Origin of the sequence: Streptomyces poriferorum (assembly GCF_019399235.1) — a bacterium.
Taxonomy (GTDB): domain Bacteria; phylum Actinomycetota; class Actinomycetes; order Streptomycetales; family Streptomycetaceae; genus Streptomyces; species Streptomyces poriferorum.
The window spans coordinates 1-40,782 of the sequence record NZ_JAELVH010000165.1 but is presented as its reverse complement, the minus strand read 5'-3'; the positions used below and the strand labels follow the sequence as shown (position 1 = coordinate 40,782).

The following is a 40,782-nucleotide window of genomic DNA, read 5'->3' as shown; positions in this document are numbered from 1 at the left end:
CGCCGCGCCGCCCGGCTCACCCCGGACGTGGAGCGCCTGCGGGAGCGCCCGGCGCCGGCCAGCGTCGTCGTCGGTGACACCGACGACCGCGTCGAGCTCCAGTCCCTGGGCACCGGCCGGCGGGTCCGCGGCGCACTGGCCGTGGGCACCGGGGCGGCGCTCGGCACCGCGGAGCGCTACGCGGTGCACTCGGCGGTCGCCCTGCTCACCCTCACCACGGCGCGCTCCCGCTCGCTCCAGGGTGCCGAACAGCGGCTCGGCGCCGCGGTGCTGCGCATGCTCCTGGCCGGCCAGCCCGACCACGCGCGCGGCGTCGCCGGGGATCTGTACGGCGGGCTGCTCGACGCGCCCTTCCGGCTCCTCATTGCCGAGGCCGCCGAAGCGTCGACCACGGCGCAGCTCAGCGAGGCCATGGAGACCGCCGCCGCCCGCTCCGGCGAAACGCTGCTGATGGTGCCCGAGGGCGAACGCCTCGTCGTGCTGGCCGCCGACGGAGGTGCCGCGGTCGCCGCCTGCGCCGCGTACGCCGAGGCGCAGGAGGCCGCGCCCCCGCGCGAACCTGCGGCACCGGATGCGGAGGTGGTCGTCGGACTCTCCGCCCCCGCGGGGCCCATCGCCGTGTCCGCCGCGTACAAACAGGCGGAGCAGGCACTCTCGGTCGCCCGCCGCCGGGGCAGGGCGCTGGTCGAGCACGAGGAACTGGCCGCCGGGTCCGTCCTGCCGCTGCTCGCGGACGACGCGGTCAGGGCCTTCGCCGACGGAATGCTCCGCGCCCTGTACGAGCACGATGCCAAGGGCCGCGGCGACCTCGTGGCCTCCCTGCGGGCCTGGCTCTCGCACCACGGCCAGTGGGACGCGGCCGCGGCGGACCTGGGGGTGCACCGGCACACCCTGCGCTACCGCATGCGCCGGGTGGAAGAGATCCTCGGCCGTTCGCTGGACGACGCGGACGTACGGATGGAGCTGTGGCTCGCCCTCAAGGTCGCGAGCCCGCCGACGGCGTCGTAACCCCTCTTCCGCCTGCGACAAACCGGCGCACCGCGCCCCGCTTGTGCTCCACGCCGGACAAACGCCAGGCGGACACCACGGCCCTACGGTAGGGACGGAACACCCCACGCCATCGAAGGGCCGGAACCTCCATGACCTCCACCCACGCCTTCTGGCTGGCCGGCCGCGAGGCCACCGGCGAGGAAAGCTTCGCCGTCACCAACTCCTGGGACGGGCGTCTCGTCGGCACCGTCAGCGTGCCCACCGAGGCCCAGGTGGAGGAGGCCGTCGCCGCCGCGCACGCCGTGCGCGACGAGTTCGCCGCGACCCCGGCCCACGTCCGCGCCGCCGCGCTCGACCACGTGGCCCGGCGCCTGACGGAGCGCACCGAGGAGATCGCCCAGGTGATCTCCGCCGAGAACGGCAAGCCGATCAAGTGGGCGCGCGGCGAGGTCGGCCGCGCGGTCTCCGTGTTCCGCTTCGCCTCCGAGGAGGCCCGCCGCTTCAACAGCGGTGACGCCCAGCGCCTGGACACCGACGCCGGTGGCACCGGCCGGCTCGGCCTGACCCGCCGCTTCCCGCGCGGCACGGTCCTCGGTATCGCCCCGTTCAACTTCCCGCTGAACCTGAGCGCCCACAAGGTCGCCCCGGCCATCGCCGTCGGCGCCCCGATCATCCTGAAGCCCGCCCCCGCCACCCCGATCTCCTCGCTGATCCTGGGCGAGCTGCTGGCCGAGACCGACCTGCCCGCCGGTTCCTGGTCGGTGCTGACGGTCCCCAACGACCGCATGCCCGCCCTCGTCCAGGACGAGCGCCTCCCCGTGATCTCGTTCACCGGGTCCGCCCCGGTCGGCTACGCGATCATGGACTCGGTGCCGCGCAAGCACTGCACCCTGGAGCTCGGCGGCAACGGTGCCGCGGTGGTCCTCGGCGACTACGCCTCCGAGGCGGACCTGGACTGGGCCGCGACCCGGATCGCGACCTTCTCCAACTACCAGGGCGGCCAGTCCTGCATCTCGGTGCAGCGCGTCATCGCGGACGCCGCCGTCTATGACCGGCTCCTGCCGAAGATCGTCGCGGCCGTCGAGGCACAGGTCACCGGCGACCCGTCCGACGCCGCCACCGACGTCGGCCCGCTCGTCGACGAGAACGCCGCCAAGCGCGTCGAGTCCTGGGTCGACGAGGCCGTCGAGGCCGGCGCCCAGCTGCTCGCCGGCGGCAAGCGCGACGGGTCCACGTACGCGCCGACCGTCCTCGCCGAGCTCCCCGACGGTGTCACCCTCTCCCACGAGGAGGTCTTCGGACCGGTCCTCTCGGTCCAGAAGGTGGACGGCGAGGCCGAGGCGTTCGCCTCCGTGAACTCCTCCCAGTACGGCCTCCAGGCAGGCGTGTTCACCCACGACCTGCAGACCGCCTTCCGCGCCCACCGCGCGCTGGAGGTCGGCGGCGTGATCATCGGCGACGTCCCCTCGTACCGCGCCGACCAGATGCCGTACGGCGGCGCCAAGCAGTCCGGCGTGGGCCGCGAAGGCGTCCGTTACGCGATGGACGACTACACCTACGAGCGCGTCCTGGTCCTCACCGGCCTGGCCCTGTAACCACGGGCGAAGGAACGACGGCTGGGGCCCCACTGTGCGGGGGGCTCCAGCCGTTCCGGCATGCCGCACGCCGTAGCGGGCAGTGGAGTGGTGACCGACCCGATCGGCGCCCGAAGGCTGGTGGCGGTGGCAGGAATCGGGTACATACGGACGAGTAGAACCGATAGGTACGCAAGCGCGGACGGACCCCGGCCGCAGCGGACCTGTCGGGACCACCCACCCGACGAAGCGGCGAGGTGAGCTCCTCATGTCCGCACCATCCGCACAACGTCCGTCCGCACAACCGCACACGCCCAAGGTCACCGAACGCGAAGCGCGGCAGGTGGCCGAGGAAGCGCGCGAGCAGGACTGGCGCAAACCCAGTTTCGCCAAGGAACTCTTCCTGGGCCGCTTCCGGCTCGACCTGATCCATCCGCATCCGACGCCCGCCGCCGAGGACGTGCGGCGCGGCGAGGAGTTCCTCGCCCGGCTGCGCGACTTCTGCGAGACCCGGATCGACGGCGCCCTGATCGAGCGCGAGGCGAAGATCCCCGACGAGGTCGTGAACGGCCTCAAGGAACTCGGCGCGCTGGGCATGAAGATCGACGTGAAGTACGGCGGGCTCGGACTGACGCAGGTCTACTACAACAAGGCCCTCGCCCTGGCCGGCTCCGCCAGCCCCGCGATCGGCGCCCTGCTCTCGGCCCACCAGTCCATCGGCGTGCCGCAGCCCCTGAAGATCTTCGGCAGCCAGGAGCAGAAGGACACCTTCCTGCCCCGGCTGGCCCGTACCGACATCTCGGCGTTCCTCCTCACCGAACCGGACGTGGGCTCCGACCCCGCGCGGCTCGCCACCACAGCCGTCCGGGACGGGGACGACTACGTCCTCGACGGGGTGAAGCTGTGGACCACCAACGGCGTCGTCGCGGACCTGCTGGTCGTCATGGCGCGCGTACCGAAGTCGGAAGGCAGCAAGGGCGGCATCACCGCCTTCGTGGTCGAGGCCGACGCCCCCGGCATCACCGTGGAACACCGCAACGCCTTCATGGGGCTGCGCGGTCTGGAGAACGGCGTCACCCGCTTCCACCAGGTGCGGGTCCCCGCGGCGAACCGCATCGGTCCCGAGGGGGCGGGGCTCAAGATCGCCCTCACCACCCTCAACACGGGCCGGCTCTCCCTGCCCGCCATGTGCGTCGGCTCCGGGAAGTGGTGCCTGAAGATCGCCCGGGAATGGTCGGCCGTCCGTGAGCAGTGGGGCCGGCCCGTGGCCCGGCACGAGGCCGTGGGCGTCAAGATCTCCTTCATCGCCGCGACCACCTTCGCCCTCGAAGCCGTGGTCGACCTCTCCTCCCAGATGGCGGACGAGGACCGCAACGACATCCGGATCGAGGCGGCGCTCGCCAAGCTATACGGCTCCGAGATGGGCTGTCTCATGGCCGACGAACTGGTCCAGATCCGCGGCGGCCGGGGCTTCGAGACGGCGGACTCCCTCGCCGCCCGCGGTGAACGGGCCGTCCCCGCCGAGCAGATGCTCCGCGACATGCGGATCAACCGGATCTTCGAGGGCTCGACGGAGATCATGCACCTGCTGATCGCCCGCGAGGCGGTCGACGCCCACCTCAAGGTCGCGGGCGACATCATCGACCCCGACAAGCCGCTCTCCGCCAAGGCCCGGGCGGGCGCGAACGCCGCCGGGTTCTACGCGAAGTGGCTCCCGAAGCTCGTCGCCGGACCGGGACAGCTCCCGCGCACGTACGGGGACTTCCACCCCACCGGCCACGCCGACCTGTCCGGGCACCTGCGCTACGTCGAACGGGCCTCCCGCAAACTGGCCCGCTCCACCTTCTACGCCATGTCCCGCTGGCAGGGCCGGATGGAGACAAAACAGGGCTTCCTCGGCAGGATCGTCGACATCGGCGCGGAACTCTTCGCCATGAGCGCCGCCTGTGTCCGCGCCGAGCACCTGCGCGCCGAGAACGACCACGGCCGCGAGGCGTACCAGCTCGCCGACACCTTCTGCCGCCAGTCCCGCATCAGGATCGAGGAGCTCTTCACCCGGCTCTGGTCCAACACCGACGACCTCGACCGGAAGGTCGTCGACGGAGTCCTCGCGGGCACGTACACCTGGCTGGAGGAGGGCATCGTCGACCCCAGCGGCGAAGGCCCGTGGATCGCCGACGCCACCCCGGGCCCCTCGACCCGGGAGAACCAGCACCGGCCGATCCGCTGAGCCCGTGAAGCCGGAAGGGCGGGGCACGTCCACGCGCTGGACGTGCCCCGCCGCCGTGCGCCCGACACGGCAGGATGGGCGCCCGTGACCGTCATCCATGTCCCCGGTTCCAAGTCCGTCACCGCGCGCGCCCTCTTCCTGGCCGCCGCCGCGAACGGCACCAGCACTCTCGTACGTCCGCTGAGCTCGGACGACACCGAAGGCTTCGCGGAAGGACTCACCGCCCTCGGCTATGCCGTGGAGCCGGGCCCGGAGGCCTGGCGCATCACGGGCCGCCCCGCCGGTCCCGCCGCCACCGACGCCGACGTCTACTGCCGGGACGGCGCGACCACCGCCCGGTTCCTGCCGACCCTCGCGGCGGCCGGCGCCCGCGGCAGCTACCGCTTCGACGCCTCCGCCCAGATGCGCCGCCGCCCGCTCGCCCCGCTCACCGAGGCGCTGCGCACGCTCGGCGTCGACCTCCACCACGAGGCCGCCGAGGGCCACCACCCGCTGCGTATCGAGGCCGCCGGCATCAAGGGCGGCGAACTGACCCTGGACGCCGGGCAGTCCAGCCAGTACCTCACCGCGCTGCTGATGCTCGGGCCGCTGACGGCACAGGGGCTCACGATCACCGTCACCGATCTGGTGTCGGCGCCGTACATCGAGATCACCCTCGCGATGATGCGGAGCTTCGGCGTCGAGGTCACCCGAGGCGGCCCCGGCGACACCGTCTTCACGGTGCCGCCCGGCGGCTACCGGGCCACCACGTACGCCATCGAGCCCGACGCCTCCACCGCCAGCTACTTCTTCGCGGCGGCGGCGCTCACCGGCAGCGAGGTCACCGTCCCCGGCCTCGGACAGGGCGCCCTCCAGGGGGATCTGCGCTTCGTCGACGTGCTGCGCCGCATGGGCGCGGAGGTGCACATGACGACCGACGCCACGACGGTCCGCTCCACCGGAGGGCTCCGCGGTCTCACCGTCAACATGCGGGACATCTCCGACACCATGCCGACGCTCGCCGCGATCGCCCCCTTCGCCTCGGGGCCCGTCCGCATCGAGGACGTCGGCAACACCCGGGTCAAGGAGTGCGACCGGCTGGAGGCGTGCGCCGAGAACCTGCGGCGCATGGGCATCACGGTCACGACCGGTCCGGACTGGATCGAGATCCAGCCGGGCACCCCGCGTCCCACGGAGATCACGACCCACGGCGACCACCGCATCGTCATGTCCTTCGCCGTCGCCGCTCTTCGGACGCCCGGCATCACGTACGACGACCCCGGCTGCGTACGCAAGACGTTCCCGCGCTTCCACGAGGTCTTCGCCGGGTTCGCGGATCTCCTGAACGGATAGGGCCGCGGGCCGCGACGACCTCCGGACACGAGCCGGCGCGGGGCGGCTAGGCTGCGCGGCATGATGTCCGCCTCCGATGTACTGTCCGTCCTTCGCGTGGCGCGCGAGGCCGGTGCGGATGTGGTGATCGCCGGAGGCTGGGGTGTCGACGCGCTGCTCGGCGAGGAGACCCGCAGCCACAAGGATCTCGATCTGCTGCACCGCCGCGAGCAGGAGCCCGCTCTCGTCGCCGCCCTGACGGCGGCCGGATACGCTCAGACGCTCGACTGGCGCCCCGCACGGTTCGTCCTCAGCCACCCGTCCGGGCCGGAAATCGACCTGCATCCCTTGCGGTTCGCCCCCGACGGGTCGGCGGTCCAGTCCTCGCTCGATCCGGAGAAGCCGTTCCGCTACCCGGCGGAGTGCTTCGTCACCGGAACCATCGCGGGGACGCGGGTGCGCTGCATCTCGGTCGGGCAGCAGGTCGAGTTCCACCAGGGATACGAGCCCGGCGAGGCGGACCTGCACGACATGGACCGGCTCCGCAGGGAGTTCGGTGTGGCCACACATTTCTGAGCCGCCCGGCCGGTGACCTCGACCGACGGAATGCGGCACGATCGAGCACCGGCCCACGCGCACGACGAAGCACCAGGGAAAACGGGGACCAGGGAGATGGGGACAGGCATGCACGGGGTGAGGAACCTGCGGGGCCGACTGCGCCGGCCGGTGGTCGTGGGGATGGTGGCCGCGATGGCGCTGGGCATGTCCGCCTGCGGCAGTGACGACGACAGCCCGGCCGGCTCCGCCGGTGCGGAGAAGGACGGCAAGGCCTCGGCCGCGCCCGCGGCGCCCGACGAGGCACGCCTGAAGGCCGCGTCCTTCACCGACGGCGAGAAGGCCGGCACGTACACGGCGTCCGAATACGTCCTCGACGGCCCGCTCGGCGACGCGTACACCGCCGTCCCCGACGGCTGCCAGCCGCTGGTCAGCCTCTCCGGCGAGGTCAGCGACCCGGACCCGGCCGCCGAGGTCCAGCGCAAGGTCGACGTCCCGGACGAGATGCTCGGCGTCACCGTCGACGTCACCCTGCGCAGCTACGCGAGCGGCGGCGCCGCCACCGTCATGAAGGCCCTCGACAAGGCCGGCCGCGACTGCGCCGGCGGCTTCACCGAGCAGCGGGCCGTCGCGGCCGCGAAATACCTGAAGGCCGAGCCCGCCAAGGCCCCCGCCTTCGCGGCCGAGGCCGACGAGGCGAAGGCGTACCGCTTCACCATCCTCGACGTGAAGGGGCAGCAGAAGCTGTACGAGTACCTCACCGTCGTCCGCTCCGGCTCCACGACCCTCTCCTTCCGGGCGGAGATCACCTCCACCGAGGACATCGGCGGGGTGCCGCCCGAGGTGATGGCCGCCCAGTGGGCGAAGTTCCGCGCGGCGAAGGGCTGAGGGCTCGATGAGCGAGCAGCCACCACACGGCGCGAGGGACGCGCTGTCAGTGCGCACAGCCGATGCGGTGACAATGGGGGGCATGAGCGACAGCCCCGCCCCCCTCGCCGACCCGCACCTCGTCTTCGACGCCGTGGAAGGCCGCCGGGATCTCGTCATCCTCGGCTCCACCGGGTCCATCGGCACCCAGGCCATCGACCTGGTGCTGCGCAACCCCGACCGCTTCCGCGTCACCGCGCTCTCCGCGGCGGGCGGCCGGGTCGCCCTCCTCGCCGAGCAGGCGCGCCGGCTGAGGGTGCGCACGGTCGCCGTCGCCTCTCCCGACGCGGTACCGGCCCTGCGTGAGGCCCTGCGCAAGGAGTACGGAGCAGGGGAACAGCCTCCCGAGATCCTGGCCGGACCCGACGCCGCCACACAGCTGGCCGGCAGCGACTGCCACACCGTGCTGAACGGGATCACCGGCTCGATCGGGCTCGCCCCCACCCTGGCCGCGCTGAAGGCGGGCCGCACGCTGGCGCTCGCCAACAAGGAGTCGCTGATCGTCGGCGGCCCCCTCGTCAAGGCGCTCGCCGCCCCCGGCCAGATCATCCCGGTCGACTCCGAACACGCCGCGCTCTTCCAGGCGCTCGCGGCCGGCAAGCGCGCCGATGTCCGCAAGCTCGTCGTCACCGCGTCCGGCGGCCCGTTCCGGGGACGTACGAGGAGCGAGCTCGCCGACGTCACACGCGAGCAGGCACTCAACCACCCGACCTGGGCCATGGGCCCGGTCATCACGGTCAATTCGGCCACCCTGGTCAACAAGGGTCTCGAGGTCATCGAGGCGCACCTCCTCTACGACATCCCCTTCGACCGGATCGAGGTCGTGGTCCACCCCCAGTCGTACGTGCACTCCATGGTCGAGTTCACCGACGGCTCCACCCTCGCCCAGGCCACCCCGCCCGACATGGGCGGACCGATCGCCATCGGCCTCGGCTGGCCGCAGCGCGTACCCGACGCGGCGCCCGCCTTCGACTGGACGAAGGCGTCCACGTGGGAGTTCTTCCCGCTCGACACGGAGGCCTTCCCGTCCGTCGGACTCGCACGGCACGTGGGCACGCTCGGCGGCACCGCCCCGGCGGTGTTCAACGCGGCGAACGAGGAGTGCGTGGACGCGTTCCTCGACGGCCGGCTGGCGTTCAACGGCATCATGGACACGGTCACCGCGGTGGTGGAAGAACACGGAACGCCCGCGACGGGAACTTCCCTCACGGTCGCGGACGTCCTTGAAGCGGAGGCCTGGGCACGGACCCGGGCCCAGGAACTTTCGGCCAAGGCCACCGCGGAGGCGCGCGCATGAGTATGACGTCGATCCTGCTCACGATTCTCGGCATCGCCATCTTCGTCGTCGGCCTGCTGTTCTCCATCGCCTGGCACGAGCTGGGCCACCTGTCGACGGCGAAGCTCTTCGGTATCCGCGTCCCCCAGTACATGGTCGGCTTCGGCCCGACGATCTGGTCGCGGAAGAAGGGCGACACGGAGTACGGGATCAAGGCCATCCCGGCAGGCGGCTACATCCGCATGATCGGGATGTTCCCGCCCGGAGCCGACGGGAGGGTGGAGGCGCGGTCCACCTCGCCGTGGCGCAGCATGATCGAGGACGCCAGATCCGCCGCCTTCGAGGAGCTCGAAGAGGGCGACGAGAAGCGCCTCTTCTACACGCGCAAGCCGTGGAAGCGTGTCATCGTCATGTTCGCCGGCCCCTTCATGAACCTGATCCTGGCCGTGGCGATCTTCCTCGGCGTGGCCATGACCTTCGGCTTCCAGACGCAGACGACCGATGTCGCGGGCGTCCAGAAGTGTGTGATCTCCCAGAGCGAGAAGCGGGAGACCTGCAAGGAGTCCGACCCGGTCTCGCCCGCGCAGGCCGCCGGCCTGAAGGTGGGCGACAAGATCGTCGCGTTCAACGGCCAGAAGATCGACGAGTGGTCCGTCCTCTCCGACAGGATCCGCGACACGATCGGCCCCGCTACCATCACGGTCCAGCGCGACGGGCAGGAGAAGACGCTCCACGCGGTGCTCAAGAAGAACGCCGTGCTGAAGAAGGACTCCGACGGCGAGGTGATCCCGGGGAAGTACGTCTCCGCCGGCTACCTCGGCTTCGCGGCCCAGACGGAGATCGTCCCGCTCTCCTTCGGTGACTCCGTCGTCCGCATGGGCGACATGATCGAGAACGGCGTCGATTCGATCATCGCTCTGCCGTCCAAGATCCCGGCCCTGTGGGACGCGGCCTTCTCGGACGGCGAGCGCGCGGCCGACTCCCCGGTGGGCGTCGTCGGCGCGGCCAGGATCGGCGGCGAGGTGATGAACCTGGACGTGCCGGCACAGAACCAGGTCGCCATGATGCTGTTCGTCCTGGCCACCTTCAACCTCTCGCTGTTCCTCTTCAACATGCTGCCGCTGCTGCCGCTCGACGGCGGCCACATCGCGGGGGCCCTGTGGGAGGCGCTGCGGCGGAACGTGGCGCGGATCTTCAAGCGCCCCGACCCCGGCCCGTTCGACGTGGCCAAGCTGATGCCGGTCGCCTACGTGGTCGCCGGGGTGTTCATCTGCTTCACCCTGCTCGTCCTGGTCGCCGACGTCGTGAACCCGGTCAAGATCTCCTGACCGGGCCGTCCCGGGGGCGCCTGTACCCCGAGTGACGGCGGATGCGCACGGTGCGTCCGGGACCCCATATTTTGCCCGGGTTCCCGGACGCGGTGTGCTTCACGCCGTGCTCGGTGCCGTAACCTCGAAGGCCGGAGCCCGCCGACTTCGGGACCTCGATCCACACCTTGGGGATGCTCAGCGCATGACTGCGATTTCTCTCGGAATGCCCACCGTTCCGACCCAGCTCGCCGTACGGCGGGTCAGCCGCAAGATCCAGGTCGGGTCGGTGGCGGTCGGTGGGGACGCGCCGGTTTCGGTGCAGTCGATGACGACGACGCGTACGTCGGACATCGGTGCCACGCTCCAGCAGATCGCGGAGCTGACCGCCTCGGGCTGTCAGATCGTCCGCGTGGCGTGCCCGACCCAGGACGACGCGGACGCACTCGCGACGATCGCCTCGAAGTCGCAGATCCCGGTGATCGCCGACATCCACTTCCAGCCGAAGTACGTCTTCGCCGCGATCGACGCGGGATGCGCCGCGGTCCGGGTGAACCCCGGGAACATCAAGCAGTTCGACGACAAGGTCAAGGAGATCGCGCGGGCGGCGAACGACGCCGGCACGCCGATCCGGATCGGCGTGAACGCCGGTTCGCTGGACGCGCGACTGCTGAAGAAGTACGGCAAGGCCACGCCCGAGGCGCTGGTGGAGTCGGCGCTGTGGGAGGCGTCCCTCTTCGAGGAGCACGGCTTCCGGGACATCAAGATCTCCGTCAAGCACAACGACCCCGTCGTGATGGTCAACGCCTACCGGCAGCTCGCCGCCCAGTGCGACTACCCGCTGCACCTCGGCGTGACCGAGGCCGGCCCGGCGTTCCAGGGCACCATCAAGTCGGCCGTCGCCTTCGGCGCCCTGCTGAGCGAGGGCATCGGCGACACGATCCGCGTCTCGCTGTCGGCGCCACCGGCCGAGGAGGTCAAGGTCGGGCTCCAGATCCTGGAGTCGCTGAACCTGAAGCAGCGGCGGCTGGAGATCGTGTCCTGCCCGTCGTGCGGCCGTGCGCAGGTCGACGTCTACAAGCTGGCCGACCAGGTGAGCGCCGGTCTCGAGGGCATGGAGGTCCCGCTGCGCGTCGCCGTGATGGGCTGTGTCGTCAACGGCCCCGGCGAGGCACGCGAGGCAGACCTGGGCGTCGCCTCGGGCAACGGCAAGGGTCAGATCTTCGTCAAGGGCGAGATCATCAAGACCGTGCCCGAGTCGAAGATCGTCGAGACCCTCATCGAGGAAGCCCTCAAGATCGCCGAGCAGATGGAGAAGGACGGCATCGCCTCGGGCGAGCCCGAGGTCTCCATCAGCTGACCCCATGCCTTCCACGACAGCGCCCCGCCGGAGCAACCCTCCGCGCGGGGCGCTGTCCGTGAGCGACGTCACCGGGGGTCGCGGAGGCTGTTCACGGCCACAAGCGGCGTGCCACAGCCTCTTTGGGTACAGTGCGGAAATCAGCAGACCGCATGGTGAGGCCCCCTCGTGTTGACGCAGACCACCACCCGGGTCCTCGAACCCAGCGACCTCGGCGCCGCCCTCGCGGTGCTGGAGAGCGAACCCGTAGCCAACGCCTTCGTGACCTCCCGGGTCCAGATCGCAGGCCTCGACCCCTGGCGCCTGGGCGGCGAGATGTGGGGCTGGTACGCCAACGGCCACCTGCGGTCGCTCTGTTACTCAGGAGCCAACCTCGTCCCCATCTGCGCCACCCCCGAGGCCGTCCGCGCCTTCGCCGACCGTGCCCGCAGGGCCGGCCGCCGCTGCTCCTCGATCGTGGGTCCGGCCGGGCCCACCGCACAGCTGTGGCGGCTCCTCGAACCGGGCTGGGGCCCCGCCCGCGAGGTCCGGGCCAACCAGCCGCTCATGGTCACCGAGAGCCCGTCCGCCGATGTGGCACCCGACCCCCTGGTCCGCCGCGTCCGCAAGGACGAGATGGACGTCCTCATGCCGGCCTGCGTCGCCATGTTCACCGAAGAGGTCGGCATCTCCCCGCTCGCCGGTGACGGCGGACTCCTCTACCAGGCCCGCGTCGCCGAGCTCATCGGCGCCGGCCGCTCCTTCGCCCGGATCGACGACGGCAAGGTCGTCTTCAAGGCGGAGATCGGCGCCACCACCGCACAGGCCTGCCAGATCCAGGGAGTCTGGGTCGCCCCCGAGTACCGCGGCCGGGGCCACTCCGAGACCGGCATGGCAGCCGTCCTGCGGTACGCGCTGGCCGACGTCGCACCGATCGTCAGCCTGTACGTGAACGACTACAACACCCCCGCGCGCAAGGCGTACCGGCGCATCGGCTTCCGCGAGACCGGCGCGTTCATGAGCGTCCTGTTCTGATCCTTCCGCCGGTCCGCCCCGGCCCGTACCACGCACCCCGCCACGGACAGTAGGGTCTGCTCATGGCAGCAGCTTCCGGGGGAGGACCCCACACCACCGGCGTCCGGATCGGGCCGATCGATCTCGCCGCACGCGTGGACGAGGCGCTCGCCGTGCAGGCCGTCGCCTTCGGACTCGGCCCCGAAGAGATCGAGGTACGACGCCACATCGTCCTCAGACACCTCGACCACCCCTTCGCCCGCGCGCTCGGCGCCCTGACTCCGGACGGCGGCCTCGTCGGGTTCGTCTACGGCATGCCCAACGAGCGCGGCCACTGGTGGTCCACCGTCGTCGAGCCCCACCTGCGGGCCACCGGCTCGGCAGGCTGGCTCGACGACTCCTTCGTGATCACCGAACTCCACGTCCACCCGGAGTTCCAGAACCGGGGCGTCGGCCGCGGCCTCATCACCACCATCACGGACGCCGTCGACCAGCCCCGCTCGATCCTCTCCGCCATCGACACGGAGAGTCCCGCACGCGGTCTGTACCGGTCGCTCGGCTACCGGGACCTCGCCCGGCAGGTGCATTTCCCCAGTGCTCCCATGCCGTACGCGGTCATGGGAGCACCCCTTCCGCTGCTCCGCCCCGGGCGTCCCTGACTCAATCGATTTCCGCCCGCCGGTGCCGCCCGGCTAACCTCCTGCACATCACCCTTCCGAGCAGGAGTTCATCATGGCCCAGGTCCAGCGCATGTCCCGATTGATGATCAAGACACTGCGCGACGACCCGGCGGACGCCGAGACGCTCAACCACAAGCTCCTCGTCCGCGCCGGATACGTACGCCGCACGGCGGCCGGCATCTGGTCCTGGCTGCCGCTCGGCAAGAAGGTCCTGGAGAACATCACCCGCGTCGTTCGCGAGGAGATGGACGCCATCGGCGGCCAGGAGGTCCTGCTCCCCGCGCTCCTCCCCAAGGAGGCGTACGAGGCGAGCGGCCGGTACGACGAGTACGGCGACCTGCTGTTCCGGCTCCAGGACCGCAAGGGCGCCGACTACCTCCTCGGCCCGACGCACGAAGAGGTCTTCACCCAGGTCGTCAAGGACATGTGCTCGTCCTACAAGGACCTGCCCGTGATCCTGTACCAGATCCAGACCAAGTACCGCGACGAGGCCCGCCCCCGCGCCGGCGTGCTGCGCGGCCGCGAGTTCCAGATGAAGGACTCGTACTCCTTCGACACCACCGACGAGGGTCTCGCCGAGGCGTACCAGCTGCACCGCGGCGCCTACATCCGGATCTTCGAGCGGCTCGGCCTCGACCACCGCATCGTCTCCGCGGTCTCCGGCGCCATGGGCGGCTCCGCCTCCGAGGAGTTCCTCGCCCCCGCGCCCGCTGGTGAGGACACCTTCGTCGACTGTCCGAACTGCGACTACGCCGCCAACACCGAGGCCGTGACGTTCAACGCCACCCCGGTCGACGGCTCGGCGACCGGTCCCGTCGAGGAGCTGGACACCCCCGACACCCCGACCATCGAGACCCTCGCCGCCCACCTCGGCGTCCCGGCCTCCGCCACCCTGAAGAACCTCCTGGTCAAGGTCGACGGCGAGATCGTGGCCGTGGGCGTGCCCGGCGACCGCGAGGTCGACCTCGGCAAGCTCGGCGAGCACCTCACCCCGGCCGTCGTCGAGCTCGTCACGGCCGAGGACTTCGTGGGCCGCCCCGACCTCGTCCGCGGCTACGTCGGACCGCAGGGTCTGGAGAAGGTCCGCTACATCGCCGACCCGCGCGTCGCCGCCGGCACCGCCTGGATCACGGGTGCCAACAAGGAGGGCAAGCACGCGAGGAACGTCGTCGCCGGCCGTGACTTCGAGGTCGACGACTACCTTGACGTCGTCGTCGTCGAGGCGGGCGACCCCTGCCCCAAGTGCGGCGCCGGCCTCCAGGTGGACCGCGCCATCGAGATCGGCCACATCTTCCAGCTCGGCCGCAAGTACGCCGACATCTTCTCCCTCGACGTGCTCGGCCAGCAGGGCAAGCCCGTCCGCGTCACGATGGGCTCGTACGGCATCGGCGTCTCCCGCGCGGTGGCCGCGCTCGCCGAGCAGACCGCCGACGACAAGGGCCTGTGCTGGCCCCGCGAGATCGCCCCGGCCGACGTGCACGTCGTCGCCGCGGGCAAGGCGCTCCAGACGGAGCTCGCCCTCGACGTCTCCGAGAAGCTGAACGCCGCCGGCCTGCGCGTCCTGGTCGACGACCGCCCGGGCATCTCGCCCGGCGTCAAGTTCACCGACTCCGAGCTCATCGGCGTCCCGAAGATCCTGGTCGCGGGACGCCGTTCGGCCGAGGGCGTCCTCGAGCTGAAGGACCGCCGCACCGGCGAGCGCGAGGAGCTCACGGTCGACGAGGCGATCGCCCGCCTCACCGAGCAGGGCTGACCGCCCGGCCACATGCCGAAGGGCCCCGCACGGAGATCCGTGCGGGGCCCTTCGGCATGCGCGGCGGCTACAGCCAGCCGGCGAACTCCAGTGTCACTTCGCCCTCCTCGCGGCGCCCCGCCGCCAGCGCCCGGGTGCCCGACTCCACCGCGCGGAACAGCGTCCAGCCGTGCAGCCGCTCCCGGTCCACGTCCAGGGCGTCCGCGAGCTTCTTGATCCTGCGCCGGGCGGTCATCGCACCGCCGGGCGAGGCGATCAGGTCCTCGACCCGGTCCCGCACCAGCCGCGCCAGATCGTAGGCCCGCTCGCCGACCACCGGCTCCGGACCGACCGTCAGCCAGGGCGCACGTTCGCCCGAGAGCACCTTGCTCTGCCGGAAGTTGCCGTGCAGCAACAGGGTCTCGGGGGAGTGGGCGACCAGTTCCTCGCGTGCCGCCAGGGCAGCCGAGACCAGGGGCTCCAGGGCGGGATCGTCCGCCGCCGAGGCCCGCATCGCGTCGATACGGAGTCCCGTCCGCCCGGTGACCGTCTCGAAAGAGTGTTCCGGGGGAGGTTCGACCCAGAGCCGCCGCACCGTTCCGGCCGCCTCCAGGAGCGCCTTCGCCTCCGGAAGCGAGCGCAGCGACACCTCGGGATGCAGCCGTTCCAGCAGCAGCGAACCGCCCGCGGTCTCCGGCTCCGCCGCCTTGTCGGGGGCGGCGATCAGCTGGACCGCGCCCCAGCCGTTCCAGTGCGCCAGCGCGGCCCGTTCGAGCTCCGGGGCCGCCCCGGCGGGGGCGAGCTTCAGCGCTGCGGGGGTGCCGTCGGTGTCCCGTACCAGCAGGACCAGGCTGCTACGCCCGCCCGGCGCGGCGACCCGTTCGACGGTCGTCCCCCGCCCGGTCGCGGCCAGTGCCTGCTCGGTCAGCCCGGGTAGCCCCGCGAGCCAGTCCCCGGCGGCCGTATCCCCGTACGACTCGCCGAGCGCTCGCACCAGACGCTGCGGCGGTTCAAAACCCATACGTGCCGTGTTCCCTTTCAGAGCCTGCTTCAGTGCGTCGTGCCGGTTGTGGCCTGCGCGTCGGACCCGGCCTTCGCGCGGGCCCCGGTCGTCTCGTCCTTCGCGCCGGTCCCGTCGGTACGGGACCCGTCCGCGGCACGCTCGACGAGCCCGGGAAAGGGTACGCCGCTGCCGCGCCAGCGGACCGCGCGCACCGCGGCCTCCCGCAGCGCGTCCGCCGCCGAGCGGCGCAACGGCCCCTCGGAGGCCCGTACGAGGTCGGAGTAGACATCCGCGACCCGGTCCTCCAGCACGGCGGCCAGGCGCACCGCCGCGGCGGCGTCCGGTACCGCGAACGGCAGAGCGTACGCGGGCCCCGCGGCCACCGGGGCACCGCCCAGGTCGCGCACCGTGCGCACCAGCGCGTCGCGCCGGGCGCGGTGGGCGTGGTGGGCGGCGGTCGCCTCGGCGCGGCGGTCCGCGGCGACCCGGCCGCCCGCCACCCCGTACCCGTACACGGCCGCGTGTTCGGCGGCCAGTGCCGCCTGCGCGGCCTCCAGCGTCCCGTCCTCGCTCATGCCTTCGTCTCCTTGGCCAGTTCGGTCAGCAGGTAGGCGTGGGCCGAGGCAGCCGCCGCGACCGACGCGAGCAGCCGGGCCAGTTCCGGCGGGGCCTTCATCAGTGCCTGGGTGTGCGAGGCGGCGGCACGGCGTTCCGCGGCGGCCAGCTCCCGGACCGCCGCCCGGGCGTCACCGGTGCCGGGCCGGGTCCGGACGAGGCCGAGCGCGTCGCCGGGGCCCAGGGCCGTGATGTGGGCGCGGACGGCGTCCCGCAGCGGGGTGAGCCCGGCCGCGGTCGCCGGATGGGCCCGGACGACGGTCTCGTACTGGGCGAACAGCGAGGTGCTCACGCCGCGGGCCGCTGCCCGCAGCGAGGTCTCCGCCCGGCCGGCCGAGGAGCGGTCGGCCGCGGTCCGCGCGCCGGCCTGTGCGGACCCCTTGCGTCCGGCGCTCTCGTCGTCCCCGCCGCTGCCACAGCCGGCCAGCACCGCCCCCATGGCGATCGCTCCCGTCGCGGTCAGCGCTCCCCTGCGCGTCGTCCCCGTGCGCCGCACTTGTTCTCCTTCGGGCCTGGACCTGTCTTGACTGGATCTGTCCGGAAGTGATCACGCGTTGGCGAGCGTACCCGCGCCCGGGGGGCCGGCGGACAGCAACACCCCTTGGGACCGGATACCCTTTGACCAGACACGCGACGATCCCCACAACAGCACACGCGGCCGAGGAGTCACCCGGATGAGCACCACCCAGAGCGAGAGGCTGCGCGGGCTGGTCGAACCGCTCGTCAGCGCCGAGCAGCTGGATCTGGAAGAGATCGAAGTGTCCCGGGCCGGCCGTCGCCGGGTGCTGCGGATCATCGTGGACTCCGAGGAGGGCGTGGAGCTCGACGCCTGTGCGGATCTGAGCCGCGCGATCTCCGCCAAGCTCGACGAGACCGACGCGATGGGCGAGGACGAGTACGTCCTGGAGGTCAGCTCTCCCGGTGCCGACCGCCCGCTGACGGAGCACCGCCACTACGTACGTGCCACGGGCCGTCTGGCCCGGCTGACGCTCAACGAGGGCGGCGAGCTGGTGGCCCGCATCCTCGCGGTCGACGAAGAGGGCCTCGATCTCGAGGTGCCGGGCGTCAAGGGCCGCAAGCCCACGTCCCGCCGGATCGCGTTCGACGAGATCGCCAGGGCGCGCGTGGAGCTGGAATTCAACCGCAAGGACAAGAAGGAAGAGGAGGCGTAGCCGTGGACATCGATGTGAAGCTTCTGAAGGGCTTGGCGCAGGACAAGGAGATCCCGTTCGACGTGCTCGTCGAGGCGATCGAGTCGGCCCTCCTCATCGCGTACCACCGTACGGACGGCAGTCACCGCAGGGCGCGTGTGGAGCTGGACGAGCGCGGCCACGTGACCGTGTGGGCCAAGGAGGACCCGGCCGACCTCGAAGAGGGCCAGGAGCCCAAGGAGTTCGACGACACCCCGTCGGGCTTCGGCCGGATCGCCGCGACCACCGCCAAGCAGGTCATCCTGCAGCGTCTGCGCGACGCCGAGGACGACCGGACGTTCGGTGAGTACGCGGGCCACGAGGGCGACGTCGTGACCGGCGTCGTCCAGCAGGGCAAGGACCCGAAGAACGTCCTCGTCGACATCGGCAAGCTGGAAGCCATCCTGCCGGTGCAGGAGCAGGTGCCGGGCGAGGAGTACACCCATGGCCTGCGGCTGCGCACCTACGTCGTCCGGGTCGCCAAGGGTGTCCGCGGTCCGTCCGTGACGCTGTCGCGGACCCACCCCAACCTCGTGAAGAAGCTCTTCGCGCTGGAGGTCCCGGAGATCGCCGACGGTTCCGTCGAGATCTGCGCGATCGCCCGCGAGGCCGGCCACCGTTCCAAGATCGCCGTACGGTCCACCCGCTCGGGCCTGAACGCCAAGGGTGCCTGCATCGGCCCGATGGGCGGACGTGTGCGCAATGTCATGGCCGAGCTGCACGGCGAGAAGATCGACATCGTGGACTGGTCGGACGACCCGGCCGAGATGGTCGCCAACGCACTGTCGCCCGCACGGGTGAGTGAGGTCGAGGTCGTTGACCTCGGCGCACGTTCGGCCCGGGTCACCGTGCCCGATTACCAGCTGTCGCTGGCGATCGGCAAGGAGGGGCAGAACGCCCGTCTCGCCGCCCGTCTGACGGGCTGGCGCATCGACATCCGCCCGGACACCGAGACCGACGCCGAGCGCGACGTCGCGGACCGTGAGCGGGCCGAGCGGGCCCGGGAGCGCTCCGAGCGGCGCTGACCCGACGGCGATCCCGAAGGTCCGGACGGGCCCCCGTCCGGACCGGGTCCGACAGGACGACAAGGAATAGATCCCGGCGCCACGCCGCTGAGATCACGACAACATCCGTTCGATTCTTGCCCCAAAGGGGTGAGGTCGGTACGGGGAGGTAGACTTAAACGTGTCTGGCCGGACGCACGCTCGCGCTTGCCCCGAACGAACCTGTGTGGGATGCCGGGAGCGAGCGGCCAAGAGCGAGCTGCTGCGCATCGTGGTGGACGGGGACGCATGCGTCCCTGATCCTCGCGGTACGCTGCCCGGCCGGGGTGCATATGTACACCCCGTCTCTGTCTGTCTGGACCTGGCGGTTCGCCGCCGGGCCTTCCCCCGGGCCTTCAAGGCCAAGGGGCCGTTCGACTCCGCTGCGGTGCAGCGGTTCGTCGAGCGGGTGACACCGTAAGAAATTGAACGGCACGGGTCCCCGTGCGGTCAGGTACCTCGCGAGTTGGAAGTAGGTCGAGATTGCGATGAGCACTCGATGAGTACGCGATGAGTACGCCCATGAAGTAGCGACGGTCCGGCGGTAACCCGGACCTAAAAGGAGCGAAGTGGCTAAGGTCCGGGTATACGAACTCGCCAAGGAGTTCGGGGTTGAGAGCAAGGTCGTCATGGCCAAGCTCCAAGAACTCGGTGAATTCGTACGTTCGGCGTCCTCGACGATCGAGGCGCCGGTTGTACGCAAGTTGACTGACGCACTGCAGGGGCCCGGCGGCAACGCCGGCAAGTCCGCTGCAAAGCCTGGCGCGCCCCGTAAGGCCGCCCCTGTGAAGCCCGCAGCGCCCTCCCCGGCAGCTGCGGCACGTCCCGGTGCCCCGAAGCCCGGCGCACCGGCTCCCAAGCCGGCCGCTGCCGAAGCCCCGGCGAGCACCACCCCCGCTGCGCCTTCCGCGCCGTCGGCGGGCCCGCGTCCGGGTCCCAAGCCCGCGCCGAAGGCCGCCCCGGTCACCCCGGTGCCCGCAGCCGAGTTCTCGGCTCCGGCTCCGGCCCAGCCGGCAGCACCTCAGCAGCAGCAGGCCCCGCGTCCCGCGGGTGCCACCCCGGGTCCCCGTCCCGCCGCTTCCCGTCCGGCTCCGGCCGGCGGTCAGCGTGACGGCGGCCGAGACGGTGGCCAGCGTGACGGCGGCCGCGGTGGAGAGCGTGGCGCCGAGCGCCCCGCACGCCCCGCAGGCCAGGGCGCCCCGCGCCCCGGCGGCGCCCGTCCGGCCGGTCCCCGTCCGGGCAACAACCCCTTCACCTCCGGTGGCTCGACGGGCATGGCCCGTCCGCAGTCGCCCCGTCCCGGCGGCGCCCCGCGTCCCGGTGGCGGCTCGGAGCGCCCCGGCGCCCCGCGTCCGCAGGGCGGCCCCGGCGGCGCCCCGCGCCCGCAGGGCCAGGGTGGAGCACGTCCGTCTCCGGGCGGCATGCCGCGCCCGCAGGCTCCTCGTCCCGGCGGCGCCCCCGGCGCCGGCGGTAACCGTCCGAACCCGGGCATGATGCCGCAGCGTCCCGCTGCCGGCCCGCGTCCCGGTGGTGGCCCCGGCGGTGGCCGTGGTCCCGGTGGCGGCGGCGGTCGTCCCGGCGGCGGTGGCGGCGCAGGCCGTCCCGGTGGTGGCGGCGGCTTCGCAGGCCGTCCGGCCGGTCCCGGTGGCGGTGGCGGCGGTTTCGCCGGTCGTCCCGGTGGCGGCGGTGGCGGTGGCGGCGCAGGCCGTCCCGGTGGTGGCGGCGGCTTCGGCGGTCGTCCCGGCTTCGGTGGACGTCCCGGCGGCCCCGGTGGCCGTGGTGGCACACAGGGCGCCTTCGGCCGCCCCGGTGGTCCCGCGCGTCGTGGTCGCAAGTCGAAGCGGCAGAGGCGCCAGGAGTACGAGGCCATGCAGGCCCCGTCGGTGGGCGGCGTCATGCTGCCTCGCGGCAACGGACAGGCCGTCCGGCTGTCGCGCGGTGCCTCCCTCACCGATTTCGCCGAGAAGATCAACGCCAACCCGGCGTCGCTCGTCGGCGTGATGATGAACCTCGGCGAGATGGTCACTGCCACGCAGTCCGTCTCCGACGAGACGCTGAAGCTCCTCGCGGACGAGATGAACTTCGTCCTCGAGATCGTCAGCCCCGAGGAGGAGGACCGCGAGCTGCTCGAGTCCTTCGACATCGAGTTCGGCGAGGACGAGGGCGGCGAAGAGGCCCTGGTCTCCCGTCCTCCGGTCGTGACCGTCATGGGTCACGTCGACCACGGTAAGACCCGACTGCTGGACGCGATCCGCAAGACGAACGTCATCGCGGGCGAGGCCGGCGGCATCACGCAGCACATCGGTGCGTACCAGGTCGGTGCCGAGGTCAACGGCGAGGACCGCCGTATCACCTTCATCGACACCCCGGGTCACGAGGCGTTCACCGCCATGCGTGCACGTGGTGCGAAGTCCACCGACATCGCGATCCTCGTGGTGGCGGCGAACGACGGTGTGATGCCCCAGACGATCGAAGCGCTGAACCACGCCAAGGCGGCCGACGTGCCGATCGTGGTCGCGGTCAACAAGATCGACGTCGAGGGTGCGGACCCGACGAAGGTGCGCGGTCAGCTCACCGAGTTCGGTCTGGTGGCCGAGGAGTACGGCGGCGACACGATGTTCGTCGACATCTCCGCCAAGCAGGGCCTCAACATCGAGGCTCTTCTGGAGGCCGTCGTCCTCACCGCCGACGCCTCGCTCGACCTGCGGGCCAACCCGGAGCAGGACGCGCAGGGTATTGCGATCGAGTCCCACCTCGACCGCGGCCGCGGTGCCGTCGCGACCGTCCTGGTCCAGCGAGGCACGCTGCGGGTCGGCGACACGATGGTGGTCGGCGACGCGTACGGCCGAGTCCGCGCGATGCTCGACGACAAGGGCGAGAACGTCGAGGAAGCGGGTCCCTCGACCCCCGTCCTCGTGCTGGGTCTCACCAACGTCCCGGGTGCCGGCGACAACTTCCTGGTCGTCGACGAGGACCGTACGGCCCGTCAGATCGCCGAGAAGCGTGCCGCTCGTGAGCGCAACGCCAACTTCGCCCGCAAGGGTGTCCGGTTCTCCCTGGAGAACCTGGACGAGGCGCTCAAGGCCGGTCTGGTCCAGGAGCTCAACCTCATCATCAAGGGCGACGCGTCCGGTTCGGTGGAGGCTCTCGAGTCCTCGCTGCTCCAGCTCGACGTCGGTGAAGAGGTCGACATCCGGGTCCTGCACCGCGGTGTGGGTGCGGTCACCGAGTCGGACATCGACCTGGCGACCGGCTCCGACGCCATCGTGATCGGCTTCAACGTGCGCGCCGCAGGGCGTGCCGCGCAGATGGCCGACCGCGAAGGTGTGGACGTCCGGTACTACTCGGTCATCTACCAGGCGATCGAAGAGATCGAAGCGGCCCTCAAGGGCATGCTCAAGCCGGAGTACGAAGAGGTCGAGCTCGGTACGGCGGAGATCCGCGAGATCTTCCGCTCGTCCAAGCTGGGCAACATCGCCGGTGTGCTGGTCCGGTCCGGCGAGGTCAAGCGCAACACCAAGGCGCGCCTGCTGCGCGATGGCAAGGTCATCGCGGAGAACCTCAACATCTCCGGTCTGCGCCGCTTCAAGGACGACGTCACCGAGATCCGCGAAGGCTTCGAGGGCGGTATCAACCTCGGAAACTTCAACGACATCAAGATCGACGACGTCATCGCGACGTACGAGATGCGCGAGAAGCCGCGAGGCTGACCCGTACCTCAACAGTCGGGGCCGGTCGACGGGACGTATATCCGTCGATCGGCCCCGGCCGTTCCGTGTACGGTTCTTGTGTCCCTGCCAGTCAACGGTGGGGCGCGAACCCGAACCGGCGGGACATCCGGACACACATGTATGTGGGGACACTGTCCTTCGATCTGCTTCTCGGCGACGTACGGTCGCTGAAGGAGAAGCGCTCCATAGTCCGTCCGATCGTTGCCGAGCTCCAGCGCAAGTACGCGGTGAGCGTGGCGGAGACGGGCGGGCAGGACCTCCATCGCAGGGCCGAGATCGGCCTCGCCGTGGTCTCCGGGGAAACCGGACACCTCACAGACGTACTCGACCGGTGCGAGCGGTTGGTCGCCGGCCGGCCGGAGGTGGAGCTGCTGTCCGTACGGCGGCGGCTGCACAGCGACGAAGACGATTGAGCAGGACCGACCGGGAACCGGGGGAGTGGGTGACGCCGCCCCCGGACTGCCGGTCGTTCAAAGTGAGAAGGAGACGGACCAGTGGCCGACAACGCGCGGGCTAAGAAGCTGGCGGACCTCATCCAGGAGGTGGTCGCCGAGAAACTGCAGCGGGGAATCAAGGACCCGCGCCTGGGTACGCACGTGACCATCACGGACACCCGCGTCACCGGCGACCTGCGGGAGGCCACGGTCTTCTACACGGTCTACGGCGACGACGAGGACCGGGCGAGCGCGGCAGCCGGCCTGGAGAGCGCCAAGGGCATCCTGCGCTCCGCGGTCGGTTCGGCGGCGGGGACGAAGTTCACCCCCACGCTCTCCTTCGTGGCGGACGCGCTGCCGGAGAACGCCAAGGCGATCGAGGACCTCCTCGACCGCGTACGGGCCTCCGACGCCAAGGTGCGCGAGGCGTCCTCGGGCGCCACGTATGCGGGCGACGCGGACCCGTACCGCAAGCCGGAGGACGAGACCGACGAGGACACAGCCTCCGAATGACAGCGCAGAACAAAACGCCGGACGGACTTGTCATTGTCGACAAGCCGTCCGGCTTCACTTCGCACGACGTCGTCGCCAAGATGCGCGGCATCGCCCGGACCCGCCGGGTCGGCCATGCCGGCACGCTGGACCCGATGGCGACCGGCGTACTCGTGCTCGGCGTCGAGAAGGCCACCAAGCTCCTCGGCCATCTCGCGCTGACCGAGAAGGAGTACCTCGGTACGATCCGGCTCGGCCAGGACACCGTCACGGACGACGCGGAGGGCGAGATCATCTCGTCCACCGACGCCTCCGGTGTGACCCGCGAGGGCATCGACGCGGGGGTCGCCGCCCTGACCGGCGCCATCATGCAGGTGCCGTCCAAGGTCAGCGCCATCAAGATCGACGGCAAGCGGTCCTACGCACGGGTCCGCGGCGGCGAGGAGTTCGAGATCCCGGCCCGTCCGGTGACCATCTCGTCCTTCCACGTCTACGACGTACGCGAGGCGGTGGCCGAGGACGGCACCCCGGTGGTCGACCTGGTCGTCTCGGTGGTCTGCTCCTCGGGTACGTACATCCGGGCCATCGCCCGCGACCTCGGCGCCGGGCTCGGTGTGGGCGGGCATCTGACCGCCCTGCGGCGCACCCGCGTCGGTCCGTACGGTCTCGACGCCGCGCGGACGCTCGACCAGCACCAGGAGGAGCTCGTCGTGATGCCGGTGGCCGAGGCCGCCGACTCGGCGTTCCCCCGCTGGGACGTCGACGAGAGGCGGGCCAAGCTGCTGCTCAACGGCGTACGGCTCGACATGCCCGCGTATCCGCCTGGCCCGGTCGCGGTCTTCGGGCCCGACGGGACGTTCCTGGTCCTCGTCGAGGAACAGAAGGGCAAGGCCAAGAGCCTCGCCGTCTTCGCCTGACACCCGGGGCCCCGTCGTGGCCCCCCGTGGAGCGGGCAGGACCCCTTTGCCCGCTCCACGACCCCCCACCGGATTCTGTCCGGCGAACGCCCCTGATTCACCCCAACGGGCAGGCGCTCGGAGTGAATCGGGGGTGCAAACGGGGCGCTTTTACCCTGATTGCTCTTCGTGCCGATCACTGTCGCCCTACCGTCGGATCATGGGATGCGGGGACCGGGCGACGCTGGTACGACTGTGCGATCCGGCGGGCCGGCCGCGGGGGACGGGCTTCGTCGCGGACGGCCGGGGAACGGTGGTGACCAGTCACGAAGCGGTCGACGGCCTCCCGCACCTCCTGCTGCACGGCGCGGACGGCCGCAGCTGCCGCGTCGAGGCCCACGACATCACCGCACTGCCGGAACTCGACCTCGCGCTCCTGCCCACCGGCGGACCGGACGCGCTCGGTGTGCCGCCCCTGCCGATCGCCCCGCAGGAGCGGATCGACGCCGGCGCCTATGTGAGGATCGCCGCGCACGGCGTCCGCGAGGCACGCGTCCTCGGCGCGACCGCGGCGACGTACACCGCGGGCGGCCGTACCCACACGATCGGCCGGGCCCTGGAACTGGCCCTCGGTACGGACGGCAGCGATGCGCTCCGGCTCCGCGGCGCGGCCGTCGGCGGGCCCGTGTTCGACCCGGACAGCGGCGCCGTCATCGCGGTCCTGGGCACCGCCCTGCGCACCGGGCACGCCGCCGCCGGCTGCGCGGTGCCGCTGGCAGGCCCGGACCGCGACGGCCCGCTGGGCGTGCTGCTGCGGCGCAACGCGACGGAGGTACCCGGATACGGAACCGGTCTGAACGTGGCGGGAGCGCTCCAGCTCACCGCCATGTCGGTCGGCTCCGCGGGCGGCCCGAGTGCCTGGCCCGACCCGGTGGAACGGCCCGACGCCCTCGCGGAGTTCAACGACTTCGCGGCGGTGGGCCGCGGCGGGGACGGGGAGGAACCCGCGGTGGTTCTCGGCCTGGTCGGGGCGCCGGGCACCGGCCGCACCACGGAACTCGCCGCGCTCGCCGCCCGGCGGACCCGGGGCCCGGTGCCCGCGCCCACCCTGTGGCTGCGCGGCGCCGACCTGCTGGCCGACGACACCTCCGTGGCCGACGCGATCGCCCGCACGCTCCGGCAGGCCGGGCGCATCGTCGCCGCCGCCGGAGCCACGGGAGACATGGCGGCCGCCACCCCCGAGCGGGTCGCCGGGCTGGCCGCGGACGCCGGCAGCCCGCTGCTCGTCCTGCTGGACGGCCCCGAGGAGATGCCGCCCGTCCTGGCGCACCGGCTGGCCCGGTGGACGGCGGGCTCGGTCGACTGGCTGCGCGCACACGGGGCGCGCCTGGTCGTCGCCTGCCGGCCCGAGCACTGGGAGACCGCGGGTGCGCTCTGGCCGCCGGACGCGCTGCACCGCCCGGCCCGCCCTGCCAGGCGGCTGCCCTCGGCGGTCCGCATCGGCGACCTCACCGTGGGCCAGGCCGAACGGGCCAGAGAGGGGTACGGCCTTCCGCCCGACGCGCTCGCCGTCGGCCACGACCGGCATCCGCTCACGCTGCGGCTGCTCGCCGAGGTGCGCGGGGCCCTCCCGGCGGGCGCCCCCGGGCGCCCCGACACGGAAGAGGTCTTCGGCGCCCACCTGGACCTCATGTGCCTGCGCATCGCGGTCCGGATCGCCTCCCAATGGCGTCCCGCACCGCATGGCACGGCGGTGCGGCGGCTGGCGGCGCGGGTGGCGGGCCAGGTCCACGAGGCGGCCCGGCGCTGCCTGGGGCCCGGGCAGGGGGAGCTGGACCGGGCCGCGTTCGAGGAGGTCTTCCCGTGGCGCACGGGCTGGGCGTCGGCGGTGCTGGCGGAGGGCCTGCTGGTTCCGGCGGGAGCGGGCTACCGGTTCGCCCACGAGGAGCTGGGCGACTGGGTCCAGGGTGCGCATCTGGACCTGGACGCGGCGCTGCGGGCACTGGTGCACCGGTGGCACGCGGACGCGGCCGCGGGGGAGGGCGCGGACCGGGTACCGCATCCGCGCCGGCCGGGCGGGCAGGCCGCACCCCGGGCGCCCGAGCCGGAGCAGCCGCACACACTTCCCGTGCCGCGCCACCGGATCGGCCCGGTGATCCAGGCACTCCTCCTCCTGGGCCGCCGACAGGGCCCGGCCGCGCTGGCCCACCGGCTGGCCGACCTGATCGAGGCGCTGGACCGGCTGTCGGCGGGGGAGACCGGGCAGGCCGCGGAGGCCGTGGCGGGCGACACCGGCGTGCCCTTCCCCGACGCGCGCTGGTGGGCCGGACATCTGCTGGCCGAGACGCTGTTGCGGGTTCCCGACGCCCGGCCGCACCTCGGGGTGCTCCGGCTGCTCGCCGGGCGGATCGTCCGCAGCTCCGCCGATGCGGGGGGCTCCGGTGCGCGGGGCGCGTACGCCGAGTTCGGGCCGTGGTTCTGGCGGCGGCTGCGGCTGCCCGAGGCGGACCGGATGGACCTGTTCCGGCGGCTCGTTCCCGCCGACGGGCCACCGGGCACCGAAACCGAGGGCGACGGCGACGGCGAACGGTTCCTGGACGCCGTGGCCCGCCGGCTCGCCGCCCATCCGCGTACGCTCCAGCCGCTCCTGTGTGCCTGGTTCACCGACGAGCGCCCGCTCGCGGCCGATGCGGACGTCGTCCCGCGGCCCACCGTCGCGGCCGCCGCGCAGGCACTCCTCCACGCCCGCCGGGACCTCGCCGTGGACGACCTGGCCGACGCGCTCGTCTCCTGCGGCCACCCCCGCGCCGACGAACTGCTCGCCGCGCTGGCCGAGGACGAACCGGCGGCGCTCTGCCGGGCCGTCGAACGGTGGTCGCGCGACGACGACCGCCGGGCCCGCCGGATCGCCGCGGCTTGGTGCGGAGCGCTCGTCGCCCCGCATCTGACACAGGACGCGGACCGCGCCCTGCTGCGCCGATCCGCGACGGCCCTGCTGGCCCGCCCGTCCGACACCGAGCTGCACGGCCCCGTGCTCGCCCTGCTCGTGGCCGATCCGCAGACGCGGGAGCGCTATCTGCCGCAAGCCCTCCGGGCCTTCGTCGCGGACGGGCCGAAGGTGAGCGCCGCCGCGCTCGCCGTCGCGCTGCCCACACATCCCGAGCCCGTGCTGGCCGCGTACCGGGAGCGGCTCGTGCGGCCCGGGGGCGGAGCGGGCGAAGCGCTCCGCGCGCTCGCCGGGATCGACGCCCCCGCGCTGGCGCTGCACACCGCGGGGCTCGTCCGCGCCTATGTCGACAGCCACCCCGGGGACACCTCGCACACCGCCGCGTACCTCGACCGCAGGCTGGAGCAGGGGCCCGCCGCGCGGGCACTGCTGCTTCCCCTGCTGACCGGACTGCTCCGGGACCGTCCGGCGCCCCCGCCGGTCCGTGGCGCGCTCGCCGGGGTTCTCGCCTCGCCCGGCAGCCCTGCCTCCCAGCCGTCGCGGGACACCCTGCTGGAGGTGCTGCTGGACTTCGAGCAGGGCGGCGGCCACCGGGACCCGATCGTGCTGGAGGCCCTGCTGCGGGCCGCCGCGACCGGCTGCGGGGGGCGGCCACCGGTCCGCACCCGGGCGCTGGTGCACCGCACCGGGATGCTGCTGCTCCGTACCCCGGAGGGGGCCGGTCTGTTCGACCGGCTGCTGGTCGCACTCGCCCGGGACGTACCCGGGTTCGGTGCACTGGTCGTCGAGTGGCTGGCCGACGCCCCGCAGGAGTGGGCGGCGGTCATCGGCCCGAGCGCGCGGCGCACGGTGGAGGGGTTCGAGGGCGTACCGGGATCCCCGATGACCATGCCGATGCAGGCCGCAGGGCGTGAGCATGGCAGTCTTAGACCTGCGTAAGAGACAAACCCACGTACACAGGTTCGGGCGAGGAGCGGTCAGAGTGCAGCGCTGGCGTGGCTTGGAGGACATCCCCCAGGACTGGGGACGCAGCGTCGTCACCATCGGGTCCTACGACGGGGTGCACCGCGGACACCAGCTGATCATCGGCCGGGCCGTCGAGCGGGCGCGCGAGCTGGGGGTGCCGTCCGTCGTGGTGACGTTCGACCCGCATCCCAGCGAGGTCGTCCGCCCCGGCAGCCATCCGCCGCTGCTCGCCCCGCACCACCGCCGTGCGGAACTGATGGCCGAGCTCGGCGTGGACGCGGTGCTGATCCTTCCGTTCACCACCGAGTTCTCGAAGCTCGCTCCGGCCGACTTCATCGTGAAGGTGCTCGTCGACAAGCTGCACGCCAAGCTGGTCATCGAGGGCCCCAACTTCCGGTTCGGTCACAAGGCCGCCGGGAACGTGCAGTTGCTCACCGAGCTCGGTGACACCTACGACTACCGCGTCGAGGTCATCGACCTGCGGGTGCGCGGCGAGGCCGGCGGCGGCGAGCCGTTCTCCTCGACCCTGACCCGGCGCCTGGTCGCCGAGGGGGACGTGGCCGGCGCCGCGGAGATCCTCGGCCGTCCGCACCGCGTCGAGGGCATCGTCGTCCGCGGTGCGCAGCGGGGACGTGAACTCGGCTTCCCCACCGCGAATGTGGAGACCCTGCCGCACACCGCGATCCCTGCCGACGGCGTGTACGCGGGCTGGCTGCATGTGGACGGCGAGGCCATGCCCGCCGCGATCTCGGTCGGCACCAACCCGCAGTTCGACGGCACCGAGCGGACGGTGGAGGCGTACGCGATCGACCGCGTCGGCCTCGACCTGTACGGCCTGCACGTCGCCGTGGACTTCCTCGCGTATGTGCGCGGCATGCTGAAGTTCGACTCGATCGACGATCTGCTCGTGGCGATGGCCGCCGATGTGAAGCGGTGCAGCGAGCTGATCTCCGCGTACGACCGGGGCTGAGAGCCTCTCCCGCCCTACGGCTCCGGCCGGGACCGCGTGACAGCGGTCCCGGCCGGAGCCGTATCGGCAGGAGTCAGCTGTTGAGTTCCTCCAGCGTCTTGCCCTTGGTCTCCACGGCGAACAGCGCGATCACCGCGCCCACCGCCGCCACGCAGCCCAGCTGGGTGAAGACCATGGTGAGACCGGCGCCGGAGCTGATGATCGCGCCGACCACGATCGGTCCCAGGATGACTCCGAGCCGGTTCCACACTCCGCCGAACGACGCTCCGCGTGCCCGGCTGCGGGTCGGGTAGAGCTCGGGCGTGTAGAGGTAGAGGCTCACGTTGGTGGCGAAGACGAAGAGCGTCGTGACCGAGGCCCACACCGCTACCTGGCCGCCGGACGAGGCGCCGGAGACGGCCAGCGAGAACAGGGCGACGGCCGCCCCTCCGAGACCGACCGTCAGGGACACCCGGCGTCCCACCCGGTCGATGACGAGCGCGACCAGGAGACAGCCGATCAGACCGGTCACATTGCTCAGCAGCGCGTAGTTGAGCGCGGTACGCAGATCGAGGCCGAACTCCTTGGTGTAGAGCGAGGGCAGCCAGGTGGCGATGCCGTGGTTGACGTAGTACGCGACGAACCACAGTGCCGACACCACGGCCGTGCGCCGCAGATAGCGGCCCGTGAAGAGATCCCGCAGCCCGCCCCGGGACGTCTCGACGGCCGTCGCCGGGCCTGGTTCGGGCAGCGGGGCGCCGGTCGACTTCGCCACGTCCTTCTCGATCCGGGCGATGACCTGTTCGGCCTCCGTGACCCGGCCCCGGGAGAGCAGCCAGCGGGGCGACTCCGGGACCTGGCGGCGCAGGACGACGACGAGGAGGACGGGCAGGGCGCCGATCACGAACATCACCCGCCAGCCGAAGCTGGGCACCACCCAGCTCGCGACGAGCGTGGCCGTGGCGAGGCCGGCGGGGAAGATGAGTTCGTAGAGCAGCACGAAGCGGCCCCGGTGATCCGCCCGGGCGATCTCGTTGATGTACGTGGCGGCGACCGGCACCACACCGCCGATGCCGAGGCCCTGAACGAACCGGAAGAGCGTGAAGAGGGCGAAGCCGGGGGAGAACGCGACGGCGAGGCTGGCCAGTGCGGTCACGGCGACACCCAGCGCGACGGTGTTCACCCGGCCGATCCGGTCGCCGAGCCAGCCGGCGACGAGCGCCCCGAGCAGCATCCCGACGGAACCGCTGGTGACGATCATCGTGCCCTGGCCGGTGCTCAGCTTCCACTGTTCGGTCAGGACGGGCAGCGCGGAGGCGGTCAGCAGCTGGTCGAACGCCTCGAAGAACGTGACGGTTCCGATCAGTGTGCGGACCTTGATGTGCCAGCGAGAGCTCGGCAGGCGTTCGAGTCTGGCCGAGACGGAGCTCACGGCGGGGCCGTTGGCCACGATTGACATGTGGATCCTTCCGCGAACAGGAGTTGCGGTGACCCTAGGAAGAAGTGTCTTAGTGGTCAATAACTAAGTGCTTAAATGTTACGAGGGGTTCCCGGGACCCGGAGTCCGGGAACGGGCGCCGGTTGTATCGTGTACACCTCACCGCTGCGCCGGGCGTGGTGTGTCCGGAAGGAGGCGCGGGGGCGCGGCATGGCACCGTCCTCCCATCGCACATGACTCGTAGAGCATCCGGCCGCCCCGACGCGGTCGACCTCGTCCTTGAGCAGTGGAAGCGTGAACTCCCCGCCCTGGACGCCTCGCCGATGGAGGTGCTCGGCCGGCTCCACCGCAGCTTTCTGCGGTACCAGGGGCTGCTGTCCGAACTCTTCGAATGCTTCGACCTGAACATGGCCGCCTTCGACGTACTGGCAGCTCTGCGCAGGTCAGGGCCCCCGTACCGGCAGACAGCCGGTCAGCTCGCGGACATCGCCCTGGTCACCACGGGTGGCATCACGCTGCGGCTGGACCGGCTGGAGAAGGCCGGTCTGGTGACCAGGGAGCGTGACGCGAAGGACCGCAGGGTCGTGTACGCGTGCCTCACCGAGCGCGGTGCCGAGGTCGCGGAGACGGTCGCCGTCGCACACTTCGCCAACGAGGAACGGATGCTCGCCGAACTCTCCGACGCCGAACGGCGCCGGCTGGGCGAGCTGCTCGGCAAGCTCGAACGCTCGCTCGAGACGGCGGAGCGGACGCCGCCGGACCGTGCCGCGCTGATGGCGTCCGCGCGGCGGGATCCGATGCATAATCCATAGCACTCACTGTCTGAGTGCTCAGGCTTCACCCCAGGGGGACGTGCCGGAGGCCGGTGTACCGGCCCGGAGGAGGTTCGTACCGTGCGTGAGCTGCTGTCGGAACTGCGCGCCTGGGACGAGGCCGGAACGCCCTTCGCGCTGGCGACCGTCGTCTCCGTCCGCGGCAGTGCTCCACGGGCGCCCGGCGCCATGATGGCCGTTACCGCCGACGGCACGGTGGCGGGCAGCGTCTCCGGGGGCTGTGTCGAGGGAGCGGTGTACGAGGTGGCGGGCGAGGTGCTCGCCACGGGCGCGCCACAGCTGCAGTCGTACGGGATCACCGACGACGAGGCCTTCGGTGTGGGCCTGACCTGCGGCGGAACCATCGACGTCCTCGTCGCCCCCTACACCGCGCCGGCCGACCGCTCCTGGCTCCGGGACGTGGGGGAGACCGTCGCACGCGGCGAACCCGTCGCCGTGGCCACCGCCCTTCCGGACGGCACCGGTGCGAGCGCGCGGCGGGTGGTCGGTGCGGACCGGGCCGAAGGGTCGTTGGGCGACGAGGGCCTCGACGCGGCCGTCACCGACGACGCCCGGGGCCTCCTCGCCCAGGGTGCGACCGGGCGGCAGTGGTACGGGATCCACGGCGAGCGCCGGATGCAGGACGTGTCCGTCTTCATCCAGACGTACGCGCCACCGCCCCGCATGATCGTCTTCGGCGCCATCGACCACGCGGCGGCCACCGCCCGCATCGGGTCCTTCCTCGGCTACCGGGTCACCGTGTGCGACGCCCGTCCGGCCTTCGCGACCCGCGAGCGCTTCCCCACCGCCGACGAGGTCGTCCGCGCCTGGCCGCACACCTATCTGTCGGACACGGACGTCGACCAGCGCACCGTCCTGTGCGTGCTCACGCACGACCCGAAGTTCGACGTGCCTCTGCTGGTCGCCGCCCTGCGCACACCGGCGGCCTACATCGGGGTGATGGGCAGCCGGCGCACCCATCACGACCGGATGGCACGGCTCCGGGACGAGGGCGTGGGCGAGGCCGACCTCGCCCGGCTGGCCTCGCCCGTCGGGCTCGACCTCGGAGCCCGTACACCGGAGGAGACGGCCGTCTCGATCGCCGCCGAGATCATCCAGCACCGCTGGGGCGGCACGGGACGCCCGCTCGGCGAACTCTCCGGCGCGATCCACCACCACGGCCGGCGGTAGCGGGCAGGTCCCGGGCCGAGGGTCCGCCCGCCCTCCCTGGGAGTGGCCGCAACGTGTCGTCGTCTGCCCGGAGGGCGCGTCCTGCGGCGCCGGTGCGTGCCGGCGCCGCAGGACGGACGAGGCTGTGCGGACACGGCCTAAGGCCGGGCCACCGCCGCCGCACTCGCCCAGTGGCACGCCACCTGCGTCTCGCCGCCGCCCGCGAGCACCGGCAGGTCCTTCGTGCGGCAGGCGTCCGCGACACCCGCCCGCTCCGCCTCGCCCGAGGCCAGGACCTGGCAGCGCAGATGGAAGCGGCAGCCCGACGGCACCTTGGACGGGTCCGGCGGCTCGCCGGTCAGCACCACCGGTTCGCCCTCGGCCTCCGGCAGCACCGACAACAGCGCCTGGGTGTACGGATGCTGCGGAGCCGTGAGGATCTGCTCCACGTCCCCCGTCTCCACGATCCGGCCGAGATACATCACCGCCACCCGGTCCGCGATGTTCCACGCGAGACCGAGGTCGTGCGTGACGACCAGCGCGGACAGGCCCAGTTCGTCCCGCAGGCGCAGCAGCAGCGCCAGGATCTCGCCGCGCACCGACGCGTCCAGCGAGGCCACCGGCTCGTCCGCCACGATGAGTTCGGGCTCCAGGACCAGCGCGCCCGCGATCACGACCCGCTGACGCTGACCGCCCGACAGCTCGTGCGGGTACCGGAGGAAGAACCGCTCCGGAGGCCGCAGCCCCGCCCGGGAGAGGGCGTTCGTCACCGCCTCCCGCTCGTCGCCGCCGTACCGGTGGATCCGCAGGCCCTCGGCCACCGCGTCGTACACCGTGTGCCGCGGGTTCAGCGAACCGCTGGGGTCCTGCAGCACCAGCTGGACCCGCTTGCGGTACGCCTTCAGGGCCCGGCTGCCGTAGTCGAGCGGCTTCCCGTCGAAGGTGACCTGCCCGCCCGTCGGCGGGACGAGGCCGAGCAGCGAGCGGGCCAGCGTCGTCTTGCCGCATCCCGACTCGCCGACCAGCGCGACGATCTCGCCCGGCCTGATGTCCAGGTCGACCCCGTCCACGGCACGGGCCTGGCCGGCGCCGTGCCTGCCGGGGAACGAGACCCGCAGATCCCGCGCACTGAGCAGGTCCGTGGTGGTGCTGGTCATGATGTGCTCCTTGCTTCCTCGGCGCCCTGCGGGGCCGAGACCCCGTCCGGCCCCACCAGCACGCAGGCGGCCTCCCGCCCGGGCCCCGCCACCCGCAGCTCCGGGTCCTGCGTGGTGCAGGAGTCCAGCGCCACCGTGCAGCGCGGATGGAACGTGCAGCCGGCCGGGAGCGCCGACGGGTCGGGCGGGTCGCCCGGCAGCCCACGGGGCGCGAACCGCGAGGCCGGGTCCCCGATCCGCGGGAAGGCGCCCGACAGGGCCTTGCTGTACGGGTGGTGCGCCCGCTCGTAGACCTCGGCTGCCGGACCCTGTTCCACGACCCGTCCCGCGTACATCACCGCGAGCCGGTCGCAGGTGTCCGACAGCACCGCGAGGTCATGGCTGATCATGATCAGTCCGAGGTCCTGCTCGGAGACCAACTGCTCGATCAGCCGCAGGATCTGGGCCTGGATCATCACGTCGAGGGCCGTCGTCGGCTCGTCGGCGATGATCAGGCCCGGATCGCAGGCGAGCGCCATCGCGATCATCACGCGCTGCCGCTGCCCGCCGGAGAGCTCGTGCGGATAGGCGTCCGCCCGGGCGGCGGGCAGACCCACCTGCTCCAGCAGCTCACCGGCACGCTTGCGTGCCGCGGCCTGCGTGGTCTTCCTGTGCAGGACGATCGGCTCGGCGATCTGGTCCCCGATGCGGTGCACCGCGTTCAGCGAGTGCATCGCGCCCTGGAAGACGATCGAGGCGCCCGCCCAGCGCACGGCCCTGACCTGACCCCACTTCATGGCGAGGACGTCCTCGCCGTTCAGCAGGATCTCGCCGGTGACCTTCGTGCCCGCGGGCAGCAGCCGCAGCAGTGCGAGCGCCAGCGTGGACTTCCCGCACCCCGACTCCCCGGCGATGCCGAGCTTCCTGCCCGCGTCGACCTCCAGGTTCACCCCGCGGACCGCCCGGGCCCCGCCGGCGTACGTCACCGTCAGATCGCGTACCTCGAGAAGAGGCGTCTTACGGATGCTCGTCGTGCTCAACGGGCCACCCCCAGCTTGGGATTGAGGACGGTCTCGATGGCGCGCCCGCACAGCGTGAACGCCAGGGCCACCAAGGCGATGGCGATGCCGGGCGGCGCCAGGTACCACCAGTCGCCCGCGCTCACCGCACCGGCTTCGCGCGCGTCCTGGAGCATGCCGCCCCAGGAGGTGATGGTCGGGTCGCCGAGGCCGAGGAAGGCCAGCGTGGCCTCCGTCAGGATCGCGCTGGAGATGACCAGCGTGGTCTGGGCGAGCACCAGCGGCATCACGTTCGGCAGGACGTGCCGCAGCATGATGTGTCCGTGCCCGCCGCCCAGCGCGCGGGCGCGCTCGATGTAGGGACGGGACTCCACGGCGAGGGTCTGCGCCCGCACCAGGCGGGCGGTCGTCGGCCAGGTCGTGACGCCGATCGCGATGATGACCGTCCACAGGGAGCGGTCCATCACGGTGGCGAGCGCGATGGCCAGGACCAGCGTCGGCATCACCAGGAACCAGTCGGTGACCCGCATGAGGACCGTCGAGTACCAGCCGCGGAAGTGCCCCGCGACGATCCCGACGACCGTACCGATCGCCACACAGAGGAAGGCCGCGAGCAGCCCCACGGTCAGCGAGACGCGCGCGCCCCAGATCAGCAGGGCGAGGACGCTGCGTCCGAACTGGTCGGTGCCGAGCGGGAACTCGGCGCTCGGGGACTCCAGGGCGCCACCCGGAGCCTCGGTGACGCTCTGCGCGTTCGCACCGGTCAGCACGGGCGCGCACAGGGCGATCAGCGCGATCAGGATCAGCCCGGCAAGTCCCCACAGGCCACCCCGGTGGCTGCGGTACTCCCGCCAGAACCGGGCCACGGAACGCCGCTTGCGGGCCCGGGCCAGCGCGCCCGCGCTCTTGGCCTCCTCGGGCCCGGACTCCTCGGGCGCGGGCACCTCGGCGCCCGGTGTGGACGCGGGCATGGATTCGGTCGTCATCGGCCCACCCGGGGATCGAGCAGCGGATACAGCAGATCGGCCAGGGTGTTCGCCAGGATCACCGCGGTGGCGAAGACGAAGAACAGTGCCTGGACGAGCGGAAGGTCGGGGACGCTCAGCCCTTGGTAGAAGAGTCCGCCGAGACCCGGCCAGGAGAACACGGTCTCCACCAGGATCTGCCCCGCGACCACATGGCCGAGGTTGACGAACATCAGCGTGAAGGTCGGGAGCATCGCGTTGGGCACGGCGTGCTTGCGCCGGACCGTGTCGTCGCGCAGCCCCTTGGCGCGCGCCGTCGTCAGGTAGTCGCTGCCCATCTCGTCGAGGAGCGAGGAGCGCATCACCAGGAGCGTCTGCGCGTAGCCGACCGCGACCAGGGTGATCACGGGGAGCACCATGTGGTGCGCGACGTCGAGCACGTACGCGAAGCCCGACTCGTTGCCCGACTCCAGCCCGCCGGTCGGGAACATGCCCGGAATCGGTCCGACGCCCACCGCGAAGACGATGATGAGAAGAAGGCCGAGCCAGAACGAGGGCACGGAGTAGAGCGTGAGCGCGAGCGCGGTGTTGAACCGGTCGCTCTTCGATCCGTTGCGCCAGGCGGTACGGGTGCCGAGCCAGATGCCCAGCGCGCTGTAGAGGACGTACGCCGTGCCGGTGAGCAGCAGCGTCGCAGGAAGCGCCTCGGTGATCTTGTCGACGACCGGGGCGTGGTATTGGAACGAGGTGCCGAAGTCGCCGGTGAGCGCGTCACCCACGTAACTGGTGAACTGCTGCCACATCGGCTGGTCGAGCCCCAGCTGCCGGCGCAGGGAATCGAGTTGCTCCGCGGATACGGGCCGCCCGCCGGTCATCTGCTTCACCGGGTCGCTGGGAATCAGCCGGAAGAGGAAGAAGCTCGTGACCAGAACGGCGAACAGCGAGACGGCCGCGCCGAAGATCTTGGCGGCCACGTACTTCAGATAGGCCTGGGTGTTGCGCGCCCGTGGGCCGCGGACGGCCGGAGAGCCGGCCGGAGCCGGACCTTCCGCGTCCGCCTGCTTCACGAGCGCCGGAGTGCTGTCAGCTGTCATAGGAACTCTCGTTACTCGTGCTGCACTTGGAGGGATCGGCGGGCGGGGCCCCGATGCCAGGGCCCCGCCGGCCTTCGCTCTCATCCCGTCCGCGGGAACGACCCGCGGTCCGCGGAGCTACTCGCGCTCGTCCGCGGTGGTGCGGCGGCGCCGGGAGAGGAGGAACCCGCCGCCGGCGAGGACCACGACGGCAACGACGATGCCGATGACGATCCCGGTCGAGCTCGAACCGGAGTCGCTGTCACCGCTCGCGCCGTCACTGTCGGCCGGAACGGCCGACCACCAGCTCCAGTACCCGTCCTGGCCGTAAATGTTGCCGGCCGCCTCGGGCATGGTCGTGATCGACTTGATCTGGTCGGTGCGGTAGGCCTCGACCGCGTTCGGGTACGCGATGACGCTCATGTACCCGGAGTCGTACAGCCACGACTGCATCTGTCCGACGAGGTCCGCACGCTTGGTGGTGTCGTACTCGGCGAGCTGCTTCTTGTAGAGCTCGTCGTACTTCTTGTCGCAGATGAAGTTGTCCGTGGCCGCGCTCGCCTTGGCCTTGAGCGGCAGGGCGGCGCAGGTGTGGATGCCGAGGACGAAGTCCGGGTCCGGGTTGACGGACCAGCCGTCGAAGGCGAGGTCGTACTCACCGGCGTACCAGGGCACGGAGACGTCGTCGAGGCACTCGACCTTGAGGCCGACGCCGAGCTTGCCCCACCACTCCTTGAGGTACTTGCCGATCGCCTTGTCGTTCGGGTCCGTCGCGTGGCACAGGATGCGCAGGTCGAGCGCCTTGCCGTCCTTGCCGACGCGCTTGCCGTCCTTGAGGGCGTAGCCCGCCTGGTCCAGGAGCTTTCCGGCCTTGGCGGGGTCGTAGGCGAGGCTCTGGCCCGACGACGGCTGCCAGGCGTACTCGGAGAAGCGCGGCGGGATGTAGCCCTGGCCCTCCACCGCGTGGCCCTGGAAGACCTTGTCGATGATCGTCTTGCGGTCGATCGACAGGAACAGTGCCTGGCGGACCTTCTGGTCGAGCAGCGCCTCGTTGCCGTTACCGAACTTCTTGCCGTCCTTGGTCTGCGCGCCCGGGTTGGTCGCCAGCGCGAAGAAGCGACGTCCAGGGCCCTCGTTGACCTTGATGTTCGCGTCACCCTTGAGCGACGCGGCCTGGGCGGGCGTCAGCGCGGGCGAGCCGGCGACGAAGGAGACCTCACCCTTGCGGAGCGCGGCGACCGCGGCGTCCTGGTCCTTGTACGTCTTGAAGACCAGCTCGTCGAACTTGGGCTTGCCGCGCCAGAAGTCCTTGTTGGCCTTGAGCTTCACGTACTGGTCGACCTTGTAGTCGCTCAGTACGAACGGCCCGTTGCCCACTACGGGGAAGTCCTTGTCGTTGTTGAACTTCGAGAAGTCCTTGACCTTCTCCCAGACGTGCTTGGGGACGATCGGCACATCGAGCGCGGCCATCGTGGCCTGCGGCTCCTTGAGCTCGATGACCAGCTGCGTCGGGCTGGGAGCCGTCACCTTCTTGAAGTTGGTGACGAAGCTGCCGTTCGCCTGGGCGGCGGCCTCGTCCGTCATCATCTTGTTGAACGTCCAGGCCGCGTCCTCGGCGGTGGCCTGTTCGCCGTCCGACCACTTCGAATTACTCCGAATGGTGTAGGTCCACGTCAGCTTGTCGGCCGAAGGCTCCCACTTGGTGGCGAGACCCGGGACGGCGTGATTGTCCTTCGGGTCATAGTTCGTCAGGAAGTCGTACATGAGCCGGGAGACGCTGGTGCTCAGCAGCTTCTGGGCGAGGAACGGGCTCAGGGAGTCGATGCTCTGCGCGACCGCGACGGTCAGCGTCTTGCCGCTGTCGGCGGCCTGCGCCTGCTGGGGCGCGGCCCCGAGGGGCACGCCCGGTACGACGGCCCCGGCTGTGAGAGCAAGGGCGGCCGCGCCGGAGGCCAGGAGGATACGCAGACGTGAGCGTGGCTGGGCTGAGGGCGGTGGAACTCTTTCGACCATGGTCAGGGACCTCGCGTCATGACTCGCACGGAGAAGGCGGGTTGATCTGTGGTTCGCCAGCTGGTGAAGCGAAGGTTTATCAGCGGTGGTCGAGCCACGTCAACGGTCATCGAAACGGCGTGTGGTCTGCGGGAATGCAATGAGGGTCCACATCGTGGAAGCGATGTGGACCCTCATTGGTTCAGACCTCTGACGCCTTACTGCTGAGGCGCTGGCGGCGGCTGTGGAGGCTGCTGCTGCCACCCCGCGGGCGGGACGGGGCCCTGGAGTTCGGGGTGCGCGGGCTGCCCCGGCTGACCAGGCTGTCCTTCGTGCTGCTGCGGCGGTGGCGGACCGGTCTGACCGGCCGTCGACTGCGCCTGGGAGGGCAGTGACTGCTGCCAGTTCTGCCCGGCGCCGGGCGCCTGCTGCGGCGGGTACGGCTGCTGCGGCGGGTACGGCTGCTGCGGCGGGTACGGCTGCTGCTGCGGGTACGGCTGCTGGGGTGCGTACGGCTGCTGCCCGGGTGCCGGCATCTGCTGTCCGGGCATCTGCTGTCCAGGCATCGGAGGGGCGTACTGCGGCGGCGGGTTGCTGCCGCTCGACGTCCAGAGCCCCTGCTGCTGCTGGGCGCGCGCGAAGTCCTCGGCGACCAGGGCGGAGAGGTGGAAGTACGCGTCCCGGGTCTTCGGGCGCATCATGTCGAGGTCGACCTCGGCACCGGCCGACAGGTGTTCGTCGAACGGGACGACGACCACGCCACGGCAGCGCGTCTCGAAGTGCTGGACGATGTCGTCGACCTTGATCATCTTTCCGGTCTCGCGGACCCCGGAGATGACGGTCAGGGACCGCTGGACCAGTTCCGCGTACCCGTGCGCCGACAGCCAGTCCAGCGTGGTGGAGGCGCTCGACGCGCCGTCGACCGACGGGGTCGAGATGATGATCAACTGGTCGGCGAGGTCCAGCACACCGCGCATCGCGCTGTAGAGCAGCCCGGTGCCCGAGTCCGTGAGGATGATCGGGTACTGCTTGCCCAGCACCTCGATCGCGCGCCGGTAGTCCTCGTCGTTGAACGTGGTCGAGACCGCCGGGTCCACGTCGTTGGCGATGATCTCCAGACCGGAGGGCGCCTGCGAGGTGAACCGCCGGATGTCCATGTACGAGTTGAGGTGCGGGATCGCGTGGACCAGGTCACGGATTGTGGCCCCGGTCTCGCGGCGGACCCGGCGGCCCAGCGTGCCGGCGTCGGGGTTGGCGTCGATGGCGAGGATCTTGTCCTGCCGCTCGGTGGCCAGGGTCGCGCCCAGAGCGGTGGTCGTCGTGGTCTTGCCCACGCCGCCCTTGAGGCTGATCACCGCGATCCGGTAGCAGGAGAGCACCGGGGTGCGGATCAGCTCGAGCTTGCGCTGCCGCTCGATCTCCTCCTTCTTGCCGCCCAGCTTGAAGCGGGACGCGCCGGACGGGTTGCGGCTGCTCTTCGCCTTCTGCTTGCCCCGGACGAGCCGGTCGGAGGAGAGCTCGACCGCGGCCGTGTAGCCGAGGGGTGCGCCCGGCACGGAACGCTCGCGCTGGTCGTGGGTGACCGGCGTCGGCCATGCGCTTCCGGCGCGGGGGTCGGCGGGCGGTCCCTGCGGCGGGCCCTGGGGCGCTCCCTGGGGAGGGAGTTGCTGGGGGTGCTGCTGCGCGTGGTGCGGCTGCTGCGGGGGAATCTGCGCGGGCAGATTCGGGGTGGCCTGGGCCGGCGGCTGGGCGCCCTGGGGGAATCCGTAACCGCTCGGCGGCTGCTGCGGTCCCTGCGACAACTGAGGCAACTGGGGTGCCTGGGGTGCCGGCGCGGGAACTGCCGCACCCTGCTGCTGCCCGGGCCACTGGTGCGCCTGAGGCGGCTGGGGCGCGGGAGCCGCGGGCGGCGGGAGCTGCGCCGGAAGTGCCGCCCCCGGCCGGTCCTGCTGGTGCTGCGGCGGCTGGGGCTGGGG

At 71.6% G+C, this 40,782-nt stretch carries 33 protein-coding genes; 23 read left to right on the top strand and 10 right to left on the bottom strand.

The genetic code is table 11. The features are described from left to right. From JGS39_RS25805 to JGS39_RS25750, 12 genes are all read left to right on the top strand, one after another. On the top strand, nucleotides 1-1,008 hold a 1,008-nt coding region (locus JGS39_RS25805; RefSeq protein ID WP_219571932.1), incomplete at its 5' end, for a PucR family transcriptional regulator. A gap of 131 nt (nucleotides 1,009-1,139) precedes the next feature. Beyond that, nucleotides 1,140-2,585 carry an aldehyde dehydrogenase family protein gene (locus tag JGS39_RS25800; RefSeq protein WP_219571930.1) on the top strand — a complete coding sequence of 482 codons (1,446 nt, stop codon included), beginning with the start codon at nucleotides 1,140-1,142 and terminating at the stop codon, nucleotides 2,583-2,585. A 247-nt stretch (nucleotides 2,586-2,832) separates the two neighbouring features. Further along, a complete protein-coding gene (locus JGS39_RS25795; RefSeq protein ID WP_219571928.1) occupies nucleotides 2,833-4,794 on the top strand; it encodes an acyl-CoA dehydrogenase family protein in 1,962 nt (653 codons plus the stop codon). A gap of 84 nt (nucleotides 4,795-4,878) precedes the next feature. Then, nucleotides 4,879-6,126: a 3-phosphoshikimate 1-carboxyvinyltransferase gene (gene aroA, locus JGS39_RS25790; RefSeq protein ID WP_219571926.1), complete on the top strand. Its 1,248-nt coding sequence runs from the start codon at nucleotides 4,879-4,881 to the stop codon at nucleotides 6,124-6,126. Between the two features lie 63 nt (nucleotides 6,127-6,189). Next, on the top strand, nucleotides 6,190-6,681 hold the full coding sequence (locus JGS39_RS25785) for a nucleotidyltransferase domain-containing protein (RefSeq protein WP_371930490.1): 492 nt from the start codon (nucleotides 6,190-6,192) through the stop codon (nucleotides 6,679-6,681). Between the two features lie 108 nt (nucleotides 6,682-6,789). Next, entirely contained in the window at nucleotides 6,790-7,548 is a 759-nt protein-coding gene (locus JGS39_RS25780) for a hypothetical protein (RefSeq protein WP_219571922.1), read from the top strand. An 82-nt stretch (nucleotides 7,549-7,630) separates the two neighbouring features. Beyond that, on the top strand, nucleotides 7,631-8,884 hold the full coding sequence (gene dxr / locus JGS39_RS25775; RefSeq protein WP_219571920.1) for a 1-deoxy-D-xylulose-5-phosphate reductoisomerase: 1,254 nt from the start codon (nucleotides 7,631-7,633) through the stop codon (nucleotides 8,882-8,884). Beyond that, on the top strand, nucleotides 8,881-10,191 hold the full coding sequence (locus JGS39_RS25770) for a M50 family metallopeptidase (RefSeq protein ID WP_219571919.1): 1,311 nt from the start codon (nucleotides 8,881-8,883) through the stop codon (nucleotides 10,189-10,191). The genes dxr and JGS39_RS25770 overlap by 4 nt, the downstream gene beginning before the upstream one ends. Before the next feature lie 184 nt (nucleotides 10,192-10,375). Beyond that, nucleotides 10,376-11,530, top strand: coding sequence for a flavodoxin-dependent (E)-4-hydroxy-3-methylbut-2-enyl-diphosphate synthase (gene ispG, locus JGS39_RS25765; RefSeq protein WP_219571918.1), 1,155 nt, complete (start codon nucleotides 10,376-10,378; stop codon nucleotides 11,528-11,530). A 171-nt stretch (nucleotides 11,531-11,701) separates the two neighbouring features. Continuing rightward, nucleotides 11,702-12,544 carry a GNAT family N-acetyltransferase gene (locus tag JGS39_RS25760; protein ID WP_219571935.1) on the top strand — a complete coding sequence of 281 codons (843 nt, stop codon included), beginning with the start codon at nucleotides 11,702-11,704 and terminating at the stop codon, nucleotides 12,542-12,544. Between the two features lie 62 nt (nucleotides 12,545-12,606). Beyond that, nucleotides 12,607-13,182, top strand: coding sequence for a GNAT family N-acetyltransferase (locus JGS39_RS25755; RefSeq protein ID WP_219571916.1), 576 nt, complete (start codon nucleotides 12,607-12,609; stop codon nucleotides 13,180-13,182). A 73-nt stretch (nucleotides 13,183-13,255) separates the two neighbouring features. After that, the gene (locus tag JGS39_RS25750) at nucleotides 13,256-14,956 is read left to right on the top strand and encodes a proline--tRNA ligase (RefSeq protein ID WP_219571914.1); all 1,701 of its coding nucleotides are present in this window, start codon (nucleotides 13,256-13,258) and stop codon (nucleotides 14,954-14,956) included. A 67-nt stretch (nucleotides 14,957-15,023) separates the two neighbouring features. On the opposite strand, the gene JGS39_RS25745 is transcribed toward JGS39_RS25750, so the two are convergent. Genes JGS39_RS25745 through JGS39_RS25735 form a run of 3 tightly spaced genes read right to left on the bottom strand, consistent with a single transcriptional unit; the run spans nucleotide 15,024 to nucleotide 17,049 of the window. Further along, nucleotides 15,024-15,956, bottom strand: coding sequence for an aminoglycoside phosphotransferase family protein (locus tag JGS39_RS25745; RefSeq protein WP_219571912.1), 933 nt, complete (start codon nucleotides 15,954-15,956; stop codon nucleotides 15,024-15,026). A 29-nt stretch (nucleotides 15,957-15,985) separates the two neighbouring features. Next, nucleotides 15,986-16,513 (bottom strand): ferritin-like domain-containing protein, encoded by a 528-nt coding sequence (locus JGS39_RS25740; RefSeq protein WP_219571911.1) that lies wholly within the window; start codon nucleotides 16,511-16,513, stop codon nucleotides 15,986-15,988. Further along, nucleotides 16,510-17,049, bottom strand: coding sequence for a hypothetical protein (locus JGS39_RS25735; RefSeq protein ID WP_219571909.1), 540 nt, complete (start codon nucleotides 17,047-17,049; stop codon nucleotides 16,510-16,512). The genes JGS39_RS25740 and JGS39_RS25735 overlap by 4 nt, the downstream gene beginning before the upstream one ends. Before the next feature lie 178 nt (nucleotides 17,050-17,227). On the opposite strand from JGS39_RS25735, the gene rimP reads away from it, so the two are divergent. The 9 genes from rimP to JGS39_RS25690 all read left to right on the top strand — a co-directional run bounded on the left by rimP (nucleotide 17,228) and on the right by JGS39_RS25690 (nucleotide 29,222). Then, nucleotides 17,228-17,725 carry a ribosome maturation factor RimP gene (gene rimP, locus JGS39_RS25730; RefSeq protein WP_219571907.1) on the top strand — a complete coding sequence of 166 codons (498 nt, stop codon included), beginning with the start codon at nucleotides 17,228-17,230 and terminating at the stop codon, nucleotides 17,723-17,725. A gap of 2 nt (nucleotides 17,726-17,727) precedes the next feature. Next, a complete protein-coding gene (gene nusA / locus JGS39_RS25725; protein WP_219571906.1) occupies nucleotides 17,728-18,768 on the top strand; it encodes a transcription termination factor NusA in 1,041 nt (346 codons plus the stop codon). A 160-nt stretch (nucleotides 18,769-18,928) separates the two neighbouring features. Then, nucleotides 18,929-19,207 carry a YlxR family protein gene (locus JGS39_RS25720; protein WP_219571904.1) on the top strand — a complete coding sequence of 93 codons (279 nt, stop codon included), beginning with the start codon at nucleotides 18,929-18,931 and terminating at the stop codon, nucleotides 19,205-19,207. 148 nt (nucleotides 19,208-19,355) lie between these two features. Next, nucleotides 19,356-22,496, top strand: coding sequence for a translation initiation factor IF-2 (infB, locus tag JGS39_RS25715; RefSeq protein WP_219571902.1), 3,141 nt, complete (start codon nucleotides 19,356-19,358; stop codon nucleotides 22,494-22,496). 137 nt (nucleotides 22,497-22,633) lie between these two features. Next, nucleotides 22,634-22,930, top strand: a complete 297-nt coding sequence (locus JGS39_RS25710) for a DUF503 domain-containing protein (protein ID WP_136329549.1) — start codon at nucleotides 22,634-22,636, stop codon at nucleotides 22,928-22,930. A gap of 81 nt (nucleotides 22,931-23,011) precedes the next feature. Continuing rightward, on the top strand, nucleotides 23,012-23,464 hold the full coding sequence (gene rbfA, locus JGS39_RS25705; protein ID WP_219571900.1) for a 30S ribosome-binding factor RbfA: 453 nt from the start codon (nucleotides 23,012-23,014) through the stop codon (nucleotides 23,462-23,464). After that, complete coding sequence (gene truB, locus JGS39_RS25700; protein WP_219571898.1) at nucleotides 23,461-24,360, top strand: tRNA pseudouridine(55) synthase TruB; 900 nt, start codon at nucleotides 23,461-23,463, stop codon at nucleotides 24,358-24,360. The genes rbfA and truB overlap by 4 nt, the downstream gene beginning before the upstream one ends. Before the next feature lie 199 nt (nucleotides 24,361-24,559). Continuing rightward, nucleotides 24,560-28,225, top strand: coding sequence for a S1 family peptidase (locus JGS39_RS25695; RefSeq protein WP_219571897.1), 3,666 nt, complete (start codon nucleotides 24,560-24,562; stop codon nucleotides 28,223-28,225). 43 nt (nucleotides 28,226-28,268) lie between these two features. Beyond that, nucleotides 28,269-29,222: a bifunctional riboflavin kinase/FAD synthetase gene (locus tag JGS39_RS25690; protein WP_219571896.1), complete on the top strand. Its 954-nt coding sequence runs from the start codon at nucleotides 28,269-28,271 to the stop codon at nucleotides 29,220-29,222. Between the two features lie 73 nt (nucleotides 29,223-29,295). Here JGS39_RS25690 and JGS39_RS25685 read toward each other — a convergent pair whose 3' ends face one another. After that, nucleotides 29,296-30,660: an MFS transporter gene (locus tag JGS39_RS25685; RefSeq protein WP_219571894.1), complete on the bottom strand. Its 1,365-nt coding sequence runs from the start codon at nucleotides 30,658-30,660 to the stop codon at nucleotides 29,296-29,298. A gap of 212 nt (nucleotides 30,661-30,872) precedes the next feature. On the opposite strand from JGS39_RS25685, the gene JGS39_RS25680 reads away from it, so the two are divergent. Together JGS39_RS25680 and JGS39_RS25675 are read left to right on the top strand one after the other, a co-directional pair. Next, nucleotides 30,873-31,451: a MarR family winged helix-turn-helix transcriptional regulator gene (locus JGS39_RS25680; RefSeq protein ID WP_219571892.1), complete on the top strand. Its 579-nt coding sequence runs from the start codon at nucleotides 30,873-30,875 to the stop codon at nucleotides 31,449-31,451. A gap of 81 nt (nucleotides 31,452-31,532) precedes the next feature. Then, nucleotides 31,533-32,642, top strand: coding sequence for an XdhC family protein (locus JGS39_RS25675; protein WP_219571890.1), 1,110 nt, complete (start codon nucleotides 31,533-31,535; stop codon nucleotides 32,640-32,642). A gap of 137 nt (nucleotides 32,643-32,779) precedes the next feature. On the opposite strand, the gene JGS39_RS25670 is transcribed toward JGS39_RS25675, so the two are convergent. The 6 genes from JGS39_RS25670 to JGS39_RS25645 all read right to left on the bottom strand — a co-directional run. Then, nucleotides 32,780-33,778 carry an ABC transporter ATP-binding protein gene (locus JGS39_RS25670; RefSeq protein WP_219571888.1) on the bottom strand — a complete coding sequence of 333 codons (999 nt, stop codon included), beginning with the start codon at nucleotides 33,776-33,778 and terminating at the stop codon, nucleotides 32,780-32,782. Further along, nucleotides 33,775-34,797 (bottom strand): ABC transporter ATP-binding protein, encoded by a 1,023-nt coding sequence (locus JGS39_RS25665; RefSeq protein WP_219571886.1) that lies wholly within the window; start codon nucleotides 34,795-34,797, stop codon nucleotides 33,775-33,777. Before JGS39_RS25665 ends, JGS39_RS25670 begins: the two co-directional genes overlap by 4 nt. Further along, nucleotides 34,794-35,762 (bottom strand): ABC transporter permease, encoded by a 969-nt coding sequence (locus tag JGS39_RS25660; RefSeq protein ID WP_371930611.1) that lies wholly within the window; start codon nucleotides 35,760-35,762, stop codon nucleotides 34,794-34,796. Before JGS39_RS25660 ends, JGS39_RS25665 begins: the two co-directional genes overlap by 4 nt. Then, nucleotides 35,759-36,835: an ABC transporter permease gene (locus JGS39_RS25655; RefSeq protein WP_219571884.1), complete on the bottom strand. Its 1,077-nt coding sequence runs from the start codon at nucleotides 36,833-36,835 to the stop codon at nucleotides 35,759-35,761. Before JGS39_RS25655 ends, JGS39_RS25660 begins: the two co-directional genes overlap by 4 nt. A 117-nt stretch (nucleotides 36,836-36,952) precedes the next feature. Next, nucleotides 36,953-38,827: an ABC transporter substrate-binding protein gene (locus JGS39_RS25650; RefSeq protein ID WP_219571882.1), complete on the bottom strand. Its 1,875-nt coding sequence runs from the start codon at nucleotides 38,825-38,827 to the stop codon at nucleotides 36,953-36,955. 197 nt (nucleotides 38,828-39,024) lie between these two features. Beyond that, a partial coding sequence (locus tag JGS39_RS25645) for a MinD/ParA family ATP-binding protein (protein ID WP_219571879.1) occupies nucleotides 39,025-40,782 on the bottom strand: 1,758 nt, incomplete at its 5' end.

What these genes read in the sequence shown, in the direction of transcription:
- JGS39_RS25800 (WP_219571930.1), top strand. Translation starts at nt 1,140, where the DNA reads ATGACCTCCACCCACGCCTTCTGGCTGGCCGGCCGCGAGGCCACCGGC.
- JGS39_RS25795 (WP_219571928.1), top strand. Translation starts at nt 2,833, where the DNA reads ATGTCCGCACCATCCGCACAACGTCCGTCCGCACAACCGCACACGCCC.
- JGS39_RS25785 (WP_371930490.1), top strand. Translation starts at nt 6,190, where the DNA reads ATGTCCGCCTCCGATGTACTGTCCGTCCTTCGCGTGGCGCGCGAGGCC.
- JGS39_RS25780 (WP_219571922.1), top strand. Translation starts at nt 6,790, where the DNA reads ATGCACGGGGTGAGGAACCTGCGGGGCCGACTGCGCCGGCCGGTGGTC.
- dxr (WP_219571920.1), top strand. Translation starts at nt 7,631, where the DNA reads ATGAGCGACAGCCCCGCCCCCCTCGCCGACCCGCACCTCGTCTTCGAC.
- JGS39_RS25770 (WP_219571919.1), top strand. Translation starts at nt 8,881, where the DNA reads ATGAGTATGACGTCGATCCTGCTCACGATTCTCGGCATCGCCATCTTC.
- ispG (WP_219571918.1), top strand. Translation starts at nt 10,376, where the DNA reads ATGACTGCGATTTCTCTCGGAATGCCCACCGTTCCGACCCAGCTCGCC.
- JGS39_RS25755 (WP_219571916.1), top strand. Translation starts at nt 12,607, where the DNA reads ATGGCAGCAGCTTCCGGGGGAGGACCCCACACCACCGGCGTCCGGATC.
- JGS39_RS25750 (WP_219571914.1), top strand. Translation starts at nt 13,256, where the DNA reads ATGGCCCAGGTCCAGCGCATGTCCCGATTGATGATCAAGACACTGCGC.
- JGS39_RS25745 (WP_219571912.1), bottom strand. Translation starts at nt 15,956, where the DNA reads ATGGGTTTTGAACCGCCGCAGCGTCTGGTGCGAGCGCTCGGCGAGTCG.
- JGS39_RS25740 (WP_219571911.1), bottom strand. Translation starts at nt 16,513, where the DNA reads ATGAGCGAGGACGGGACGCTGGAGGCCGCGCAGGCGGCACTGGCCGCC.
- rimP (WP_219571907.1), top strand. Translation starts at nt 17,228, where the DNA reads ATGAGCACCACCCAGAGCGAGAGGCTGCGCGGGCTGGTCGAACCGCTC.
- JGS39_RS25710 (WP_136329549.1), top strand. Translation starts at nt 22,634, where the DNA reads ATGTATGTGGGGACACTGTCCTTCGATCTGCTTCTCGGCGACGTACGG.
- truB (WP_219571898.1), top strand. Translation starts at nt 23,461, where the DNA reads ATGACAGCGCAGAACAAAACGCCGGACGGACTTGTCATTGTCGACAAG.
- JGS39_RS25695 (WP_219571897.1), top strand. Translation starts at nt 24,560, where the DNA reads ATGGGATGCGGGGACCGGGCGACGCTGGTACGACTGTGCGATCCGGCG.
- JGS39_RS25685 (WP_219571894.1), bottom strand. Translation starts at nt 30,660, where the DNA reads ATGTCAATCGTGGCCAACGGCCCCGCCGTGAGCTCCGTCTCGGCCAGA.
- JGS39_RS25680 (WP_219571892.1), top strand. Translation starts at nt 30,873, where the DNA reads ATGACTCGTAGAGCATCCGGCCGCCCCGACGCGGTCGACCTCGTCCTT.
- JGS39_RS25670 (WP_219571888.1), bottom strand. Translation starts at nt 33,778, where the DNA reads ATGACCAGCACCACCACGGACCTGCTCAGTGCGCGGGATCTGCGGGTC.
- JGS39_RS25660 (WP_371930611.1), bottom strand. Translation starts at nt 35,762, where the DNA reads ATGACGACCGAATCCATGCCCGCGTCCACACCGGGCGCCGAGGTGCCC.
- JGS39_RS25655 (WP_219571884.1), bottom strand. Translation starts at nt 36,835, where the DNA reads ATGACAGCTGACAGCACTCCGGCGCTCGTGAAGCAGGCGGACGCGGAA.
- JGS39_RS25650 (WP_219571882.1), bottom strand. Translation starts at nt 38,827, where the DNA reads ATGGTCGAAAGAGTTCCACCGCCCTCAGCCCAGCCACGCTCACGTCTG.